This is a genomic window from Pseudoalteromonas sp. APC 3691 (assembly GCF_030408135.1).
Classification (GTDB): Bacteria; Pseudomonadota; Gammaproteobacteria; order Enterobacterales; family Alteromonadaceae; genus Pseudoalteromonas.
In genome coordinates, this window is the sequence record NZ_JASDCB010000024.1 from 1 (window position 1) to 57,415 (window position 57,415).

The following is a 57,415-nucleotide window of genomic DNA, read 5'->3' on the forward strand; positions in this document are numbered from 1 at the left end:
AAGCTACTTTCTGTTACCGCTCGACTTGCATGTGTTAGGCCTGCCGCCAGCGTTCAATCTGAGCCATGATCAAACTCTTCAATTAAAAAGTTTTATGTCTTTCGACAGCTCAATGAATTCTGAATTTATTTTAATATCTTTCGATATTGAATTGACTGTGCCGAATAATTACCGAAATAACTATTCTGTTGGTCACTCAGCTTTCAATTGAGACTCTAATTTTTTTGCCTCGCTACCTAAGTAGGCTGGCTGTTAGAACTCAATCTGTACGAGTGCCCACACAGATGATTGCTTTATATTGTTAAAGAACGTTTTGAGTCGCTTTAGCGTCTCAAGGGATGCGAATAATACACCCTTTATTTTTCGAGTCAACACTTAGTTTTAAACTTTCTTTTGGAATATTTAAAACCGAAGTTTTATTTAACTCTCTGAGTTGTTCCTGCCTCGCTATGCGTTGGCGTTTCCCGTCTCAGTGGGGTCGCATTATAGGGAGATTCGAGCGGGGGTCAATGTTTTATTTCAGCTTTTTGACAATTAAATGAATTTAGTATGAAAGCTATACAAATAAAGGGCTACAGGATACTTTTAGTTTAAAAAACACGCACAACATATGTATCTATTGATGAGGTATTAGTAAGGTTTAAACTAAGCTGTATGTTAAACAAACAACACACAGCTTTATTTTAAATTAAAGGTTTATTTAGATGCTATTTCCCATACGGCAATGGAGCCTGATATTTCATTTCCAACGATTAATAGTGGGTTTCCTGTAGCACTTTGCTCAGCTGGAACGAATTCCATTCCTTCAGGCGCTAAATCGCCTGTAATATTAGCGTCTTTAATTAAGCCTCTATTATAGAAGTAGTCTTCAAACTGCACATTATATGGATTGGTAATATCATAAACCATAATCCCACCCATACGCTCGAGCCCTATAAAAGCAAATGTACGATCGTCAATTTTACCAATAGTCAGCGCTTCTGGCTCTGCGCCTTTATCATCTGAACGTGAGTCACCTTTGTTTTCATCTTCATTGTTGTTAAACGCTTCACCATGAACCGATGCAGTAATACGACCTATATCATCGCCTGAATCAAACACCACCAGCCCATTGCTGTCCCAAATGGTAAACGAACGTGCACCATAAGCATAAAGCGATTCGTATTGGCCATCGTTATTAGTATCGCCTTTTATTGTTGTTACTTTTAAGCGACCAATATCATCATCGTCATTATTTAAGTAATCAAAATTAGCTGCAAGCATTAAATCTTCAACGCGGCTCTCATCTATATAAGCTAAGCAGCCGTCGTCTTTATCGTAATCAAGTCCGCCCTTTGCTATACAGTCTGCTTCATCCGCTGTATCAAAAAAGTATTCTCTTGCGTCACCTTCGTTGGCAGTAACTATAAAGTTAGCGCCTTTCCAACTAAAGCTTGAGATAGTATCGGGCTGGTACATACCATAAAGCCCTGGGTATGATTTAAAATTCACGCCGCCGTCTTTATCTGAGGCATCAAGTTGTAAGCTTGACCAATCTTTAAAGCCTAAGCCTTTTAGCTCAAGGCTGTTGTCTTGTAGGTTAACTATTGCAAGTGCATTGTTTTCTTGAATAGATACATAAGCATATTTGTTATCTTTAGAAATGCTAACGTACTCGGGCTCTAAATCCATAGCTACTGTGGTATTTATCAGATTACCGTTTATAGTACGACCATTTGGGTTTGCAAAAACTACCCCTTGTGCTTCTAGTTCGGTTTGTTTGTTGTTATAGGCTTTAAAATCAATATTTATTGCTGTATCGGCTATTACATTATTTGTTATATCGATAATACTAATAGAACCTTCAGGATCTACGCTGTAGTCGCCACTTGGTTCACCTTCGTTAGCAACCACTGCCTTTGCGCCATCATGGGTGAACGTCACCATGTCTGGTAAAAATCCGACCGTTATATTTTTAATAAATACAGGTGAGTCGCCGCTTATATCGTAAAAAGCAATTTGACCTGCATCACCCGTGCTTTTAGCAGCCATTGCGACCGCTAGTAAATTATTATTTTCATCAATAGCAATGCTGTTTGCATCGCCTTGGGTATGCTCATTTAAAGACAGCATAATAACGGACGTTAAATTTGTGGCGCTGATAACCCCTTCGTTATCTTTAACGAGTGCGGCAGTATCAAAGGTGTCGGCGGGTAAAATATTAATAACTGCGTCATCGCCTGAACTGTTAATAGCGTAAATCCATTTTTTAGATGCTTGGTAAGCAACTATTTCAGCGGCACCTTCTGGACTTTGTGCATTTAATACTCCCCTTCCTACGAGGCTAATATTTAATACTGAATTAGCATTTACACCATTTATCCCATTAGCTCCAGTTGTGCCTTGTTCTCCCTGTAATCCTTGAGAGCCGTTTTGGCCATCGTCACCATCAAGTGAGCAACCAGTAAGAACAGATATAAGTGACAGCGCAATAATTGATTTTTTAAACATGTGATTTTCCTTAGTATTGTATTTGCTAAATATCAACACACAGGCATGACAAGATTATGGCAGTTTTATTTTGATTAGCTTTCGGCAATAAAAAAGCGAGTGTTAAACTCGCTTGCAGCTAAGGAGTAGCTTATTACCCATGAAATCAGCTTTGTAGCTAAAAGCTATTAATATACTCATTACGCTTTTTTCGAGCTTCTTTTATAAACTCTTTTAGCTCATCAACAGAAGGCTCAATACCTTGTTGGTTTTTTTGCTCGAACCAATCGGCTATATCATTGATTATGACAGAGCCATCTTGTAAGCATAACTCATCGTTTTTTAGCCAAACATCAGGCGCTCGAAGTGAGGATCCTGTATACCAACTACAATAAGTGTAACCTTTGCTTTTTAAATTAGACTCTATGACAAGATTCGTCGGGATTGATAGAATTAATAAAACAATTAAACCTACAACTGCACTTTTAAATGCATTAATTAAAGTTAACTTTATATCAAACCCCAAAAAACGCTGTAAAGTCGATAAAAACGTTAGAAATAGGCAAGGTAATAATAAAAAAGATAATAGTATGGTGGCTTGCTCTTTGATAAAAAATTGAGGCTGACTAGCTAAAAATATAGTTTCCACTTCGGAAAAAAAATTTAAGGCTATTTTATAGCACAGCCCTCCACTAACAATTAACAAGAAAAAAACAGATGCTAATTCTTTAATATTTACAAGAGATAACTTTTTATCTGCTTTTTTCCATTCTAAAAACTTCACAAGTTATAAGACCTAGTTTTTAAACATAGGAACTCCAAAGATTTCATGTAAAAATTCATTTGGATTTTCTTTATATTCGCTATTAATTTTTTGCGCTCCAGCCTTAATTTTAATTACACCACTCTGTATCTTATTTTCAATATTTCTTAACTCATCAGAAAGTACTTTTACATAATCACTGGTATCCGAAAATGCAATTGAAAAAGCCACCCCAACGATTACAACAACCAACAAGGGCATTAATAATGTAGCAGCAATTATTGTTGCTAAACCAGCTGCCTATGCGACACCTAATATTGTACTAGTAGTCATAATAGCAGCTCCAACTACAGCCATATCTACGGCTACACCTGCCACTAAGTCATGCCATTTTTTTTGATCGTTTAAAAGATAGTCTGTAGCATGAAATGTCACTGAAATTACTAGAGTGAGTACAAACCCACCCTTTATGGCTTTTACAGCTTCTAATTTACCGACACCGATAGTAAAAAGTTTGGGGTTACTTGCTAAATAACGAGTACCCGTTAAATGAGCTCTGATACCAGGGTAAGAAGACATTATAATAGCGGGGGAACCATTATAAACTTTAATTTTAAACTTACCGAAAACATTACCTTGGCGCTGCATTGCAGCCGCAATAATGGCTAATGCCTTCATATCATCAAATAAAGGGTATAACCCACCTCCTGTCTTTAATGGATCGTTAATTCGTTTCCATTTACCTGATAGAAGACTTTTAATTTGATTTTGACGTTGCCTTTCGGCAATAGCACAGCGAGCATATGCTGATATAAGAGTTCCTTGAGTGTATTTTTTAATCCGTTAACCATTAGTTTAAATAACAGCCAAAATATAAACAATAAAAAAGCGAGTATATAACTCGCTTTAAAAAGGTGTTGGCTTATTATTTTTTAACTGGGCGTTTCCAACCCGTTAAATTACGCTGTTTAGAGCGTGCTATTGCTAATTGGTCATCTTCAACGGTACTGGTGATCACAGAGCCTGCACCAATTGTTGCAGTTGCGCCTATATTTACTGGGGCAACGAGTGATGAATTAGAGCCAATAAAAGCATTATCGCCAATAATAGTTTTTGATTTATTAACACCATCATAGTTGCAGGTAATAGTGCCAGCGCCAATATTCACCTTTTCGCCAATTTCAGCATCACCTAAATAACTTAAGTGGTTGGCTTTTGAGCCTTTGCCTAAACGGGTTTTTTTCATCTCAACAAAGTTACCAATGTGTGAGTCTTCTTCCATAACAGCGCCTGGGCGAAGGCGAGCATAAGGGCCTAGCGTACATTTAGCAGCTACGCTTGCATCTTCAATTAGGGTATTAGCCTTTATTACCACGTTATCGCCTATGGTACAGTTTTTAAGTACACAGTTAGGGCCAATTTGTACATTGTTACCAAGGGTTACATCACCTTCAAAGATAACGTTTATATCAACTAATACGTCTTCGCCTGTTTTAACATTTCCGCGAACATCAATACGAGCAGGGTCGGCCAGGGTAGCGCCATTTAACATTAACTCTTCTGCTTGCCATGCTTGGTAAGCGCGCTCTAAGCCTGCAAGTTGTACACGGTTATTTGCGCCTTCAACTTCCATTGCATGATCTGGTTGCGCTGAAGTGATCTCTACGCCTTCATTGTGAGCCATTGCAACGATATCTGTTAAGTAGTACTCGCCTTGTGCATTATTGTTAGATAAGTTACCTAACCATGTTTTTAATAGCTTACCGTTAACAGCCATAATGCCTGTATTTACTTCGTTAATAAGTAACTGCTCTGAGCTTGCATCTTTTTGCTCAACAATACCGACTAACTTACCACCGACACGAAGCATGCGACCATAGCCATTTGGGTTTACCAAATTTACCGTTAATACCGCTAAACCATTTTTAGGTGTTGCAGCTAATAAACGCTCTAGAGTTGATTGTTTTGTTAGCGGTACATCGCCGTATAAAATCAATACTGTGTCTTCATCGTTAATATGAGAGTTGGCTTGCGCGACTGCGTGGCCAGTACCAAGTTGCTCTGCTTGAAGTACCCAATTTACATCGTTATCGGCAAGTTGCTGTTGTAATAGTTCGCCGCCGTGTCCGTAAACTAAGTTTGTAGTCGTTGCACCTAATGCCATCGCATTATCAATAACGTGCTGTACCATTGGTTTACCTGCAACATTGTGCAAAACTTTAGGTAGAGCAGAACGCATACGAGTACCTTTACCCGCAGCAAGAATAACAGTTGTTAGAGCCATTAAAACAATTTCCTTTTTCCGTTGTTTTAGCTAAATAAGTATTATGTTTGTGCAGAAGATTACGTAAATCACTTTTTATGCAGATACTCAGTAGGTTAGTTTATTCGTACTGAATCTTGACTGAAAAACACACTTAATTGGATGACGTTATTGTAGCGAGGATTGGTGAAGGATATAAGTGATAAAGCACAGATAATAGTCTGATAGACCTGTTATTTAACAATTATAAATAAGCGATACACCATGTTTAAATTACAGACACAAAAAAGCCCACATAAAGTGGGCTTTTCAAAACCGGATAGGCTTACTTGTGACGTAATTGCTGAATTACGCGTAACTGAGCAACTGCTTCTGCCAGTCGCGTAGCCGCTTGTTGATAATCAAACTCAACAGCTGACGAATTCGCCATATGTTCTTCAGCTTCACGTTTAGCTTTTTGTACAGAATCTTCATCTAAATCTTCACCACGAACCGCAGTATCTGCAAGAATCGTGATGTGATTTGGTTGAACTTCTAATGTACCGCCAGCAACATATAACACATCTTCGTGACCATATTGCTTAACTAAACGTACCATACCAGGTTTAAGGGCAGTTAGTAGTGGAGCATGACCTAGGTTTACACCCAGCTCGCCTTCACTACCAGATACTTGAATCGATTCAACAAGACCAGAGAACAAGCTCTGCTCTGCGCTTACTACGTCAAGATGTACAGTCATAGCTGTCATACTACCCTCCTAGTTACATGCCTTTGGCTTTTTCTTGAGCTTCTTCGATAGAGCCAACCATGTAAAACGCTTGCTCTGGAAGCTCATCAAACTCGCCGTTTAAAATGCCTTTGAAGCCAGCAATTGTATCTTTCAGTGATACGTATTTACCAGACGCGCCTGTAAACACCTCTGCCACGAAGAATGGCTGAGATAGGAAACGTTGGATTTTACGTGCACGAGATACAAGTTGCTTATCTTCGTCAGAAAGCTCGTCCATACCTAGGATTGCAATGATGTCTTTAAGTTCTTTGTAACGCTGAAGAACTGTTTGAACGCCACGTGCTGTATCGTAGTGCTCTTGACCAATTACTTGTGGGTCAAGTTGACGTGAAGATGAATCAAGTGGGTCTACCGCTGGGTAGATACCAAGTGATGCGATATCACGTGAAAGTACTACTGTTGCGTCTAAGTGAGCAAAGGTAGTTGCTGGAGATGGATCTGTTAAATCATCCGCAGGTACGTATACCGCTTGGATTGATGTAATTGAACCAGTCTTAGTTGAAGCGATACGCTCTTGAAGCACACCCATTTCTTCAGCAAGTGTAGGCTGGTAACCTACCGCTGATGGCATACGACCAAGAAGTGCAGATACTTCAGTACCAGCAAGTGTATAACGGTAGATATTATCTACGAAGAAAAGTACATCGCGACCTTCATCACGGAACTTTTCAGCCATAGTAAGGCCTGTTAACGCTACGCGTAAACGGTTACCTGGAGGCTCGTTCATCTGACCGTATACAAGCGATACTTTATCAAGTACGTTTGAATCGTTCATCTCATGGTAGAAATCGTTACCCTCACGCGTACGCTCACCAACACCTGCGAATACTGAGTAGCCGCTGTGCTCGATTGCGATGTTACGGATAAGTTCCATCATGTTTACAGTTTTACCAACACCGGCACCACCGAATAAACCAACTTTACCACCTTTAGCAAACGGACATACAAGGTCGATAACCTTGATACCAGTTTCTAAAAGCTCAACTGAACTTGATTGCTCTTCGTATGAAGGCGCTGCACGGTGAATAGACATACGGTCTTCTTCGCCGATTGGACCCGCTTCATCGATTGGCTCACCAAGTACGTTCATGATACGACCAAGTGTTGCTTTACCAACTGGAACTTGAATCGATTCACCTGTATTCATAACTAAAGCACTACGACGTAAACCATCAGTAGTACCCATAGCGATAGTACGCACTACACCGCCACCTAGCTGTTGTTGAACTTCTAAAGTCAAACCAGCTAAATCGCCATCTGTTACTCTTAGTGCGTGGTATACCGCTGGCACGCTATCTTGTGGAAATTCAATATCCACAACGGCGCCGATAATTTGGACGACCTTACCTAAACTCATGTCTATTCCTCTCGTTAATCTTTACCCGAAGCATTAAACTGCTGCTGAGCCAGAACAAATCTCACTAATTTCTTGTGTGATTGCTGCTTGGCGAGCCTTGTTATAAACAAGCTGTAGCTCGTCCATAAGGTCACCTGCGTTATCAGTTGCAGCTTTCATTGCAACCATACGAGCAGCCTGTTCTGAGGCAGCATTTTCTACCACACCTTGGTATGCTTGAGACTCAATAAAGCGTACTAACAAAGACTCTAAAATAGCCTCTGGGTTTGGCTCGTATAAGTAATCCCATGTGTGAGCAGATACTTCTTCTTCAGCTTTTGGCAAAGGGAGTAACTGATCTATAATTGGCTCTTGCTTCATGGTATTAACGAATTTGTTATATACCAAGAATAAACGGTCTATTTTGCCTTCAGAAAATGCATCAAGCATAATTTTTACAGGACCAATAACGTCTTGTACTGAAGGTTTATCTCCTAGGCCCGCTTTTTTAGCGAGTAGTTGACCACCAAAACGTTGAAAGAAGCCTGCTGCCTTACTACCTAAAGTAGCAAATTCAGCATCAACACCTTTCTCTTTCCACGCTTTAACATCAAGTGCAACTTTCTTAAACTCGTTTGAGTTTAAACCGCCACACAGACCACGGTCTGTAGAGATAACAATATAACCAACTCGTTTCACTTCACGTTCTTTTAAGAACGGGTGAGTAAAATCAAGATTTGCTTGAGCAACACGACCAATTACTTCACGTAATTTATTAGCGTATGGACGGCTTGAAGCAACGCGTTCTTGCGCCCTTTTCATTTTAGACGCAGCAACCATTTCCATTGCGCTAGTGATCTTTTGAGTATTTTTAATACTCCCGATCTTGCTTTTAATCTCTTTTCCGCTGGCCATGACTCTCTCTCCGAATCAAGGTGTGCTTTAGTTTCCTAAAGCGCACCATTAATAACTAAATTACCAAGTTTGCGTAGACTTGAACTTCGTAAGAAGTTCTTTAAGCTGCGCTTCGATCTCGGCATTCAAGTTACCAGTTTCATTGATTTGAGCCACAAGCTCTGCGTATGTGCTAGTTGCATAAGAAAGTAAAGCTGCTTCAAAGTCACCGATTTTCGAAATTTCGATGTCTTGAAGGAAGCCTTTTTCAGCAGCAAATAACGACAAAGACATTTCAGCAACAGACATTGGCGCGTACTGTTTCTGCTTCATTAGCTCTGTTACACGCTCACCATGCTCAAGTTGAGCACGAGTAGCATCATCAAGGTCAGACGCGAACTGCGAGAACGCAGCTAATTCACGGTACTGAGCTAGGGCTAGACGAATACCGCCACCTAGTTTCTTAACGATTTTAGTTTGTGCAGCACCACCAACACGCGATACCGAGATACCAGCATTTACTGCCGGACGGATACCTGAGTTGAATAAGTCAGTTTCTAAGAAGATCTGACCATCGGTGATAGAGATAACGTTAGTCGGTACGAACGCAGAAACGTCGCCGCCTTGAGTTTCAATGATTGGCAATGCCGTCAATGAACCAGTTTTACCTTTCACTTCACCATTAGTGAACTTTTCAACGTAATCTGCGTTTACACGCGATGCACGCTCTAAAAGACGAGAGTGAAGGTAGAATACGTCACCTGGGTATGCTTCACGGCCTGGTGGACGCTTAAGTAGTAATGAAATTTGACGGTAAGCAACTGCTTGCTTAGACAAATCATCATATACGATTAATGCGTTTTCACCACGGTCACGGAAGTATTCACCCATAGTACAGCCCGCGAACGGTGCTAAGTACTGAAGTGCCGCAGATTCAGAAGCAGATGCAACAACTACGATAGTATTTGCTAGTGCACCATGCTCTTCTAATTTACGAACTACGTTTGCAATAGTAGATGCTTTTTGACCAATCGCAACGTACACACACTTAACGCCTGTGTCTTTTTGATTGATGATTGCATCGATTGCTAGTGCAGTTTTACCTGTTTGACGGTCACCGATGATAAGTTCACGTTGACCACGACCAACTGGAATCATCGCATCGATAGATTTATAACCAGTTTGAACTGGCTCATCTACTGATTTACGCTCGATTACACCTGGTGCAATTTTTTCTACAGGTTCAAACCCGTCGTTATCTAAAGCGCCTTTACCATCGATTGGAGCACCTAGTGTGTTTACAACACGACCAAGTAGACCAGGACCAACAGGAACTTCTAAAATACGACCAGTTGTATATACTTTTACGCCTTCAGTAAGGTCAGCGTACGGACCCATTACTACTGCACCAATTGAGTCGCGCTCAAGGTTTAGTGCGATAGCATAACGGCTGCCAGGAAGCTCAATCATTTCACCTTGCATACAGTCAGCAAGACCGTGGATGCGGATGATACCGTCAGTAACAGATACAATAGTACCTTCGTTACGAGCTTCACTTACAACTTCGAACTTCTCAATACGTTGTTTGATCAGATCTGAAATTTCAGTGGAATTAAGTTGCATGCTCTTTTTCCCAATTACGATTGTAGTGTTGTAGCTAAGCGGCTTAATTTACCGCGAATAGTACCGTCGATTACAGTGTCGCCAGACCTAATAATAAGTCCACCAACCACTGACGCGTCTTCACTACAATTCAGCTTAACTTTGCGTGCGAAACGTTTTTCAAGTGCCGCTACCAATGACTCTTGTTGCGCAGCAACAAGAGGAGTTGCAGAAATCACATCTACTTCGATTTCTTTATCGTATTCTGCTTTAAATTCAGCAAATAACTCAGCAACGTCAGGTAGAGCTGTCAAACGTCCATTTTCAGCCATCACCTTAACTAGGTTCTGACCTTGTTCGTTGAGCTGCTCAGCACAAAGTTGAATAAATAATTCAGCTTGTGCAGTAGCTGTAGGCATACCTGCTAAAGCAGATGATGCTTGTTCATTGCTGGCTACGTGGCCTGCAAAGAACAACATATCATTCCAGCTTTCTAGAGTGCCTTTCTCAACGGCAAGTTCAAAAGCCGCTTTAGCGTATGGGCGAGCGATAGTAGTCAAATTAGACATGCTCATACCCTCCTAATTACAGCTCAGCGACAAGTTTTTCAACGATGTCACTATGTGCGGCTTGATTAATTTCACGCTCTAAAATACGTTCTGCACCAATCACTGCCAGAGTTGCTACTTGCTTACGTAGCTCTTCTGTTATGCGATTACGTTCAGACTCAACTTCAGAGTGCCCTTGAGCAATGATACTTTCACGCTCTTGCTGACCACGAAGTGTTTCTTCGTCAACAATTAGCACTGCACGCTTTTTAGCTTGATCAATGATATCAGCCGCTTGAGCTTTTGCATCTTTAAGCTGTTCAGCAGCTTTCTTTTGCGCAAGTTCTAAGTCTTTTTCGGCTCTATCAGAGGCAGCTAAACCATCTTCGATTTTTTTCTGGCGAGCTTCAATTGCACCGTTTAGTGGTGGCCATACGTATTTCATACAAAATAATACGAACACCGTAAACGCAATCAATTCACCGATAAGAGTGGCGTTTAAGTTCACAACCGCTCCTCCTTAAATAGTAAGCTGTTCAAAAAATAAAATTAAAGTACGAACAACAATACCATAGCGATACCAACACCAATCATTGCTACAGCATCGATTAGACCAGCAAGGATAAACATTTTAACTTGTAGCGAAGGTGCAAGCTCAGGTTGACGCGCACATGCTTCAAGGAATTTACCGCCCATGTTACCAAAACCGATTGCTGTGCCGATTGCACCAAAACCGATTAGTAAAGCTACTGCGATGTATTTTAAGCCTGTTAATAATTCTAAAGCTTCCATTTATTTCTCCAAAGTTTCAATTGTAAAGTTAAAAGTAAAAGTAAAATTGTAAATCTAAAAATTAGTGATTATCTGAACTTGCCATGCTTAGGTATACAATCGTAAGCATCATGAATAAGAATGCTTGTAATGTAATAACTAGAATATGGAATACAGCCCAAACAAAGTGCAACGGTAGTTGCATAAAACCAATAGCGCCGATCAAGATGAAAATCAACTCACCAGCATATAAGTTACCAAACAAACGTAGTGCTAATGAAAACGGTTTAGAAACGAGTGCAATCAGTTCAAGTAATAAGTTAAATGGTATCAAAATAATTTGAACAAACATGTTATTTGAGCTGAACGGATGAAGCGTTAACTCTTTAATAAACCCGCCAATACCTTTTATTTTGATTGAAAAGCCAACCATTAGTATAAATACACCCAGCGCTAACGCTGAAGTCATATTAATGTCAGTCGTTGGTACAATTTTCATGTACACATCGTGTGAATCCATACCAAATGCAGTCTCACCAACGAAACCTGCAAATGCTGGAAGGAAATCAACTGGTATTAAATCCATTAAGTTCATTAAGAACACCCAAACGAAAATCGTTAAGGCTAATGGTGCAATAAGCTTGCTTTTACCATGGAAAGTATCGCGTACGTTGTCACCAACAAATTCTACGATTATTTCAATAAAACACTGAAATTTTCCAGGTACACCTAGTGTTGATTTTTTAGCGGCACTACGAAAGATCCATAAAAATATAAGACCTAAACCGATAGACCATGCAAGGGTATCTATATGCCATGTCCAGAATCCACTGTCCGTACATGCTTTATTGAAGGCGAGACCTGTATCGGTCGAACACATCTTAGCATTGGTCAAATGGTGCTGGATATGGCCAGATAGAGTAACTTCTTCTGCTGCCATGTTATATCCCAAAAGTTAATGTTTAAAAAAAACGGGTGCGAACAATCCAGTAAAGAGCGCCAGTATATAAGTACTAAAAAAGGGTAATAAAATTACCGGAAAATGCTTCAGTACTAGCGCAAACAATACAATTGTTAGCATAAACTTTAATCCGTTGCCGCGTTTCAACGAGGCATACGCTTGATTTGCTCGACTTGCACCCATATGTCGGAATGCATAAAGACCAAATACAAAGTGCGGAAGTACTGCGACAACTCCACCAGCGAGTGATGAAAGCGCGGCATTGACTCCCGAACTAAAACAAATAATTACAGCAGCAACTAATGCTACAACACCCTGAAGGCAAATTAACTTTAATACGGCAAGTCGATATGGACTCGCTAACTTATCGGTCACGTTTAGTTAACCTTTATTGCGTTCTAATTGTTAGGGTGTGAAAACTGGCGAAATTATACTTAATCCTGCCAGTTTTGCAACTTGAGTAGACGCTTTGTAACACGAAATAGCTACAAATGTCCCTTTTTAGACATGTAGAAAACTAATGGTGGGTATTGTCTTGATTAATGCGATTTAAAATGCCGTCAAGTTCGTCCAAATTAGTATAAGAAATAACAAGCTTACCTTTGCCTTTTTTGTTGTAATTTATTTCTACTTTGGCACCTAGGTTTTCAGCGAGTTGTTGCTCTAACTGTTTAACATCTGGATCTTTTTCAGCTATTTCTTTAGCTGGCACGGGTTCTAAAATTGAACGAACTAACTTTTCGGTTTCACGAACGGTTAATGCTTTAGCAACAGCTAAACGAGCCGCATCTGATTGTGCTTCTCCCTCAAGGGCTAATAAACAACGAGCGTGCCCCATTTCAATGTCGCCATGTTCTAACAGAATTTTTACATCACTGTTTAAATTATTTAAACGAAGTAAGTTAGTTACTGTAGTGCGTGATTTACCCACCGCATCTGCTACTTGTTGATGTGTTAGTTCAAACTCATTGAGTAAGCGATTTAACGCAACCGCTTCTTCCATGGCATTTAAGTCTTCACGTTGAATATTTTCTATTAGCGCAATAGCAACTGCTGCTTCATCTGGTACGTCTTTAATAATACAAGGTACTGTTTCAAGCTTAGCTATTTGCGCTGCACGCCAACGACGCTCACCGGCGATAATTTCAAAACTATTTTGTGCAATAGGGCGCACGACTATAGGTTGAATAATACCTTGTGAGCGAATAGAACTAGCAAGCTCTTCTAGTGCCTCTTCGGACATGTCTTTACGAGGTTGATATTTACCAGAGTGTAAAAACTCGATTGGGAGTTTTTGTAATTCACTGTTATTTGGCCCAGCCGCATTTTTTACAGCTTCAGTCACGTTTGATGTGTCTTGTTCCTTGCTTGCGCTCGGTGTAGGCTTTGACGAACTTAAAAGTGCATCGAGTCCTCGGCCTAAACCTCGTTTTTTAGCAGACATGTTATTTTTTTACCTCAAAGTTAGGCGACAACGGACGCTGTTTTTTCTTTTCTACGTAACATTTCACCAGCGAGTGCTAAATAAGCTTTAGCGCCACTTGATGCCCGGTCATAGTACATAGCAGGAGTACCAAAACTAGGTGCTTCAGCTAAACGAACATTACGCGGGATCACCGTACGGTATACTTTATCGCCAAAATGTTGTTTTAATTGTTCTGATACATCATTTGCCAAACGGTTACGCGGGTCGTACATAGTACGAAGTATGCCTTCAATTTGTAAGCTAGGATTCACTAACTTAGCAAGCTGCGTAATCGTATCCATTAATGCAGTTAACCCTTCAAGTGCATAATACTCACACTGCATTGGCACTAAAATAGAATCAGCAGCGGCCATTGCATTAACAGTTAACATATTTAGAGAGGGTGGACAGTCGATAAAAATAAATTCGTACTGGTCCTGAATTTTTTCAAGTGCGTTACGTAAACGCACTTCACGGGCAAACAATTCCATCAATTTAACTTCTGCAGCGGTTACATCACCGTTTGCAGCAATCATATGGTATTCACCAGACGTTTCTTTGATGATAACGTCTTCTATAGGTTTATCTTCAATAAGTAAGTCGTAAATAGTTGGCACGTCGCCATACTTATCTACGCCACTACCCATAGTCGCATTACCTTGCGGATCGAGATCAATTAACAGCACTTTACGTTTCGTTGCAGCCATAGACGCAGCGAGGTTAACAGCGGTTGTAGTTTTACCCACTCCACCTTTTTGATTTGCTAATGCGATGACTTTTGCCACGGTGTCTCTGATCCCTAGTCTTTAGAAAGAATAATTAAATGTCGTTGTGCATCTAACTTAGGTACTTCTAATGCAATTTTTTGCTCAAACTTAACGCCTGCAGGCAGTGACTCTAGCTCTTCGCTAGGGAACACGCCTTTAAGTGCTATAAATTTACCCGAATGATCGATTAAGTGCGAACACCAGTCAACCATATCTTGTAATGAAGCAAATGCACGACTTAGTACGCCGTCTAATTTAACACTTGGTTGATATTCTTCAACTCTTGACTGAACCGGGGTTACATTATCAAGACCAAGCTCATGTTTAACATGCATTAAAAATCGTACACGTTTACCTAAGCTATCTAATAACACAAAATGTGTATTAGGTAATGCAATTGCTAATACGATACCCGGTAATCCAGGACCCGTTCCAACATCAATATAATGATGACCGGGTAAGTGAGGCGCAACAACTAAGCTATCCATAATATGCTTAATCATCATTTCTTCAGGTAAGCGTACTGAGGTTAAGTTATAAGCCTTATTCCACTTATTCAATAACTCGACGTAACGAACTAGCTGTTGCTGTTGTTTTTCTGTTAGCGCAATATCAGTTTGCGCTAACAATGTAGTTAATTGTTGCTGTAACACTATGTACCCTTACCGTTACGCGGATTTGCGTAATAAGCCTTGCTTCTTCAGATACACTAATAATAGCGAAATCGCCGCTGGGGTGATACCAGAAATACGCGATGCTTGACCAATAGTGTCAGGACGCGACTCAATAAGCTTGGCAACTACCTCATTTGACAAACCAGATACGGTTTTATAATCAAACTCTTTTGGTAAAATTGTTTGCTCATGACGAAGCTGTTTGTTGATCTCATCTTGTTGACGAGCAATATAACCTGCGTACTTAGTATGGATCTCAACTTGTTCAAGTGCCGCTTTGTTTGTAAATTCAGATCCTAACCCTTCTATAGCCATAAGATCGTTATAACGAATCTCTGGGCGACGAAGTAATTCTTCTAAACTTGCTTCACGTGTAAGCGGTGTTTTCAGTAATGCATTTACTTGATCTACAACGGCGTGATCTTTATGAATCCACGTATCTTTAATGCGTTGCTTCTCTTTTTCGATGATTTCCATTTTTTCGTTAAATGCCTGCCAGCGTTCGTCATTTACTAAACCTAGCTCACGGCCTTTTTCAGTTAAACGAATATCAGCGTTATCTTCACGAAGTAATAAACGGTATTCGGCACGACTGGTAAACATGCGGTATGGTTCTTTTGTACCTAATGTTGCTAAGTCGTCGATTAATACACCCACGTAAGCTTCATCACGACGTGGTGTCCAAGAATCTTTGCCTTGCACTTTTAGTGCAGCATTCATGCCTGCAATTAAGCCTTGTGCACCCGCTTCTTCATAGCCGGTAGTACCGTTAATTTGACCCGCAAAAAACAAACCTTCAATAAATTTAGTTTCTAAAGATTGTTTTAAATCACGTGGATCGAAGTAATCATATTCAATTGCGTAGCCAGGTCGACAAATATGTGCATTTTCAAAACCTGTAATCGATTGCACAATCTCAAGCTGTACGTCAAACGGTAAACTAGTCGAAATACCATTTGGGTATAATTCGTATGATGTTAAACCTTCAGGCTCAACAAATATTTGATGTTTATCTTTATCTGCAAAACGAACAATTTTATCTTCAATTGAGGGGCAGTATCGTGGACCAATACCTTCAATAACACCTGAGTACATAGGTGAGCGATGTAAATTTTTGCGAATAACATCATGTGTTTTTTCGTTTGTGTAAGTTATGTAACACGGTATCTGTTGTGGGTGATCAGATTGTTTACCCATAAACGAAAACACAGGTGTTGGCGTATCACCAGGCTGTGCTTCCATTTTTGTAAAATCAACAGTACGTGCATCAATACGTGGTGGCGTACCTGTTTTTAAACGATCAACTCTAAATGGATGTTCACGTAAGCGATCAGCTAAAGCGATTGAAGGGGGATCGCCTGCACGACCGCCTTTATAATTTTCTAAACCAATATGAATTAAGCCGCCTAAAAAAGTACCCACGGTTAAAACAACACTTGGTGCACTAAAACGTAAACCCATTTGAGTTACTACGCCAGTAACACGATCGTTTTCAACAATAAGATCATCACATGATTGTTGAAAAATCTTTAGGTTATCTTGGTTTTGTAATGTTGTTTGAATAGCCGCTTTGTACAAAGCGCGATCTGCTTGTGCTCGAGTAGCACGAACAGCAGGTCCTTTTGAAGAATTTAGTGTACGAAATTGGATCCCGCCTTTATCAATGGCCTGTGCCATTGCACCACCAAGCGCGTCGATCTCTTTTACCAAATGACCTTTGCCAATGCCACCAATTGCTGGGTTGCAAGACATTTGACCAAGGGTATCCATATTGTGAGTCAGTAGCAGGGTATTCATCCCCATGCGGGCAGCTGCTAATGCGGCTTCAGTGCCAGCATGTCCACCACCTACTACGATAACGTCAAAATTTTCGTGAAAAATCATTAATGGGATCCTACTTTAATCAAACCGGTAAACTTCAAAAGGGAGCGTATTCTACCTAGAAATTGGCAGAAGATAAATGATTAAACAAAGGGCAAGATCTAAGTATGTGATCTCTAATAATATAAAGGATCTTTTAAAGAGATCTTTTATTACTATTACTACTACTGATCGACTTTTCTGTTGATAAGGTTTAGATCTTCATTTAAAACATGAAATTAGATCAGATCTAAAGGTGTTAATATGATCGGATCATCCAGCAAATAAGCTCTGATCAAAAAGGCACTTTATGCACAGGGTTGAATCAGTTGGATCTTATCCAATGGATAAGCATGCTTTAAAACGCAGTTTATTCAATCTTTATCCACAAAACCTATTAAATTATTAGTAAATTGTGGGTAACTTTATATATAACTTTTTACTTGATCTATCTATTTTATGCCTGTTTGAGTTATCCAAGAGTCTAACCATGTTAATGCAGTGTCTTCTGGTAGTGCTTCATCGAGAATATTAAGCTCTAAACGTTCAGCTACTTTTATAGCGCCTTTTTGAGTTAATAAGGCATCTATATTGCGTCCTGCTAGGTTATAAGTATCATAACTAGTGTCGCCTAAAGCGATTACAGAATATTTTAATTCAGATAAATCATCTGCTTGAGCTACATCTTCAACAAAACTAATAAGATTTTCAGGGTAATCACCTGCACCATAAGTTGATGTGCAGATTAACCAAATGGTATTTTGCTGATCAATATCGCTAAATTCAGGTTGATCATGTAGTTGCGTAGTAATACCAAGGTTATTAAGCGCGTCGCTTAATTGCTCTGCAACATACTCGGCCGATCCCATTTGGCTGCCGACAATAAGATTTACTGAACTCATGAATATTAGTGATCACATTGGTTTTAATTACCGCCTATGATAACTGAGTGAGGATAACAGTAAAGTTAAGAGTGCTTTTTTGTATAACTATTTTTGCGGTAATTTTACACTCAATCAAAATTGTGTCTTTAAGTTATTGATAATATAGTATTTAACAAATTATCTTTAAATGTAATCTTCTGATCAAGTTGTTGATAACAGTGGGGAAAGCTCTGCTTAAAGTGTTGTTTTATATTCGCTAAGTTATTGATATTACTTGTCAGTAAAAAATTAAATTGTAAATATCCCAATTAAAAATACTTGTTGATCATAATGTGGATATAAAGCCTGTTGATAACCTTAAATTTAGATCGAAAATAATTTTTAAAAATGATCTAATTGAGCTGATCTAACGAAATTAATTAAAAATAAGCTTATAAACAGATAATTTTTAATAGATCATTAGGTTTTTCTCTGCGAGGTGGCTCAATTTACTATTTATTTGAGCTAAAAATTAGGATTTGTGGATAAGTGATCTCAATATATTTAATTTAATGCGTATTTATAGCTGCTTTTTTATGTATTTTGCTGGTGGATTAGTAGATCAAAAGTTTGATGCACTCAAATCTCGAGTCATTTTTATTAAAAAGCCGCAGTGATCGTCTGTCCATATGTTGTATAAAGTTGATTATTTAGAGTGTTTATTGTCACGTTTTAGCTCTTAAATTGAGCAAATAACATTAGTTTTTATGAGCTAGGTAATTATAAAAAAGCTATTTATAACTAACTTTTGTGTGGAGGATAACGATTTTAAAACGTATTTTTGTTTGAAATATGTATCGGTTTTGACCTTAAAATGGGTGTTACTTGCGCTATTAATCCCTTACTTAAAGGCTCTTTCTACAATCTAATCTACATAATCTAGCTGGTAATAATTATCGCTTTGGGTATGATTTTATTGGCAGAACTGGCTGGGATTGACGGTATAAATACATATTTTATAGTGAATATTTTACATAAAAAAAGAGCACCTAAGTGCTCTTATAATAAACATATATCTGTAATAAGGTGCTTATTTACCAATACAAAATGAGCTAAATATCTTGCCAAGTAAGTCGTCTGAGGTAAATTCACCGGTTATTTCGTTTAAATACTGCTGTGTTAAACGCAGTTCTTCAGCCAATATTTCACCAGCAATGTGCATTTCTAATTGTGTTTTACCTGTTTCTAAATGATACGCAGCACTCTCTAGCGCATCCAAATGACGACGGCGCGCCATAAAGCCACCCTCTGTTGCGCCTTGAAAGCCTATACAGGCTTTTAAATGCTCGCGAACAAGTTCAATACCGTCAGCATTTTTAGCACTTAAGCTGATGACCGGGTATTGTTGCTCTTGCTCCATTCCGACTATATCACCCGATAAATCAGCTTTATTTCTGATGACCGTAACCCCCATACCTTCTGGTAATTTGGCCATAAATTCAGGCCAAATTTTATGCGGGTCAGTATCTATAGTGTCAGTGCCATCAAGCATAAATAAAACGCGATCGGCTTGGTTTATTTCATCCCACGCCCGTTCAATACCTATTTGTTCTACTCTATCTGGGCTCTCTCGTAGGCCTGCGGTATCTATAATATGCAATGGCATACCATCTATATGTATATGCTCTCGTAGTACGTCGCGAGTGGTACCGGCTATTTCTGTTACGATTGCAGCTTCACGACCGGCTAGGGCGTTTAGTAGGCTTGATTTACCGGCATTTGGGCGACCAGCAATAACAACACGCATACCTTCGCGCATGATGCTACCTTGTTTTGCTTGGTTGGTTACGGTATTAAGTTGGGAAATAATGGCGTCTAAGTCGCCTGATACCTTACCGTCTGATAAAAAATCAATTTCTTCATCTGGAAAATCTATTGCCGCTTCTACATACATACGTAAGTGAATTACTTTTTCTACAAGCGTTTCTATGTGTTTAGAAAATTCACCTTGGAGAGACTGTAGGGCGCTTTTGGCAGCTTGTTCGCTCGTAGCATTAATTAAGTCGGCGATGGCCTCTGCTTGTGTTAAATCAAGCTTGTCATTCATAAATGCGCGCTCAGAAAACTCACCAGGCTTTGCTAAACGAACGCCCTCTATTTTACTAATTTCTTTAAGTAGCATATCAAGTACTACAGGACCGCCGTGGCCTTGTAATTCAAGTACGTCTTCACCAGTAAATGAGTTAGGACCTGCAAAGTAAATGGCAATACCTTGGTCAAGTTGCTCGCCAGCTAGGCTTTTAAATGGCACGTAATCGGCGTAGCGAACTTTAGGAATTTTACCTACTACTTTTTCGGCGACACTTTTAGCAAGGCTGCCTGAAACGCGAATAATACCAACACCACCACGTCCGGGGGCAGTTGCTTGTGCTGCAATTGTATCTTGATTGATCATGCTATTAATTTGCCAACGATGAGTAACTTTATGGCGGTATTGTAACCTATGAAATAAACACTCGCGAATACTCTGGTGAAAAACAGGCAATAAAAAAGGCGACCGAAGTCGCCTTTATATAAGTAGGAGCTTAGTTAGCCTCTTACTTTAATTCCTTTCTTTTCCATGCCACGGTAGATGATTAACATCTGGACAATAGAAATAAGGTTAGACACTAACCAGTAAAGAACTAAACCCGATGGGAACCATAAGAAGAATACAGAGAAGATAACCGGCATAAAGGTCATCATTTTTTGCTGCATTGGATCAGTTACCGTCATAGGCTGTAGTTTTTGCGTCACAAACATACTCGCACCAAATAAGATTGGTAATACGTAGTACGGGTCTTGTGCAGAAAGGTCAGTTAACCAAAAAATAAATTCAGCATGGCGAAGTTCAGTAGATTCTAAGAATACGTAGAACAAGGCTAAGAAAATCGGCATTTGAAGTAAAATAGGGAAACAGCCACCCATTGGGTTAACTTTTTCTTTTTTGTACATTTCCATAGTTGCTTGGCCGAACTTTTGACGGTCGTCACCAAACTTTTCTTTAAGAGCTGCCATTTTAGGCTGTAGCGCACGCATTTTTGCCATTGAAGTGTATTGCGCTTTAGTAAGTGGGTACATTAACGATTTAACGATAATAGTGATGGCAATAATTGCTACACCCCAGTTACCTAAAATGCTATGTAGCCATTTTAGCAATACAAATAAAGGTTGCGAAATAAACCATAACCAACCGTAATCTACAGTTAAGTCTAAGTCTGGGTGAATCGCTTCAAGAATATCTGACTCTTTCGGACCCATATAATAAGTAGCAGTTAGTGTTTGCTCACTACCAGCTTGAATATTTACAGCGGGATCTTTAGCACCAATAATAGCGGCATTACTTTTTGTAATTAAGCTATAAATTGTATTTGTTTGATCCTGCATTGGAACCCAAGCACTTACAAAGTAATGTTGTATAAATGCAACATAACCACCTTGCGTGTTTTTGTTTAGGTTTTTATCAGCCATATCTGAAAAACTATACTTTTCATATGGTTCTTCGTCAGTACCGTATGCAGCACCTAAATAGTTTTGATCAACCATGCTACCTTTTTCTTGTACGGTACGCTTAATTTGCGTGTATAGCTGTACTTGAAGAGGTGCGCTGGTAGTGTTGTTAATTTTGTATTCTAAGCCTACGTCATACTGACCTTTTTTGAATACATATGTTTTAGTAAAACTAACACCATTACTATCAGTAAACTGAAGTGGAACGCGAAGCTCATCACCCGTTAAGGTATATGATTTTTGTTCGGTACTATAAGTAGGGCGACCGTTAGCTGACGCGTCAGGGCCATTTAAGCCAATTAAGCCACTTTGTGAAAAGTATTGTTTGCCACTATCAAGCTGACCAAGAAGCATATAAGGTGTTTCACTTCCTTTAGTTTCTTCGTATTGAAGAAGGTCTGTTTCAACAATGTCACCGCCTTTGGTGTCAATTTTAACTTTAAAAACGTCAGTTGTGATTTCAATAACTGAACGTTTAGCTAAAGTTGCTGAAGCGGGTAAACCTGAATCTGACGATGAAGGAATATAATCATCCGACTCTGGTGAATTTGCTTGTAGTGTTTGTGTTGTGGCACTTGGATCGGCTTTAGGCTTGTTGTAATCATTATCCCATTCTTGGAACAATAAAAACGACACTAGCATTAGGCCAATTAATAAAAACGTGCGTTGCGATTCCATAACAGCTCTTATTTCTCGTGTTGGTGGTTAATATGGGTTAATTTTTCAGGTACGGGGTCGTCTCCACCTGAATGTAAAGGATGGCATTTTAATATGCGTTTTAAAGCTAACCAACTACCTTTTATAAATCCATGCAAATTAATTGCTTGAATTGCATAATGTGAGCAGCTTGGATTAAAACGACAATGCGGACCTAACAGCGGGCTAATCCACTTTTGATAACCGCGGATAAATAACACTAAACAAATCTTAGGAAAAGCAACAAGTGGTTTAATTAACCTCATGATGTTTATGCCCCTACTTAAGTTTAGTGAGATAGATATCATGTATTTAAAGACTCAATTAGAAATTTTAAATGCATGATTAAAAGGTGAGCTAAAGATACATTAATTAACCCTGCAATTCTATTGCAATTAGGTTTGTTTATTAGATTTAGCTGATTTGTTTGGGCGTTTCTTAAAAGGTGGCGGTTTAGGTGCACCTGGTTTACAGCGTTCGTTAATTTTTCGCCATAATTTAGTAAGTTGTTTGGTTAATTCTTCATTAGACTGTTCATCAATACCACTTTTCACCATAAGCACAATATCAATATTATCGATGCTGTGTTGATTTAAACGAAAACTTTCGCGAGCGAGACGTTTAATACGGTTTCGTTGGCATGCCTTTTTTACGCGTTTTTTAGCAACAGTAAGACCTAACCGAGGTTTTTCTTGGTCATTTGGTTTAGCTAATAGAGTAAAGAAAGGAGTTGCAGCCCGAGCGGGTTCATTAAATATGCGAGAGTAATGCGAGGGAGTTAACAGACGTAACTCCCTGCCAAAGCTAAAGTCTTCCACTTATAAATTAAGCAGAAAGAACTTTGCGGCCTTTAGCGCGGCGACGTGCTAATACTTTACGGCCATTTACAGTTGCCATGCGAGCACGGAAGCCGTGTGCACGTTTGCGTTTTAAAACGCTAGGTTGAAAAGTTCTTTTCATAACAATCTCATCCGATCGGTTAAAGTTAAAACATCCTATACAGGTCGCGATCCTGGCATAGGTGCCATTGCGAGCGCGAGATATTATAGAGTAAGTAACGTAAAGTCAATCATAATTACGTTCGCAGTATAGAGCCTACTTATGGTTCATAAAGAGATCATGTAGAGCGATCTGATAGGATCATCATAAATAAGAAGTTTTCCACAGCCCCTGTATAAAAAGTGAATAAAAGCGGGGGAAAAGAAAATTGGATCGTAAATTTGGTTCGCGATCTTGGTGTTATTTTGTTATGATCTCCTCTTCGGATCTAAAATAAAAACTGTTTTAAATCAGGTTGTTAGTGATTTTATACATCGATATCAACAATTTTATAAAAATCAATCTTTTACTTGTGGATAAAGTGCCTTCATAATACGCGGTCTTGGGTCGCTTATTGGACTATTTGAACGCAATAAATGTATGATTTATAATCATTAATGATGTGCGGGAATAAAAATTATATCTCTGGGAGTTTAACTGTGTATCTGTCGGTTTGGCAAAGTTGTTTATATGTATTGCAAGATGAGCTGCCTTCGCAGCAATTCAGTATGTGGGTAAGACCACTACAAGCAGAAAGTACCGAAGATACCTTGACGATTTATGCACCTAATCGCTTTGTGCTTGATTGGGTAAGAGAAAAGTACCTAAATAGAATTAACGAATTATTAGTAGAAATTTGTGGTGTTGAAGCACCAAAACTACGTTTTGATGTAGGTAGTAAGCCTTTATTAAATGCTCAAGCTGCACCGGTTATAGAAACTCAATCAGCACCACAAGCTTCTACAAAACAACAGCCTCGTGAGCAAAAGCCTGTTGTTGAACCTGCGCCTAAATCAGGTTACAAATCTAACATTAAAGAAAATTATACCTTTGACAGCTTTGTTGAGGGTAAATCAAACCAATTAGCAAAAGCAGCGGCTACTCAAGTTGCCGATAATCCTGGCTCTGCTTTTAATCCTGTATTTATTTACGGTGGTACTGGTTTAGGTAAAACTCACTTATTACATGCAGTAGGTAACGGCATTATGGCAAACAAGCCAGATGCTAAAATTGTTTACATGCATTCAGAACGCTTTGTTCAAGATATGGTAAAGGCACTGCAAAATAATGCGATAGAAGAATTTAAGCGCTATTACCGCAGTGTTGACGCATTAATGATTGATGATATTCAATTTTTTGCTAATAAAGAGCGTTCACAAGAAGAGTTTTTTCATACCTTTAATGCATTACTTGAAGGCAACCAACAAATTATTTTAACCTCTGACCGTTATCCAAAAGAGATTGAAGGGGTCGAAGACCGTCTTAAATCACGTTTTGGTTGGGGATTAACAATCGCGATTGAGCCACCAGAGCTTGAAACTCGCGTTGCTATTTTGATGAAAAAAGCACAGCAAAGTAAGATTAACTTACCACATGAAGTTGCCTTTTTTATCGCCAAAAAATTACGTTCAAATGTACGTGAACTAGAAGGCGCACTTAACCGTGTAATTGCTAATGCTAATTTTACAGGTCGTCCAATTTCGATTGATTTTGTAAAAGAAGCACTACGCGATTTACTTGCCTTGCAAGATAAGCTGGTTACGATAGATAATATTCAGCGCACCGTTGCTGAGTACTACCGAATTCGGGTGTCAGATCTATTGTCTAAGCGCCGCAGCCGCTCTATAGCAAGGCCACGCCAAGTTGCCATGGCACTATCTAAAGAATTAACTAATCACAGCTTGCCTGAGATTGGTGACGCATTTGGTGGACGCGATCATACGACCGTATTACACGCATGTCGTAAGATAAAATCACTACGTGACGAAAGCCACGAAATTAAAGAAGATTACCAAAACTTAATAAGAACATTGTCATCTTAGGGCTGACTTTATTATGCAAATAACAATATCAAGACAACAATTTTTAAAGCCATTGGTGCAAGTGTCGGGTGCAATAGAGCGCAAACACACACTACCAATCTTATCTAACGTTTTGTTAGTGGTAGAAAACGGACAACTTTCAATGACGGGTACTGACCTTGAAATTGAATTAGTTTCTGGCGTATTTGTAGGTGATGATATTGCCGATACAAAACTAACGTTACCCGCTAAAAAGTTACTCGATATTTGTAAAAGTCTACCTGATGGTTCAGACATTACTTTAAGCTTGCAAGAGCACCAATTACTTTTAACCAGTGGTAAAAGCCGTTTTTCATTAACGACTTTATCAGCTGATGATTTTCCCAATTTAGAGCAGTGGGATGGTGAGGTTGAATTTCAACTAACTCGTTTAGAGCTTCGTAAGTTACTTGAAAGCACGCATTTTTCGATGGCGAATCAAGACGTACGTTATTACTTAAACGGTATGTCGTTTGAAGTAGATAATACAGACATAAAAACAGTAGCAACAGATGGCCACCGTTTAGCTATTGCACAAAAGCAATTAACGCAATCGCTTAACACTCAACGTCAATTAATTATACCTCGCAAAGGTGTGCAAGAAATTATGCGCCTTATGGTAGCTGACGACGAATTGGTTACAATTCAGTTTGGTGCTAACCATATACGTATTATTGATATTGAGTTTACATTTACAAGTAAGCTAGTTGATGGACGCTTTCCTGATTACCGTCGTGTATTACCACGTGGTGGCGACAAAGTAATTACAGCTAACCGAGAATGGTTACGAAATGCGTTTCAACGAGTGTCTATTTTATCGAATGAAAAATTTCGTGGTGTACGCTTAAACCTATCAAACGGTTTATTAAAAATTACTGCCAATAACCCAGAGCAAGAACAAGCTGAAGAAGTTGTTGAAGTAAGTTACGAAGGCGCGGACCTAGAAATAGGATTCAACGTGTCTTACGTATTAGATGTACTAAACACATTAAAAACAGAAGACGTACTATTTACATTAGCCGACTCAAACAGCAGTGCATTAATTGAAGGTGCAGGCGATGAAGAAGCAATGTACGTTGTTATGCCTATGCGTTTATAAGACTATAAATACATAATGAGCTTAAGTCATTTGAGCCTCAAATATTTTCGTAATATTGAGGCGCTGACGCTAGAACCAGTCAACGGCGTTAATATAATTTATGGTGAAAATGGCAGCGGAAAAACCAGCCTTTTAGAGGCTATATATTACCTTTCTCATGGCAAATCTTTTCGTACTCCAAAACACAAAAGTATTATTGCGCACCAGCAAGAGCAATTTGTAATTCACGGGCGTAAAACAATACACGATTTATCAATTCCAATTGGTATTAGTAAAACGCAAACGGGTGAGACCAATTTAAAAATTCAAGGTAAGGCGAGCCGTAAGATATCAGAACTAGCTCAACTTATGCCTGTACAAATTATTACACCAGAGAGTTATTCTTTGTTTTTTGGTGGACCTAAAGAGCGCAGAAAGTTTTTAGATTTAGGTTTGTTCCACGTGGAACATGAGTTCTTTTTTTTGTGGCAATCATTTAATAAAGTACTTAAACAACGTAATGCATTATTAAAAACTAAGCCCAAGAATTATTTTGACCAAATTAAGTTTTGGGACAAAGAATTTGTTAGACTGGCTGAAGAAATAAATAAATTAAGATTGGCGTATATAAGTAGGTTTAAGCAGCAATTTTTTGATAAAATGTGTGCAGAATTGACGCTTGTACGTGATTTAGAAATGACCTTTAGCGCAGGCTGGAAAGAGACTGAATCTCTTGCAGATGCGTTAGAGCAAAACTTTGAGCGAGATGCTCGCCAAGGGTTTACAAGTAAAGGCCCTCATAAGGCCGATTTTAGTTTTAGTGTCGTTGGCAACAGTGTGGAGAATACATTCTCACGCGGTCAATTGAAGCTATTATTGTATGCGTTGAAAGTTACGCAAAATAGCTTAATTGAGTCAGAGACAGATAAGCAATCTATATTGCTAATAGATGATCTACCTTCAGAATTAGGCGAAGATACAAAAGAGAAAGTGGGACAATTACTTGCTCACTGCAGTTCTCAAATTTTTATCTCTTCAATTTTATCTGAAAGTATTTCTGCTGTGGTGGAACCCATGCAACGAGAACTACAAATGTTCCACGTGAAACATGGCAACCTAATAACAAGATAAGTGGGATTAACCATGTCTGAGAATTATGACTCGTCGAGTATTAAAGTACTTAAAGGATTAGACGCAGTAAGAAAGCGTCCTGGAATGTATATTGGGGACACCGATGATGGCACAGGCTTACACCACATGGTGTTTGAGGTCGTTGATAACTCGATCGATGAAGCCTTAGCAGGTCATTGTGATGATATTTATGTAACGATTCACTTAGACGGTTCTGTCTCAGTTCGAGATAACGGTCGTGGTATCCCAACTTCTATCCATGAAGAAGAAGGCGTATCTGCAGCCGAAGTTATTATGACGGTACTTCATGCCGGTGGTAAGTTTGATGATAACTCTTATAAAGTATCGGGTGGCTTACATGGTGTTGGTGTTTCTGTTGTAAATGCACTTTCAGAAAAACTAAAACTGACTGTTCGTCGTGAAGGTAAGCTTCATGAGCAGTTTTATACTATGGGTGTTCCAGATGCACCTTTAGCTGTAATTGGTGACTCAGAAACAACTGGTACAGAATTACGTTTTTGGCCAAGCGCTGAAACATTCACAAATTTAGATTTTCATTACGACATTTTAGCTAAGCGTTTACGCGAGCTTTCATTCCTAAACTCAGGTGTGAGCATCATCTTAAATGATGAGCGTGAAGAAAATAAATCTGACCACTTTAAATATGAAGGCGGTATTCAAGCTTTCGTAGAATACTTAAACCGTAATAAAACACCTATACATAAAGGTGTGTTCCATTTTACTCACGAACGTGAAGAAGATGGTATTAGTGTTGAAGTATCAATGCAGTGGAATGATGCATACCAAGAAAACATTTACTGTTTCACAAATAATATTCCACAACGTGATGGTGGTACTCACTTAGCCGGTTTTAGATCAGCGCTAACACGTACACTTAATAACTACATGGAAAAAGAAGGCTTTAACAAGAAAGCTAAAACAACCAGCAATGCTACCGGTGATGATGCCCGTGAAGGCTTAACGGCTGTTGTTAGTGTTAAAGTTCCTGATCCTAAGTTCTCATCGCAAACTAAAGACAAGCTAGTATCAAGTGAAGTTAAATCTGCTGTTGAACAAGCAATGGCTGAAAAATTCACTGAGTTTTTACTAGAAAACCCAACTGATGCCAAAATTGTTGTAGGTAAGATTATTGATGCCTCACGTGCTCGTGAAGCTGCGCGTAAAGCCCGTGAAATGACACGACGTAAAGGTGCGATGGACTTAGCAGGCTTACCAGGTAAGCTAGCTGATTGCCAAGAAAAAGACCCAGCCCAATCTGAACTATATATTGTGGAAGGGGACTCTGCTGGCGGATCAGCCAAGCAGGGACGTAACCGTAAAAACCAAGCTATTCTTCCGCTTAAAGGTAAAATATTAAACGTAGAAAAAGCACGTTTTGATAAAATGTTATCTTCGCAAGAAGTAGCAACACTAATTACTGCATTAGGGTGTGGTATTGGTCGTGACGAATATAACCCTGAGAAATTACGTTATCACCGTATCATCATCATGACCGATGCGGACGTGGATGGTTCTCACATTCGTACGTTACTACTAACATTCTTCTATCGTCAAATGCCTGAAATTGTAGAACGCGGTTATATTTATATTGCTCAACCACCACTTTATAAAGTGAAAAAAGGTAAGCAAGAGCGTTATATTAAAGATGATCCTGCATTAGTAGAATACTTAACGTCGCTTGCACTTAATAATGCGGCTTTATATCCAAGTGCAGATGCTTCTGCGCTAGAAGGTGAAGCGCTTGAGAAAGTCGTTCACGATTACCAAAATACAGTTAAAGTTATTGAGCGTTTAAAGCGTAAATATCCTAACACGGTAATGGAACGCTTAATCTACCAAACAGAGTTGAAAACTGATGACCTTTCTGACGAAGCTAAAGTAATTGCTTGGACAAAAGAGTTAGTTGATGACCTGATTGCACGTGATGAAGATGCAACTATTTTCCATGCGGGTACAGAGTTTGACGCTGAGCGTAATATGTATTACCCGGTTGTGAATATTCGTCAGCACGGTGTTGATAAAGCACATGTACTTCATTATGACTTTATTGCATCACGTGACTACCAACGCATTGCTATGACTGGTACTAACATTGCAAACATCCTAAAAGAAGGTGCTTATATTCAACGTGGTGAGAAAACAAAACCTGTTGATAACTTTGTGGATGCTTTGGAATGGTTGATCACAGAATCTAAGCGCGGGATCTACATTCAACGCTATAAAGGACTGGGTGAAATGAACCCAAGCCAGCTTTGGGAAACAACAATGGATCCTAGTGCTCGTCGTATGTTACAAGTAACGATTGAAGATGCTGTTGGCGCGGATCAATTATTTGCCACCTTAATGGGTGATCAAGTAGAGCCTCGTAGAGAGTTTATCGAAACTAACGCTCTACGCGTAGTTAATCTAGACGTGTAAAAATATTACTTACACCGAAAAAGGAGCCTAATGGCTCCTTTTTTATTTTTTCAATTACACAAACTGCTTAAAACCTGAGTGTACACACGGTATACTAAGGGTAATTTTCACGCTACTTCTTAGATAGTAAAAAGCCAAATATGCAAAAATATGACGTAAAAACCTTTCAAGGTTTGATCCTGGCTTTACAGGATTATTGGGCGCAGCAAGGCTGTGTCATTATTCAACCACTTGATATGGAAGTGGGCGCAGGGACATTTCACCCGCAAACATTTTTAAAGTCTATTGGTCCAGAGCCAATGGCAAGTGCATACGTGCAACCGTGTCGTCGTCCTACCGATGGTCGTTACGGTGAAAACCCAAATCGCTTACAACACTACTACCAATTCCAAGTTGTTTTAAAGCCATCGCCAGATAACATCCAAGAGCTTTACTTAGGCTCTTTAGCGGCTATGGGTATCGATACGCTAACTCACGAAGTTCGCTTTGTAGAAGACAACTGGGAATCACCTACATTAGGTGCCTGGGGCTTAGGTTGGGAAATTTGGTTAAACGGCATGGAAGTAACGCAGTTTACCTACTTTCAGCAAGTTGGCGGTATTGAATGTTCACCTGTAACAGGTGAGATTACTTACGGCCTAGAGCGTTTAGCAATGTACATTCAAGGCGTAGATAGTATTTACGACCTAGTATGGGCAGACGGTCCACTAGGGCGTGTAACATACGGCGACGTGTTCCATCAAAATGAAGTAGAGCAGTCTACTTACAATTTTGAACACGCAAACGTAGAAGACTTATTTGCTCAGTTTGATAAATGCGAAGCAGAAAGCCAAAAGTTAATTGAAGCTAACTTACCACTACCAGCTTACGAGCAAGTAATGAAAGCATCGCACGCATTTAACTTACTAGACGCACGCCACGCTATTTCGGTAACAGAACGTCAACGTTATATTTTACGCGTACGTGCGTTATCTAAAGCGTGTGCACAAAGTTACTATGACAAACGCGAAGCGCTTGGTTTCCCGCTGTGTAAGGATAAGTAAGCATGTCAGCACAAAATTTATTAGTAGAAATTGGCACCGAAGAGTTGCCACCAAAAGCACTGCGTAAACTAGCAGAAGCCTTTGCAGCAAACTTAACTGCAGAGCTAGAAACATTAGAGTTAGCACACCAAGGCGTAAGTTGGTATGCATCGCCTCGTCGTTTAGGTTTACAAGTAAAAGCGCTTGAAGCTAAGCAACAAGACAAAGAAGTTGAAAAACGCGGTCCAGCTACTAAAGCCGCATTTGACGGTGAAGGTAACCCAACAAAAGCAGCAATGGGTTGGGCACGTGGTTGTGGTATTGAAGTAAAAGACGCACAAACACTTGAGACTGATAAAGGCGCATGGTTATTGCACATTGCTAAAGTAGCAGGGCAAGAAACCAAATCGCTAATGACAGGCGCAATTACTAAAGCGTTAGCTAAATTACCAATTCCTAAGCCAATGCGTTGGGGCGCGAATAAAACACAATTTATTCGTCCTGTGCATACAGTAACTATTTTATTTGGTGATGAGCTACTTGAAGGCGAGATCCTTGGTAAGAAAATAACTAACCAGCTTCAAGGTCATCGTTTTCATCACCCAGAAAAAATTAGTATTAACCATGCAGACGACGTTTTTGACGTACTTAAATCGGCTTACGTTATTGCTGATTACGAGCAACGTAAAGCGCAAATTCGTGCACAAATAGAAGAGGCTGCAAGCGCAGTTAACGCTGTTGTTGCAATGGATGAAGATTTACTAGAAGAAGTAACATCACTTGTAGAGTGGCCAGTTACTTTAACGGCAACATTTGAAGAAGCATTTTTAGATGTACCAGCCGAAGCGTTAATTTACACCATGAAAGACGATCAAAAATATTTCCCGTTATTAGATCAAAACGGCAAACTTTTAAATAAGTTTTTGTTTGTATCTAACATCGAAAGTAAAGATCCAAGTGTGGTTATTTCTGGTAACGAAAAAGTAGTGCGCCCGCGTTTAGCCGATGCACAGTTCTTCTTTGAAACAGATAAAAAGAAAACCCTAGAAAGCCGATTAGAGTCGCTTGATAGCGTATTGTTCCAAAAACAACTTGGTACGCTTAAAGATAAGTCTGCGCGTATTAGTGAGCTTGCAGGTTATATTGCTGAGCAATTAGGTGCTGATAAAGTGCTAGCACAGCGTGCAGGCTTATTAAGTAAAACTGACTTAATGACAGAAATGGTAATGGAATTTACCGACGTACAAGGTGTAATGGGAATGCATTACGCTCGCCACGACGGTGAAGCCGAAGATGTAGCCATAGCACAAAACGAGCAGTACATGCCACGCTTTGCAGGCGACAACTTACCTACAAACTTAATTAGCTGCGCAGTAGCGATTGCTGATAAGTTTGACACGCTGGTGGGTATTTTTGGTATAGGCCAAGCACCTAAAGGTGACAAAGACCCATTTGCGCTTCGTCGTGCTGCTATTGGTGCACTTCGCATTATGGTAGAAAAAGAACTACCACTTGATATTTTAGACCTAGTAGCTAAATCGCAAACATTATTTGGCGACAAGTTAACTAACTTAAATGTATCGGCTGACGTATTTGAATTTATGCTAGGGCGCTTCCGTGCTTGGTATCAAGACGAAGGTATTGAAGTAGACGTAATTCAAGCTGTGCTTGCACGTCGTCCGACTAAACCTGTTGATTTTGATCGCCGTGTTAAGGCTGTGAGTCACTTCCGCACATTAGACGCAGCAGAAGCGCTTGCAGCAGCTAATAAGCGTGTAGGTAATATTCTAGCTAAAAACGACATTACCAGCCAAGGTAGTGTTGATGAGAGCTTATTAAGCGACGACGCTGAAAAAGTATTGGCATCACAAGTAGCAAAATTTGCCACTGACCTTGCACCACTTTATGCAGATGGAAACTACCAAGAAGCATTAAGCCAATTGGCAGGTATTCGACAAAGTGTTGATAACTTTTTTGACAACGTAATGGTTATGGCCGACGATGAAGCAGTTAAGCAAAATCGTCTTGCGCTATTAAGCCAGTTAAGCGGATTGTTTTTAGGTATTGCAGATATTTCTGTTTTACAAAAATAACACCGATTAGCAATTTTAAAAGCCAGCGTTTTGCTGGCTTTTTAGTTTTCACTGTATGCAAAGGAAACCCCATTGATGATTTCTATGAAACGAATTTTAACCTTAGCAATTGCTGGTTTACTTACTGCTTGTACAAGCCAAATTTCGATTAACGATGTATTGCCACAGCAAGAGCTAGATAAAACAATTTATCTAAGAGGCGACTTTACGCTTTGGGACGCTGAACCTCAGTATCAGTTTTCGCCAGTTGGTCCTGCGCTTTATCAAGCAGAAGTTAAATTTTCTAGCCCTGGTAAAGTGTACGAATTTAAAATAGCAGATGCCGATTTTAGCGAAGGTTATAACTGTGGTTATAGCGACGCACAACCAGAGGGGCAAAGCCTAACACTCGGCCAGCCAGCTATCGCAGACTGCAATACTATTTATAACTACTTTAGTTTCACACCAGCAATAAAAGGCACGTACATAGTAAGTATTGATTACAGTGACTACGATAAGCCACAAGTGACGGTAACGAAGAAGTGATTTTTTATTAAATTACTTTTATAAGTAGGTGAATCAATATACTATTAAAATAACTTTACGTGATATTGGATTGCTTCTTGCAATCTTGTCGGGCGATTCGCTAGACATTATTTTATTGTGAACATTTAGGGTTGCGCCTCAGAGTTTTCGCACGATCCTTCGTTCCTCAGGAGCGCACGAAAACTCTTCCGCGCATCCTTTAGGGTAAAGTTAATAAATAGGCTGACCAATTTGGTTAGCCTATTTCACTTCAAAATCTGAATATATTATAAAAGGAAAGGTAGTATATTGAGTACTTCGTCAAAAACCACTTCATATAACAACGTACTCGAAAATACTTTCTCTAATTTAGAGCCGAAAAATTTTCGCGTGGATTATAAATCTCCCCCAATAGTTTTTGTGTGTGGGGGCCCTATACTTGAAAATAGTTTAAGGGCATTGATATTCGAAAGTCTAGATGAAGAGGGATCTGTACTTGAAGGGAATATGGTTTTTGCGGAGAACATAAAAGATTACTTTAAAGATGGGGCATATAAAGATTTAATGGATTTTGAGGATGATATTGCAAACATATCAAGTCTTATAATTATCTGTTTGGAAAGTGCGGGCTCTTTAGTCGAGTTAGGTTTATTTTGTAATCGAAAAGAAATAAAAAACAGACTGCTTGTTTTTGTACCTGATGAAGAAGTTCAGGGTAATATAGAAAAAGAAATTCCAGAATACTCTTCATTCATTTATTTAGGTCCGTTACAAAGTTTGAAGGATGAGTGTGCAGACTCTGTTCGTATATATCCATTCCCTAAAAAAGATAAATTTGGTGGAGGCTATGAGGAAATTGACTTTATAAAAGAAGATATCTTAAATAAATATGCCAAAACAAAAAAGCTAGATGTTTTTGATGAAAATAATAGTGGGCATCTTGCTTTTTTAATTTATGAAATCATCAGGGTGGCTCAACCAATAAAATTGACTGAAATTGAATTGGCTTTAATTTGCATGGAAATAGATATTGAACAAAAGGTTGTTACACGATTAATTTATCTCATTAGTAATTTTAAATTAATTTCATGTTATGAATACAGTAATACTAAGTACTACTACGTTTTTAATAGGGAACTAAATAAAGTTAAATTAAAAAGTAGCTTTGACTTCAAAAACTCAACAAGGGAACTATTTCATTCTTTCAACCCAACATTTAATAAGCAAATCGATGAAGCAAATAAAAAACGGTTCGCTGTCTTCAAGCATATTATAAAAAAGGTCGAGGTTACGAAATGAATTATTACAAAGACCTAAAAGAACAACTTTATTTATCTGAGTCTGAGTATATTTCATTTATTCGAACGATCCCTTTCAGATACAAAAGATATTATATACCAAAGAGAAATTCAGCCGAGAAAAGGTTGATAGCTCAGCCAGCTCGAACTGTTAAAACAATACAAAAATATATTATTGAGCACTTATCTACGAAGCTATCAGTTCATCAGTGTGCTACAGCATACCAAGTTGGAACTGGTATTAAGTTAAATGCATCAAAACATAAAGATAATTCTTATATTTTAAAAATGGATTTTAGCAAGTTCTTTGAATCTATTACTCCTGAAATACTAAAGGCGAGATTAAAAGAAGCTAAAATAAATTTAACAAAGGACGAGTTGTTTTTGTTTGAAAATTTATTTTTTTGGCGTAAAACTCGAAAAGGAACTTTGAGACTAAGTGTTGGAGCACCAAGCTCTCCATTTATTTCTAATACGATTATGTATAGTTTTGACAAACAAATAGAAGATAAATGCCAAGAGCTAGGAGTAGTTTATACAAGGTATGCTGATGACATGGCCTTTAGTACTAATAAGAAAGATGTTTTAAAGCAAATTGAAAAGCTGGTTTACAAAAATTTGAAGGATTGCTTTGGCCGTGCAATTAAAGTTAATAGAAAAAAAACTGTATATACTTCTAAAAAGTTTAATCGTCATATCACTGGTATAACAATTACAAATGATAATAAGCTGTCTTTAGGAAGAGATAAAAAAAGGCTTCTACATTCTAAAGTTCATCATTTCATTACAGGTACTTTAAGTAATGAGGAGACTTTGAAGCTTCGCGGTGAACTTGGATTTGCTATTCATATAGAGCCCTTGTTTATAAAAAAATTAGAGCTGAAATATAGCTGTGAAGTTATAGAGAAGCTAAAGAAGTTTAAATTATAAGAGTCCTTTCTTAACCACATATCTATACGGTGCTTCTTCTGCATCTTTAGCCACCAGCGTGTGATCCATAAACGTACAAAAACTCGGAATGTCGCGAGTTGTTGATGGGTCATCAGCAGTTATTAATAACGTTTCACCATCATTCATTTTACGAATAGCAGCACGTACCATCATTACTGGCTCTGGGCAGCGAAGGCCTATGGCATCTAATTGGTGATCGGGATTATCAAAGCTCATAATAAATTGGCCTGTTTAATTAAAGTGATTACTGCGTACGTAAGTGCTTAGGTATAGCAATTAATAAGTTTGGCAGTTTAACGCAATTTCAAATGTAATTTAACTATTTTACTTAATGCTTTTAGCAGTTTTAAAATGCTGTATTTAATAATACGCCCGATCACATAATTACGCTGTTACATGCTTGTTTGATAAAGGTCGTTTTCATAAATTGAAGCTAATAAAAAAGGCGAACTGAATAAAATCAGTTCGCCTTTTTAATCACCAAGATGGTTTTACATGTTTAAACTAATTAGTCTTGAACACGTTCAAATACAGTTGCAATGCCTTGGCCTAAACCAATACACATAGTTGCTAAACCGTATCGTACATTTTTGTCTTCCATTAAGTGAATAAGCGATGTGCTAATACGCGAACCCGAACAACCCAGTGGGTGACCAAGTGCGATTGCGCCGCCATTTAAATTCACTTTTTCGTCAACAACATCCATTAACCCTAAATCTTTCATTACAGGTAATGATTGTGCTGCAAAGGCTTCGTTAAGTTCTACTACGCCTAGGTCATCAATTGTAATACCGGCTTGTGCAAGTGCTTTTTTACTTGCTGGTACTGGGCCGTAACCCATAATTGATGGATCGCAACCAGCGACTGCCATTGCTTTAATACGCGCACGAATTGGTAAACCAAGTTCTTTTGCTTTTTCTTCGCTCATTACTAACATTGCAGATGCGCCGTCAGAAAGTGCAGAAGAAGTACCGGCTGTTACCGTACCCGATGCAGGATTAAATACAGGGCGAAGCTTTGATAGACCTTCTACTGTTGTTTCTGGGCGAATTACTTCGTCGTCTTCAACTAAGATAAGCGAACCATCTGCATCGTGACCTTCCATTGCTAAAATTTCGCGACGGAAACGGCCTTCAACTGTGGCAGCTTGTGCACGTTGATGTGAACGGTAAGCAAATTCATCTTGCTGCTCACGGCTAATGCCATGAAGCGTTGCAAGGTATTCTGCTGTTAAGCCCATAGAGCCAGACGCTTGTGCAATTGATGTTGCTAAGCCTGGGTGAAAGTCGTTGCCGTGAGTCATAGGTACGTGGCCCATGTGCTCAACACCACCAATTAGGTAAGTATCGCCAGCGCCTGTCATTATTGCGCGTGCTGCGTCATGCAATGCTTGCATAGACGAGCCACATAAACGGTTAACCGTTACAGCAGGTACGCTGTGTGGGATACCGGCAAGTAATGCTGCGTTACGTGCTACGTTAAAGCCTTGCTCTAATGTTTGCTGTACACAACCCCAATAAATATCGTCAATTGATGCTGGATCAACTGCTGGGTTGCGATCTAGTAAGCCTTTCATTAAATGTGCGCTTAAGTCTTCAGCACGTTTATGTTTGAATACACCACTTTTAGAGCGACCCATTGGTGTGCGGATACAATCTACAATTACTGGATTATTCATGATATTAACCTTCCACCTTATAGAAAACACGACCTTCTTCGGCCCACTTGCGAGTTTGTTCAGATACTTGGTAAATCGCACCTAGGTGAGCGTATTTGTCTGCTGCTGCAACAAAGTTAGCTAAACCAGTTTGATCTAAGTAACGGAACGCGCCGCCTCTAAATGGAGGGAAACCAACACCGTAAACTAATGCCATATCTGCTTCTTGCGGCGAGGCAACAATGCCTTCTTGCAAGCAAAGTAGCACTTCGTTGATCATTGGAATCATACAACGGTCGATGATTTCTTGTTTATCAAATTCTTTTGGTGCGTCTGTAATTGGGCTTAGTAGCTCAACTGCTGTCTCGTCATGAGACTTTTTAAGACGACCGCGACGATCTGTTTCGTATTTATAAAAACCGGCTTTGTTCTTTTGACCAAAACGTTTTTCGTTAGCAAAAATAGTTACAGGGTCTTTATCCGCACGAGCCATACGCTCAGGGAAACCGTCAGCCATTACGCCAGTACAATGGAATGCTGTATCAATACCTACAACATCAAGTAAGTAAGCCGGACCCATAGGCCAGCCAAATACGTTTTCCATTACTTTATCTACTTTTGCAAAGTTAGCGCCTTCAACCACTAACTTGCTAAAACCTGCAAAGTAAGGGAATAAAACACGGTTTACAAAAAAGCCTGGGCAATCGTTAACAACAATTGGCGATTTACCTAATTTAAGCGCGTAATCAACTACTGCATTAATAGTTTTATCTGATGTTTTTGCACCACGGATAATTTCTACTAATGGCATTTTTGGCACTGGATTGAAAAAGTGCATACCACAGAAGTTTTCTGGCTTATCTAGCGCTTGGGCTAGTAAATCAATACAAATAGTTGATGTGTTTGAAGTAAGTACAGTGCCTTCTGGCATGTTTTTTTCAAGATCCGCTAGTACTGCTTGCTTAACTTTAGGGTTTTCTACAACGGCTTCAACAATAATGTTGGCACTTTGTAGATCTGACTCGTTAAGTGTTGGCTTAATTTTGCTAAGTGTTGCCAACATTTTTTCCATTGGCATGTGGCCACGCTTAACTTTTGCACCTAATAGCTTAGACGCTTCACCCATACCTAAATCAAGTGCATCTTGTTGGATGTCTTTCATTATAATAGGTGTGCCTTTATAAGCAGACTGGTATGCAATACCGCCTCCCATAATACCAGCACCTAATACTGCGGCTTGTTTGATTTCTACATCGCTGTGCTTAGCAAATTTACGTGCCTTACCTTTAATGTATTGGTCAGCTAGGAAAATACCTGTTTGTGCAGCTGCTTCTGGTGTACGTGCTAATTTAGCAAAGTTAGCGTTTTCGATTGCCATTGCTTCATCGCGAGTACAGTTTGCCGCTGCTTTAATAGTACGTACAGCCATAACCGGTGCAGGATAGTGGCCTTTGGTTTTACCCATTACCATACCTTCTGCCATAGCAAAGCTCATGCCTTGCTCAACACGGTTTAATTTAAGTGGCTGTAGTTTTACGTTGCGTTTTGCTTGCCAATCTAGCTTACCAGCAATCGCCAGTTCGAGTGTTGATACACTTGACTCTAGAAGTTTGTCAGCACTAACTACCGCGTCAAACGCACCTACTTTAAGGGCATCTGCTGCGCGGTTTTCTGCGCCTGAGGTAATCCACATCATCGCGTTATCGGCGCCAATGATACGTGGTAAGCGCACTGTGCCACCAAACCCTGGCATTATGCCAAGTTTAACTTCTGGTAGGCCCATTTTAGCTGTTTCGCTTGCCACACGATAATCGGTAGCAAGTGCCCACTCACAACCACCGCCAAGTGCCATACCGTTTATAGCGCTTAGAGTTGGGAATGGTAAATCTTCAATTGCATCAAAAACGTCTGTTGCGTTTTTGATCCACACTACTAATTCTTCTTCAGGTTTAGTAAATGTAGGTAAAAATTCGAAGATATCGGCACCAATAATAAAGTGGTCTTTATCACTGGTAAAAATCATGCCTTTGATATCAGTATTGGCGGCTAATTCTTTTAATGCTGCTGCGCAATCTGAAAGAGTTTTTTGAGATAGTGTGTTTACAGAACCTGCAACACAAAACTTAAACTCGGCGATGTTTTCCTTCAGGAAGCTAACTTCAAAGGAATCGCTTTTATATAACATTATTATTCTCCCTAGTTGACGAACTAAGACTGGTACGATGAGTTTGCATTTCAATCAGTGTGCTTGCTTTAAATTAAAAATGCAACGAAAAATTTAACTCGGTTACAATCGACTGGTTAAAATATAGCTGGTTTGGTGCTAAGGTGGTTGAAAAGTTTTTATTCACAACTTTAATTTTTATTAAAGGACATTATGAAAAAATATTTACTAAGTGTTGCGGCAGCTGCATTCATTTTTCCTCTTCATTCTGCCGAGGCAAGTAACGATAACGATGCATTTTTAGATGCCGAAAAAAAAGTAAGGTACGGCAGTTACCAAGACTTTAAACAAGCGGTTAATAACCTAAATCATCCGTTAAAACCTTATGTTGAAAAAACATATTGGCAACGTCACCCGAGTATTAAGCATCAGGCAGAGATAGAAGACTATTTAAATATATACCAGCATACGCCGCTTGAGTGGCCGGTCCGTAAAGCGTGGTTAGAGTATTTAAAAGATAACAACGAAAAGGCGGCGTATATCCGCAACTATCGTGAAACGTCTAATACGGAGCTTACTTGTACTTATTTAGATTTTCAGCTTGATTTAGGTGCTCCCGAAAAGGCAATTCTAAATCAGGTGACCGACTTATGGGCTGTAGGTAAATCGCAACCTAATGGTTGTGATAGTTTATTTTCTACGTGGCGTAAAAAAGGCTACATGAAAGAAGAAACGGTTTGGAAGCGTGTAACACTTGCTGCACAAGGCGGAACGCAAAGCTTATTACCTTATTTAAAAACTTTATTACCAAGTAAGGAGCGTTACTTAGCTGACTTATATTTAAAAGTGCGAAAAGATCCAAGCGCAGCCGCTGGATTATATAGATATAAAAACAAGTCGGCTAAAGAAGGGCAAATAGCTATTTATGGTGTTAAGCGTTTGGTTTGGCGCGATAAAGAGCTAGCTTTAAAAGCATGGGAAAAGCTAGAAAAAATATTTAAGTACAGCGATGAAGAAAAAGCGGATGTGTATTACACCTTTGCATTGTCACTTGCCTCTAGCGGGCATAAACAAGCGAGCTTTTGGCTAAATAAAGTGCCAAAAGAGCGACTAGACAGCAAGCTTATTCAATGGCAACTGGGCAATATGCTCAAAACCCAAGATTGGGAAGGGATTGCTGCATTTTTTACAGGTAAAGAAAATTTAAGTCTTGGTCAGCAATATTGGTTAGCTTATAGCTATGCACAACGTGGCGAGCAACAAAAAGCAGACGACATCTGGAAAAAAGTAGCGGCTAATCGTGATTATTACGGCTTTTTAGCCGCAGCACGTTTGGGGTTGCCCGTTGATTTAAATAATCAGCCTTTAGCAGTCGATAAGGTACTTGTAGATAAAGTGAGTAATGCACCAGGCTTTAAGCGTGCAAAAGCACTTTATGATATTGAGCGCTTTACGTCGGCGCGCCGTGAATGGAATTACTTAACGGATACCTCCAGCGATGAAGAAAAGCTGGCAGCATCACAGTTATCTACCGATTTAGGTTGGCACGACAGTACTATTTTTACTTTAGCAAAAATTAAAGCATGGGATAATGTAGAGCAACGTTTTCCGTTTGCGTTTCAAGATGTTTTTGAGCGCTACAGTAAACGTAGCAAGATAGATGTTGCTTGGAGTATTGCTATTGCAAGGCGCGAAAGCTCTTTTGCGCCAGATGCACGCTCGCATGCTAATGCGCGTGGTTTAATGCAGTTATTACCTAGTACTGCTGAGTATGTAAATAAAGGCAGTGTGACAAGTAGTCGTTTATATCAACCTAAAACAAATATTAGGTTGGGTACGAGTTACTTACAATACTTAAAAAAGAAAAACCATGGCAATGAAGTGCTGGCTACGGCTTCTTATAATGCGGGTTATCACCGTATAAAGCGTTGGTTACCTGATGACGCTATTCCGGCTGAGTTATGGGTAGAGCTTATTCCGTATCGCGAAACCCGCAATTACGTAAAAAATGTATTTGCGTACAGGCAGGTTTACCATACAAGAATGGGCCGAGAAGGTAATGTATTAGCGCCGCTACTCGAAATGAAAATGGGCGGTTGAATATATGATACCAATCGACCAATAACTTAACACGATAGGTATAGGTATTAATAAGGGGGATGTTTACATGTTAAATATCCCCCTTTTTTGAGCGCTTAGGGTAATACCAATTTTATTAAAAACATGATCATTCTAGCGTATTAAATAACTCAATAACTGCGTTAAAAATTATTTATATAGAACAACTATGTATCATAATTTTAGCCTTGTTATTAAGCTATTCTCTTATCGCTATAATAGATCATTAATTTAATGCAATTGGTATAAGTGATAGACTCATAGCAAGTTAAATTTAACAGATGGATTAACAATGGATAAATTAGCCGTTTTATACGCCGAACATATTGCAACACTGCAACAGCGTACTCGTACAATTTGTAATAGCGAAGGGTTAGAAGGATTAGTAATTCATTCAGGCCAAGCTAAGCGCCAGTTTTTAGATGATATGTATTATCCATTTAAAGTTAATCCACAGTTTAAAGCGTGGTTACCGGTTATTGACAATCCTCATTGCTGGATTGTGGTAAATGGTAACGACAAGCCAAAACTCATATTTTATCGCCCAGTAGATTTTTGGCATAAAGTGCCAGACGAGCCTCGTGATTTTTGGGCCGAGTACTTTGATATAGAGCTACTACTTCAGCCTGATCAAGTAGAAAAGCTATTACCATACGACAAAGCTAAATACGCTTACATGGGTGAATACATTGAAGTAGCGCAAGCTCTTGGTTTTAGTATTATGAACCCTGAGCCTGTACTTAACTATTTTCATTACCACCGCGCTTATAAAACGCAGTACGAACTTGAATGTTTACGCAACGCTAACCGCATTGCAGTAGATGGGCATAAAGCTGCACGCGATACATTCTTTAATGGTGGTAGCGAGTTTGATATTCAGCAAGCGTACTTAATGGCGACACGTCAAAGCGAAAATGAAATGCCGTACGGCAACATTGTTGCGCTTAACGAAAACTGCGCTATTTTGCACTACACGCACTTTGATCCAAAAGTGCCACACACCCACAACTCATTTTTAATTGATGCCGGTGCAAACTTTAATGGTTACGCTGCTGATATTACTCGTACGTATGATTTTAAAAAGCAGGGTGAGTTTGCTGAGCTTGTACAAGCGATGACAGTTCAACAAATCGAGTTAGGTAAAGGTTTAAAGCCGGGTATGCTTTATGGTGATTTACACGTTGAATGCCATAACCGTATCGCACAAATACTCAGTGACTTTAAAATTGTTAACCTACCCGCGGAGGAAATTGTTGAGCGTAAAATTACATCTACTTTCTTCCCGCATGGACTAGGACATCACCTAGGTTTACAAGTGCATGATATGGGCGGTTTTATGAGTGACGAAAAGGGCGCACATCAACCATCGCCTGAAGGGCATCCGTTCTTGCGTTGTACTCGCCTGATCGAAAAAAACCAAGTGTTTACTATTGAGCCTGGTTTATACTTTATTGATTCACTGCTTGGTGATTTAGCGCAAACCGATAATAAGCAGTTTATTAACTGGGAAAAGGTCGAGTCATTTAAACCATTTGGCGGCATTCGTATTGAAGATAACATTATTGTTCACGAAGATAGCCTAGAGAATATGACGCGTAATTTAGAACTCGATTAATTTCTATAAAGACGAGTTAGCGAATAAACGTTAAAATATGCATATGAACGGGGCCTTTAGGCCCCATTTTTAATTGAGCTTTTAATATGTCTGAATATAAATATCCTGCTGCTGACGTTTTTCATCAAGAAGAAATAAAAAAAAGTACGTTTATAGTCCACATTGCACACACCCCCGATTTAAATTCAGCAAAAACATTTATTAAAAGCATTGAAGAAAAGTATAGCGATGCACGCCATAACTGCTGGGCACATGTGGCAGGCAACCCCGGTGGCAGCCATGTTTATGGTTTTTCGGACGATGGTGAACCAAATGGCACTGCAGGAAAGCCTATGTTAAATGTGCTGGTGGGTTCGGGCCTTGGCGAAATCACTGCCGTGGTGACACGTTATTTTGGCGGCATAAAATTAGGCACCGGCGGGCTAGTACGTGCTTATGGTGGCTCATTAAATAATGCATTAGTAAAATTGCAAACGGTGCTTAAAGTTCCCAGCGTTGAAATTACTGGGAGTAGCGAGTACAGCATGCAAGGCGCGATTGAGCAGTTATTAAAAACAAAGTATCAAGTGCTTAATATTGATAAGCAATTTACTGCTAATATTGAGTGGGTGATTACAATCGATAGCCGTGAAGCTCAGCAAGCAATCAAAGATATTTTTGATTTAAGTCACGGCGCAGTTGAGTTAACTATTAAAGAGTAATAACCTACACAAATTGCATATAATGCATACTGACCCTATTTAATTTGGTTGATACTACTCAGCCTGAATTTACTAATAATAAAAGCGACAAGCTAAATGCAATTTCGTACCATCATAAAAATTCTTGGCCAACTTGTTGCGCTGTTTAGTATTACCATGGTGCCTCCGGCACTGGTGTCTTTAATATACAAAGACGGTGGTGGTGTTCCCTTTGTTTTAGCATTTATTTTTAGTGTTGTTATTGGCATGATGGCTTATTACCCAAACCGCCATGAAAACGGTGATTTAAAAGCACGTGAAGGCTTTTTAATTGTTGTTTTGTTTTGGCTGGTACTTGGGGCGTTTGCGTCCTTGCCGCTTATCTTTTTACAAGAACCTAATTTATCGCTCGCCGATGCGGTATTTGAAGCATTTTCTGGCTTAACAACCACCGGCGCTACAGTACTTACCGGTATTGAGTATTTACCCAAGTCGGTATTGTTTTATCGCCAGCAACTCCAGTGGTTTGGCGGTATGGGTATAATCGTACTCGCTGTTGCTATACTCCCAATGCTAGGTGTTGGTGGTATGCAGTTGTACCGCGCTGAAATACCTGGGCCTGTAAAAGATTCTAAAATGACCCCGCGAATTGCCGATACTGCAAAGCACCTTTGGTATATTTATGTGTCGTTGACTATTACTTGTATGCTGGCTTATTGGGCTGCAGGGATGGAGTGGTTTGATGCGATATGTCATGCATTCTCAACGGTGGCGATAGGTGGTTTTTCTACTTACGACGCCTCCATGGGTCACTTTGACAGCCCTGTAATTAACTTTATTTGTGTGTTCTTTTTAATTATTGCCGCTGTTAACTTCTCCCTGCATTACGCCGCAGTGGCCAGTCGTAATATACAAGTTTATATCAGAGACCCAGAGTTTAAGGTGTTTTTGTGTATTCAATTAGCCCTGGTGGTTATTTGTTTTACTGTACTTTCCTCTAACGAAATATTTGCTAATGGCGATGAAACCCTCGATCAGGCGTTATTTCAAGCTGTTTCAATGAGTACAACAGCAGGCTTTGCTACGGATAACTTTTCAACATGGCCATTGTTTTTACCTATTTTACTTATATTTTCGAGCTTTATTGGTGGCTGTGCAGGCTCTACCGGTGGTGGCATGAAAGTAGTGCGCGTGTTCTTACTTTATTTACAGGGTGTGCGTGAGCTCAATCGTTTAGTGCATCCTCGTGCTATATATTCAATCAAGCTGGGTCGTAAGGCGTTGCCAGATAAAGTAGTAGAAGCTGTGTGGGGTTTTTTCTCTGCTTATGCGCTGGTATTTATTATTATTATGTTAGCGCTTATGGGCACGGGTATGGATAACATAACTGCGTTCTCAGCCACTGCTGCTTGTTTAAATAACTTAGGCCCAGGTTTAGGAGATGTAGCATCGCATTATGGTGCTATAACCGATGGGGCTAAATGGTTACTGACCATTGCAATGGTGTTTGGTCGCCTAGAAATATTTACCTTATTAGTGCTATTTACGCCTACATTTTGGCGTGGTTAAACGAGTCGTTTAAATTTTAATATACAAGTTAGTGGGAAAGGGATATGCCAACTTCAAATCTAGACAAATTACATCAACTAACTACAAGTGGTTTGGTCGATTTAGAAATATTAACCCCAACCGACAGTAAACGTGTAAAAACCGAGTTTGTTGGTTTGCTTGAAAATAAATTTATTATTTTAAATTACCCAAACTCTAGACGTTTACCTGCTAGTAGTGACTATTTACGTGATGGTGTAATGGTTGTTTTTAGAGCATTAATTGAAGGTAGTGGTGGGCAAGTTATAGCGTTTCGCCAACAAATAATGTCGGTTGCGTCTCACCCTGCTAAGCTTATATTTATTAACTATCCTAAGCAGGTGCAGTTATTTGCACTGCGCTCGCAAACGCGTATACCTACCTTATTACCTGCAAAGCTAAAGCTAAGTGACGACAGAATACTTGAAGGCCTCATTAAAGACATTTCGCTAACAGGAGTAATGTTTGATATTAGAGGTGATCAGCAAGATGAAAATATTAAAGATATGCAATGCACAGTAATACTCAATAGCAGCGATAAAAGTTTTGAAGGCGAAATTTGCAGTGCTAAGGAACATGTCGCAGGCGTGCGTTGTGGAATTAAGCTACTAGCAAGCGAGGATGAAATGAAAACCTTTATGAAAGAGCATTTTATAGACCCATCTGCGCTTGAGCCCACCGTTGAATAAATCGTTTTTCGCTTATTTGCAACAAAATGGCGTTTTACGTGAGTATTTATAAAGTATTTTTTGTTTTTATATAATTAAATATATTATTTAAATAAAACAGTGCATTACGTATTATTTTTTGTGTTATTAAATCTACCTCGTTAAAATTTATCTGAATTATTCTATAAATCCCCTTCTTTAATTTCCATACATTTAAAAATGTATCTTTTTATCTAAACATAACTATATGTTTTTAATAGTTTTAATGTATCCACTCTGAAGTGCGTTGCTAAAAGGCAACAGTAATTACTTTAAAAATCCCTTCTTTTTATGAGTTTTACATTTAACTATCTGAAATTTAATAGCTTTTAAATGTTGGCATCTAATTTGTTATACCCTAGGTGTACTGAACGAAATCGTGATTCAAAGTGAAATACTTAATCGCACACATAAATTTGAAGGATACATATTATGAAAAGCATTAATAAAACTTTAGCACTTATCGCTATTGCATCTTCTTCAGCCGCTTTTGCTGCAACAGACTTTGACACACTTGATGTGGATGGCAGTGGCACAATTAGCCAAGCAGAAGCATCAGTAGACTCAAAATTAATGAGCATGTTCTCTGAACTTGATACAGACCAAGACGGCGAACTATCTAAAGAAGAGTTTTCACAAGTATAAGCTTAAAACTCTGGGGCGCTACTAAGAGCCCCACATTACTCAAAAAATTGAAGGATACACGTTATGAAAACATTAAATAAAGCATTAGCACTTGTGGCACTAGCATCTTCTTCAGCCGCGTTTGCAGCAACAGATTTCGATACATTAGATGTGGATGGCAGTGGCACAATTAGCCAAGCAGAAGCATCAGTAGATGCAAAGCTAATGAGTATGTTCTCAGAACTTGATACTGACCAAAATGGTGAGTTATCAAAAGAAGAATTTTCAGAAGCTTAATTTAAAGTATTTATCCTGAGTTGCCAAAGACAACCTAAGTAGGCAAGGGAGCTTACGAAAGAGGATAACAAGGAAGTGAAAAATTACGTTTTAAGTTAAACGAAGCAATTTTTTTGATAGAACATTGAAGGATTAAGTTATGAAAAATTTAAATAAAGCATTAGCACTTATAGCACTAGCGTCTTCTTCTGCTGCATTTGCAGCATCAGGTTTTGACAGCCTTGATATTGATGGTAGCGGCACAATTAGCCCAAGTGAAGCGGCAGTTGATACAGATTTAATGGCCGAGTTTATTGAGCTAGATACCGACGGTAGCGGCGAGCTTTCTAAAGAAGAGTTTGCTAATTACTAATTAACCTATTTAGGTTAAACATTTTTCACAGTCAGGGATCTTTGAAAAGGACTTCCCATATTACTAGGAATATTATTATGAAAACATTCAATACAACACTTGCAGTTATCGTTTTAGCATCTTCATCAGCAGCATATGCAGCAGTGGACTTTGCCTCTTTTGATGCAGATGGCGACGGTGCGATTACAATGGAAGAAGCAAAGGTTAACCCTCAGCTTGTAAAGATTTTTGATGATTTAGATACTGATGGAAATGGTGAAATCTCTAAAGAAGAGTTTTCAAAGGTACAGTAATCAATATTCGAAGATACTCCACTAAAGCCGCCTTAGTCAGCGGCTTTTTTGTATTTTAAATTAACTAGTTAGCGTAACTAGTTAAAGGAATATAGCACTTACTTGGAATAGCTTTTCTACAACGGTAATGTGTTTCTTGTCGATTAGAAACATAATGACATGATCGCCCGACATAATAATTGTATCATCGTGGGCTATCAGTACATCGTCGTTACGTACTATTGCGCCAATAGTAGTACCAGCAGGGAGTTTAATGTCGGCAATAGCACGACCAACAACTTTAGATGTGCTTTCATCACCATGAGCAACCGCTTCAATTGCTTCTGCTGCACCTTTGCGTAATGAGTACACATTAACAATATCACCACGGCGTACATGAGTAAGCAATGCCGATATAGTGGCTTGCTGCGGCGATATGGCAATATCTATTTCGCCGCCTTGTACCAAATCAACGTAAGCACCACGCTGGATAAGCACCATGGTTTTTTGTGCGCCCATACGTTTTGCAAGCATGGCTGACATAATGTTTGCTTCATCGTCGTTGGTTACGGCAATAAACACATCTACTTGTTCAATATGCTCTTCTGAGAGCAGTTCTTGATCAGATGCGTCACCACAAAAAACGACCGTGTTATCGAGCATTTCTGAGAGTTGCTCAGCACGTTCTTTACTGCGTTCAATTAGTTTAACGGTGTGGTTTTTTTCAAGTGAGCGGGCAAGGCCTGCCCCAATGTTACCGCCACCAGCTATCATAATTTTTTTGTACGAACGCTCAAGTTTTTGTAGCTCGTTCATTACTGCGCGTATATGTTTTGTAGCGGCAATAAAGAATACTTCGTCATCGGCTTCAATAACGGTGGTACCCAATGGTTTTATTGCTTTACCTTGACGATAAATAGCGGCAACACGGGTTTCTACATTAGGAATATGTTCTTTAAGTGCAGATAACGCATAACCTACAAGTAAACCGCCATAGTAAGCTTTTACGGCTACTAACGAGAGCATGCCATCAGCAAACTGCAATACTTGCAGAGCACCAGGGTAGTCAATTAAACGGCGAATATACTTAGTGACCAGTGCTTCGGGAGCAATGTAATGATCGATTGGTAAATCATCGTTTTGAAAAAGTTTTTCGCGGTATTTTAAGTATTGCTCTGAGCGAATACGAGCAATTTTAGTAGGCGTTTTAAAAATACTGTATGCCACTTGGCATGCAACCATGTTCACTTCATCTGAACTGGTTACCGCTATAATCATATCGGCATCTTCAGCACCTGCGCGGCGTAATACATCAGGATGCGCGCTGTGGCCCATAACCCCTTGTAAGTCGTACTTATCTTGAAGTTCACGTAATCGGTTACCGTCTATATCAACAACGGTAATTTCGTTTTGTTCGCCAACTAAGTTTTCAGCAAGCGTAGCACCAACTTGCCCGGCACCGAGTATAATTATTTTCATTATTTACCCGTGGTATTGATCATAATTTAATTAAAAAAATAGCCATTTAATGTTTCATAAATGGCTAACTATTTAGTGTACGGCTATTAGGCTTTTTTAACTAGCTTAGCGTAATAAAATCCATCACTTTCACCGGGCAGTAACTGCAAACCTGGCGTTGTTACGGTATCGTTTTCGTGTAGAGGTATATGTTCTACATCATCGTTATTAGCTAAAAACTTAGCAACTTGCTGTTGGTTTTCTTGTGGAAGAACCGAACACGTAGCATATACCAATGTGCCACCTGGTTTTAACAGTGGCCAAATGCTATCAAGAATATCGCTTTGTAACTTGGCTAAGTCTTCGATATCTGATGCGCGACGTAACCATTTTATGTCAGGGTGACGGCGAATTACGCCAGTGGCCGAACAAGGCACATCAAGTAAAATACGATCAAATAATTTTTCATCCCACCAGGTATGTGGTTGCGATGCATCGCCACATTGTAGGTCTGCACCTAAGCCAATACGAGTTAAGTTTTGCTTAACACGTTCAAGGCGAGTTGAGTCGCTATCTAGTGCAAGTACATCAGCATCAGCAAGCTCTAAAATATGACATGTTTTACCGCCAGGGGCTGCGCAGGCATCCAAAATATAGTCGTCTGCTTTAGGTTCTAAAAAGCGAGCTGCAAGTTGTGCGGCAGCATCTTGTACTGAACATGCACCTGTATCAAACTCAGGTAACGAAAATACATCACGTGGTTTGGCAAGCTTAATCCCATCAATAAAATCAGGGTTTAAGGTGTGTTCAATATCGTTAGCGCTAAGCATGTCGCTGTATTCTTGCGTGCTAAATTGGGCTTGATTGACACGAAGCCACATTGGCGCTTGTTGCTGGTTTTCTTCAAGTAGTGCTTCCCAGCTATCTGGGTAGGCTGTTTGCACCTGTTTAATAAACCAATTTGGATGGTTGTATAAACATACCGGAATAAGCTTCGCTTTTTCTTCAAGCTCAGCTTGTTGACGCTGAAAGCTACGTAAAATGGCGTTTATCAGCCCTTTTAATCCTAAAGCGCGTAGTTGAGCCAGTGCGTTAACCGTTTCTGAAATGGCAGCATGAGGTGGTACGCGCATATGCTGCAGTTGATAAATACCTACGTATAATAAAAACTGAAATATTCTACGTTTACCTTTTAATGGCTGCTCTACTAAGTGTTGGCAGTAATTTTCAAGGCTCGGTAAGTAGCGTAAAACGCCATAACAAATTTGCTGTAGCAACGCTTTATCTTTAGGCGGCAAGCCTTGGCTTGCAAATGGAAGTTCTTGATTAAGCGATGCGCCTTTATCAACTACGTTATATAAAGTTTCAGCGGCAAGCGCTCGTACGTTTGGAACATTACTCATTGTTTTCGCCTAATATTGTGCCAGGAGTAACCCAGTCACTACGACCATTTAAAAAGTCGTTAATTGCCATTGGTTTTTTACCTTGCGGCTGTAATTGCGTAATACATAAAGCGTGTTCGCCACACGCCACTACTACGCCATTTTTGTCGCTTGATAAAATTTGCCCAGGATCACCTGATTGCAGCACAACCTGCGCTTGATGAATCTTTACTGTTTGCCCACCCATTTGGGTAAAGCACATTGGCCACGGGTTAAAAGAGCGAATGTTTCGCTCGATTTGAAGCGCACTCATGGACCAGTCGATATCAGCTTCTTCTTTAGAAAGCTTTTTAGCGTAGTTAGCAAGTTCATCGTTTTGAGGTTCAGGGGTGATCTCACCATTAGCTAATTTATTAATGGTTTCAATTAATGCGTCTGGTCCTAGCTCAGCAAGTTTTGTGTATAAGCTTGCGCTAGTTTCTGTCGTGCTAATAGGGCAGCGACTTATATGCAGCATATCGCCGGTATCTAGCCCTTCATCCATTTGCATTATTGTTACGCCGGTTTGTTCATCACCAGCCCAAATTGCGCGTTGAATAGGTGCAGCACCGCGCCAGCGCGGTAATATAGAACCATGCACATTTAAACAACCTAAACGCGGGGCTTCTAATATAGCTTTAGGTAAAATTAAGCCATACGCTACAACAATCATAATATCGGCATTTAAGCTTGTTAGCTCTGCTAGTGCTTCATCATTTTTTAATGACTGTGGCTGAAAAACCGGTAAGTTGTGCTCAAGCGCTAGCTCTTTCACTTCACTGGCTTTTAATTTTTTACCACGACCAGCAGGGCGGTCTGGCTGGCTATATACACCCACTATTTGGTGTTCGCTTTGTATCAGCGCTTGTAAATGACGTGCTGCAAAGTCCGGCGTACCGGCAAATATAATGCGTAATGGTTGAGTCACTGAGTTTTCCTAAGGTACTTATTACTAATCTGCAAATTTGGCTTCTTTTTCAAGCTTTTTACGAATACGTTGGCGCTTTAATGGAGATAAGTAATCAATGAACAGCTTACCTTGAAGGTGATCTAGTTCATGCTGAATACAAATAGCCAATAATTCATCTGCATCTAGTACAAATTCTTCACCGTTTTCGTTAAGTGCTGCGACTGTTACTGTTTCTGCGCGATCTACTTTTGCATACGAGTTAGGTACTGATAAACAGCCTTCTTCGCTAACGGTAGAGCCGTCTTTTTTAATGATTTGTGGATTAATTAATACCAGTGGCTCATTGCGCTCTTCTGATACATCAATAACAACGATTCGTTGATGAATATCTACTTGCGTGGCCGCAAGACCAATGCCATTTTCATCGTACATTGTCTCTAGCATGTCTTTTACAATTTGGCGCACTGTGTCGTCAACTTGTACAACATCTTTTGCTACGGTACGTAAACGTTCATCTGGAAATCTTAAAACTTCTAACCTAGCCATAGTTACCTTTTTCACTTGTGCTTAATTTAGGGTATTGTATGCTCTTATTTTAGCCATTCGCGTTCACCTTTAACAGGTTTTGGGCAATAATAATGAAAAAACAATACAAGGAAGCTCGATGAAATCTCCATTACTTGCAATCATGCTTACGTTAAGCGCTGCGTTTCCCGCAGTTGCTGATGTACTTAAAATAAAAAAAGACGCACCAAAACAGTATGTTGTAAAAAAAGGCGATACACTTTGGGATATTTCTGGCATCTATTTAGATGAGCCTTGGCTATGGCCTGAACTTTGGCAAATGAATCCACAAATTGACAACCCACACCTAATTTACCCCGGTGATGCATTAGCGTTGATATACGATGCAGATGGAAACCCACGTTTAGTGATAAATAAAGGATATAGAAAGCTATCTCCTCAGGGTCGTATTACACCAAAAGGGCGTGATGCTATTACTACTTTGCCGCTTGAAATGATCAAACCTTATATCAGTTACGAGCAAGCAATGAACAGTGACGATATTAAAGGTAAACCTTATATTTTAGGTGCAAACGAAAATACTAAAACACAAACGCTAGGCCATATTTTATATGTTAAAGGCGACTTACAAGTACATAAAGCATATGCCATTTACCATAAAGGTGACCCCTACACTGACTTAACCGGTGAAGTGTTAGCAACGCGTGCATCTTACGTGGGTATAGCACGTGCTTTTAGGGCGGGCGATGAGAAAAATGGCGTGCCTTCGTCATTACGCGTTGAGTCTGTTAAACGAGAAATTCAGCAAGGTGATTTTTTAATGCCGGCAATGGAAGGCCAAATGCTTCCTGCGTACTTTGATATACACCGTCCTTTAGAACCTGTAACAGGTAATATTATTGCTTCACCACGCGAAGTTAGAGAATTCAGCACAATGGATGTTGTGGTGCTAAACTTAGGCAGTGAACAAAATATAGAAGCGGGTCATGTATTAGATCTAGAGCGTCAATCACCAACGGTTATCGATGGTCCTCGTGGCCCTCGTTATCCAGAAGATTCTAGTAAATATGAGAAGCTTTTATCTGATGTGAGCCAATTATTTGGTGATGAGTCTGACGAACAAAACACAACGTGGACCATGCCTAAAGAAAAAGTTGGTGAGCTAATTGTCTTTAAAGTGTATGACAAAGTAAGTTATGCATTAATAACTAAAAACCAGCACCCAATTCGCATTGGAGATATTGCAGTTATTCATTAAGAAGTAGCGAGTCGGTGCTCTAGGAGAGAGCATGGATCAGTCATCTGGCAAGCTAGCCCACTGGCTTGCCTTTTATATGTGTAAAGGGTTGGGTATAAAAACCCTTTTAGCACTATCTACAAACTATTCCCTTGGGTCGTTATTCGACTTATCTCATGACAAGCTTTTACAGCTTGGGTTAACCGCTAATCAAGCGAGTAATTTACTCAACACCAATTGGCAACAAGTCAGTCATTATGAGCAATTAATAGCGCTGAACAACATTACTGTTGTTTGTATTTTTGATGCGCTTTACCCAGAAGATCTCCGGCAGATTGCCAGTGCGCCTTTATTACTCTTTTGCAGGGGAGATGTCTCGTTATTATCAACTCCACAGATTGCAATTGTTGGCAGCCGTAATGCTACACCTACCGGGCTTGAAATAGCCTCAGAATTTGCATACGAGTTAACTTTGGCGGGTATTACAGTTACTTCAGGCATGGCGCGGGGAATAGATGGTGCAGCACACAAAGGTTCTCTTGCTGGTACAGGTAAAACCATAGCTGTGCTTGGTACTGGGGTTGATATTTACTACCCCAAACGCCATAAACTATTAACAGACCAAGTTTTAGAAAACGGCCTGCTGGTGAGTGAGTTTTTACCAGGCACAGCTGCTCATGCGCACAACTTTCCGCGCCGTAATCGTATTATTTCTGGGTTATCGTTAGGAGTACTTATTGTTGAGGCTGAAATTAAAAGTGGTTCGTTAATTACAGTACGCTATGCGCTTGAACAAAATAAAGAGGTATTTGCAGTACCGGGTTCTATTAAAAACCCGTTAGCGCAGGCAAGTCACTTTTTAATAAAGCAAGGTGCTAAGCTGGTAGAAAACGTGGCTGACATTCTTGATGAGGTGAGTTTTACTTACGACAATAATGTATGTAATAAAGAGCAGCCGATTCAAGCCAATTCTCAATGTGAGGTTTTAAATAGTATTGGCTTTGAAGTAACCAGTGTAGATGACATTGTGCGTCGTGCGCAGTGGCCAATAGATAAAGTACTCAGTAGGTTGCTCGATTTAGAATTAGACGATCAGATTGAGCGAGTGTTAGATGGTTACATCAAGTTAAGTGCAGGAAGGTAATATGTTTGATATTCTTTTGTATCTTTTTGAAAATTACATTCATAGCGAAGCGGATATATTTGCAGAGCAAAATGAGTTAACCGATGAGCTACTGCGTGCGGGCTTTAATAAGCCTGAGATATTTAAAGCTCTTGATTGGTTAGAGCAACTAGCCGATTTACAACACAGCGATGAGTCTCCTTATCTTATTGCTAACCCTAAAGATGCTGTGCGTATATTTACCGATAGTGAATGCCAAAGGCTCAGCGCTGAGTGTCGTGGCTTTTTAATGTTTATTGAACAAATAGGCGTAATTAACAATGTAACACGTGAAATGGTAATGGACTGTTTAGCCTCTCTCGATAAACCAACTATAAGCCTAGAAGACTTAAAGTGGATTGTACTTATGATCTTGTTTAACGTTCCTGGCTCTGAAGAGGCATATGAGCAAATGGAAGATTTGATTTTTGATGAACCCAGCGAACTTCTTCATTAGAGATAATTATCTTAATTGTACTCAAATTACTTAAAAGGATAAGCACGGCATTGCTTGTATCTTTAAGTGGTTTGGGTATATTAGGCGAAAATTCACCAACCTATTAGGATCACCATGAGTAAAATCGACCATTCGCTTTTCTCGGCGAACAAGCACGCCCTCGAAAAAGAATACGAGATATGCCCACAGTGTGGTTCAGAGTTAGTGATCCGCAATAGTAAATCAGGCCCTTTTCTAGGATGCGCAAGTTATCCCAAATGCGACTTTATTAGGCCGCTGGCACATCACGACAGTAACGAAATCAAAATATTAGAAGATTCAGCATGTCCTGAGTGTAGCAAACCGCTGGTGGTTAAAAATGGCCGCTATGGTATGTTTATTGGGTGTACGGGTTATCCAGAGTGTCATTACATTGCTAACGAAAATGAAGAAAAGCAAAGCGAAGATACTTTGCCTAGTTGCCCTAAATGCAAAAAAGGTCATTTAGTCGCGCGCAGTAATAAGTTTGGTAAAGTATTTTATTCTTGTGATTGTTATCCAAGCTGTAAATACACGCTTAATAATAAACCGGTTGAACATCCGTGTCCTGAATGTGACTGGCCTATCGTCATAGAAAGAAATATGGCAAACGGCATATTATTGCAATGCCCACAAAAAAGCTGCATGCATAAGCTCACCCCAACTGAATAACGTTTAATTATATCTGGAGACTACTTTGTCAGACCTTTCAAATACGCCCACTGCAATAACATGCTTAACGCAAGGCGAAGTTATTTTATACCCAACAGAAGCTGTATATGGTTTAGGTTGTGATCCAGATAATCAACAAGCCGTTGAAGCACTATTAGCTATTAAGCAGCGCCCGGTTGAAAAAGGGCTTATTTTAATCGCTGATAACTACGGACAATTATTAAAATACGTAGATGATGCAAAAATACCAATGGATAAACGCGCTGATATTTTTTCGAGTTGGCCTGCTGCAATTACATGGGTGATGCCTGCATCTAAAAATACGCCTAAATGGCTCACAGGGCAGTTTGATACCATTGCAGTAAGAGTAACAAACCATCCAACAGTAAAGCGTTTATGCCAAGAGTTTGGTAAGCCATTAGTATCAACCAGTGCAAACTTAACCGGCCAAGAAACGGTAATTAGTATTGAGCAAGCCAAAGCGCAATTTGCAGAACAAGTTGGCTTTTACGTTGACGAGCCGTTAGGTGGTAATACTCAACCAAGCACAATAAAAGACGCCATGACTGGCAAAATATTTAGAGGTTAATATGCAAAGCGAATTATTAGATCAAGTAAAAGCCTACTTTATGGCTTTGCAAGACACTATTTGCCAAGGTTTGGAGGCTGCAGATGGCAGTGCTAAATTTATAGAAGATAACTGGCAGCGAGCAGAAGGTGGTGGTGGTCGTACACGTGTAACCACAAATGGCACTGTAATAGAGCAAGGCGGAGTTAATTACTCACACGTATTTGGCGCTTCAATGCCAGGCTCTGCAACAGCACATAGACCAGAGCTTGCAGGACGCAGCTTTCATGCATGTGGTGTGTCGTTAGTTATTCATCCTAAAAACCCTCATGTACCAACAAGTCATGCCAATGTGCGCTTTTTTATAGCTGAAAAAGAAGGCGAAGAGCCAATATGGTGGTTTGGTGGCGGGTTTGATCTCACTCCTTTTTATCCAGTATTAGAAGACGTACAACATTGGCATCAAGTTGCTCACGACATTTGTGCGCCTTTTGGCAGCGACATTTATCCAAAATACAAAACCTGGTGCGATGAATATTTTTATCTTAAACACCGCGATGAAACACGTGGCGTGGGTGGACTATTTTTTGATGATTTGAATGAGCTAGGGTTTGAGCAAAGCTTTGCGTTTATGCAATCGGTGGGTAATGGATTTTTAGATGCCTATTTACCTATTATTGAACGTCGCAAAAATGACGAATACACAGAGCAACAACGTGATTTTCAGCTTTATCGTCGCGGGCGCTACGTTGAGTTTAATTTAGTATGGGATAGGGGCACTTTATTTGGATTACAAAGTGGCGGGCGCACTGAGTCTATATTAATGTCTATGCCACCACTTGCACGCTGGGAATATAACTATAAACCAGAGCCAAGTAGCCCAGAAGCTAACCTATATCAGTATTACTTACGCCCGCAAGAGTGGTTAACGAGTCAACCAAGTGAGTTGATAGCCAGAGAGTGGCAATTATAAAAATTAAACAATAATCAAAAAGGCTTTATTGCTGTCTCTTGATCACAAGTCTGACTCAAGAGATTTTGCTAAATCGTAGCCTTCCAGGATGGCTTGTAACTTAAGCCATCCTTTCCATAACACTTTCACAGATGCACGCCCTGTGCGCTTGGTATCTTTCCAGCCTCCTAACTTTGCCAGTTCCTGATACGCCCATGACATATTTGGAGCAGTTTCAGGCAATGGTGTTTTTATTCTCTTTAACCACAATAACTTCCATGCTTTGGGAGATAACA

Annotated in this window: 55 protein-coding genes, 1 rRNA gene and 1 pseudogene; 24 read left to right on the top strand and 33 right to left on the bottom strand. The window is 39.5% G+C overall.

Annotated elements, in window-relative coordinates; genetic code table 11:
- The 25 genes from QL998_RS09565 to rpmH all read right to left on the bottom strand — a co-directional run.
- A 16S ribosomal RNA gene (locus QL998_RS09565) occupies positions 1-85 on the bottom strand; the annotation flags it as partial.
- 611 nt (positions 86-696) lie between these two features.
- Complete coding sequence (locus tag QL998_RS09570) at positions 697-2,490, bottom strand: choice-of-anchor I family protein (protein ID WP_290192575.1); 1,794 nt, start codon at positions 2,488-2,490, stop codon at positions 697-699.
- A 157-nt stretch (positions 2,491-2,647) separates the two neighbouring features.
- The gene (locus tag QL998_RS09575) at positions 2,648-3,253 is read right to left on the bottom strand and encodes a DUF1240 domain-containing protein (protein WP_290192576.1); all 606 of its coding nucleotides are present in this window, start codon (positions 3,251-3,253) and stop codon (positions 2,648-2,650) included.
- A gap of 12 nt (positions 3,254-3,265) precedes the next feature.
- On the bottom strand, positions 3,266-3,484 hold the full coding sequence (locus QL998_RS09580) for a hypothetical protein (RefSeq protein WP_290192577.1): 219 nt from the start codon (positions 3,482-3,484) through the stop codon (positions 3,266-3,268).
- Between the two features lie 48 nt (positions 3,485-3,532).
- Positions 3,533-3,910, bottom strand: a complete 378-nt coding sequence (locus QL998_RS09585; RefSeq protein ID WP_290192578.1) for a hypothetical protein — start codon at positions 3,908-3,910, stop codon at positions 3,533-3,535.
- A 247-nt stretch (positions 3,911-4,157) separates the two neighbouring features.
- The gene (glmU, locus tag QL998_RS09590) at positions 4,158-5,516 is read right to left on the bottom strand and encodes a bifunctional UDP-N-acetylglucosamine diphosphorylase/glucosamine-1-phosphate N-acetyltransferase GlmU (RefSeq protein WP_182673050.1); all 1,359 of its coding nucleotides are present in this window, start codon (positions 5,514-5,516) and stop codon (positions 4,158-4,160) included.
- 304 nt (positions 5,517-5,820) lie between these two features.
- Positions 5,821-6,243 carry a F0F1 ATP synthase subunit epsilon gene (locus tag QL998_RS09595; RefSeq protein ID WP_004335277.1) on the bottom strand — a complete coding sequence of 141 codons (423 nt, stop codon included), beginning with the start codon at positions 6,241-6,243 and terminating at the stop codon, positions 5,821-5,823.
- Positions 6,244-6,256: 13 nt separating this feature from the next.
- Positions 6,257-7,642, bottom strand: coding sequence for a F0F1 ATP synthase subunit beta (atpD, locus tag QL998_RS09600; protein WP_004335274.1), 1,386 nt, complete (start codon positions 7,640-7,642; stop codon positions 6,257-6,259).
- 33 nt (positions 7,643-7,675) lie between these two features.
- Positions 7,676-8,536 (bottom strand): F0F1 ATP synthase subunit gamma, encoded by an 861-nt coding sequence (atpG, locus tag QL998_RS09605; protein WP_024597176.1) that lies wholly within the window; start codon positions 8,534-8,536, stop codon positions 7,676-7,678.
- A 60-nt stretch (positions 8,537-8,596) separates the two neighbouring features.
- Complete coding sequence (atpA, locus tag QL998_RS09610; protein WP_024597177.1) at positions 8,597-10,138, bottom strand: F0F1 ATP synthase subunit alpha; 1,542 nt, start codon at positions 10,136-10,138, stop codon at positions 8,597-8,599.
- A gap of 14 nt (positions 10,139-10,152) precedes the next feature.
- Positions 10,153-10,686, bottom strand: a complete 534-nt coding sequence (gene atpH, locus QL998_RS09615; protein ID WP_004335267.1) for a F0F1 ATP synthase subunit delta — start codon at positions 10,684-10,686, stop codon at positions 10,153-10,155.
- Between the two features lie 16 nt (positions 10,687-10,702).
- Positions 10,703-11,173 carry a F0F1 ATP synthase subunit B gene (gene atpF, locus QL998_RS09620; RefSeq protein WP_004335264.1) on the bottom strand — a complete coding sequence of 157 codons (471 nt, stop codon included), beginning with the start codon at positions 11,171-11,173 and terminating at the stop codon, positions 10,703-10,705.
- A gap of 41 nt (positions 11,174-11,214) precedes the next feature.
- Positions 11,215-11,457: a F0F1 ATP synthase subunit C gene (gene atpE / locus QL998_RS09625; protein WP_007585980.1), complete on the bottom strand. Its 243-nt coding sequence runs from the start codon at positions 11,455-11,457 to the stop codon at positions 11,215-11,217.
- A gap of 61 nt (positions 11,458-11,518) precedes the next feature.
- Positions 11,519-12,376: a F0F1 ATP synthase subunit A gene (gene atpB / locus QL998_RS09630; RefSeq protein WP_004335244.1), complete on the bottom strand. Its 858-nt coding sequence runs from the start codon at positions 12,374-12,376 to the stop codon at positions 11,519-11,521.
- A 15-nt stretch (positions 12,377-12,391) separates the two neighbouring features.
- Entirely contained in the window at positions 12,392-12,772 is a 381-nt protein-coding gene (locus QL998_RS09635; RefSeq protein ID WP_004335240.1) for an ATP synthase subunit I, read from the bottom strand.
- A 142-nt stretch (positions 12,773-12,914) separates the two neighbouring features.
- Positions 12,915-13,841, bottom strand: coding sequence for a ParB/RepB/Spo0J family partition protein (locus QL998_RS09640; RefSeq protein WP_039488567.1), 927 nt, complete (start codon positions 13,839-13,841; stop codon positions 12,915-12,917).
- A 20-nt stretch (positions 13,842-13,861) separates the two neighbouring features.
- Complete coding sequence (locus QL998_RS09645) at positions 13,862-14,647, bottom strand: ParA family protein (RefSeq protein WP_004335235.1); 786 nt, start codon at positions 14,645-14,647, stop codon at positions 13,862-13,864.
- A gap of 14 nt (positions 14,648-14,661) precedes the next feature.
- The gene (gene rsmG, locus QL998_RS09650; protein ID WP_007377658.1) at positions 14,662-15,282 is read right to left on the bottom strand and encodes a 16S rRNA (guanine(527)-N(7))-methyltransferase RsmG; all 621 of its coding nucleotides are present in this window, start codon (positions 15,280-15,282) and stop codon (positions 14,662-14,664) included.
- A gap of 15 nt (positions 15,283-15,297) precedes the next feature.
- The gene (gene mnmG / locus QL998_RS09655) at positions 15,298-17,187 is read right to left on the bottom strand and encodes a tRNA uridine-5-carboxymethylaminomethyl(34) synthesis enzyme MnmG (protein ID WP_024599963.1); all 1,890 of its coding nucleotides are present in this window, start codon (positions 17,185-17,187) and stop codon (positions 15,298-15,300) included.
- Between the two features lie 428 nt (positions 17,188-17,615).
- Positions 17,616-18,065 (bottom strand): FMN-binding protein MioC, encoded by a 450-nt coding sequence (gene mioC / locus QL998_RS09660; protein WP_170072867.1) that lies wholly within the window; start codon positions 18,063-18,065, stop codon positions 17,616-17,618.
- A 1,051-nt stretch (positions 18,066-19,116) separates the two neighbouring features.
- Positions 19,117-20,481, bottom strand: a complete 1,365-nt coding sequence (mnmE, locus tag QL998_RS09665; protein ID WP_182195795.1) for a tRNA uridine-5-carboxymethylaminomethyl(34) synthesis GTPase MnmE — start codon at positions 20,479-20,481, stop codon at positions 19,117-19,119.
- 134 nt (positions 20,482-20,615) lie between these two features.
- Positions 20,616-22,253 (bottom strand): membrane protein insertase YidC, encoded by a 1,638-nt coding sequence (gene yidC, locus QL998_RS09670; protein WP_024597181.1) that lies wholly within the window; start codon positions 22,251-22,253, stop codon positions 20,616-20,618.
- 8 nt (positions 22,254-22,261) lie between these two features.
- The gene (gene yidD / locus QL998_RS09675; protein ID WP_004335219.1) at positions 22,262-22,537 is read right to left on the bottom strand and encodes a membrane protein insertion efficiency factor YidD; all 276 of its coding nucleotides are present in this window, start codon (positions 22,535-22,537) and stop codon (positions 22,262-22,264) included.
- Positions 22,538-22,666: 129 nt separating this feature from the next.
- Positions 22,667-23,089 (bottom strand): ribonuclease P protein component, encoded by a 423-nt coding sequence (rnpA, locus tag QL998_RS09680; RefSeq protein WP_004335217.1) that lies wholly within the window; start codon positions 23,087-23,089, stop codon positions 22,667-22,669.
- 7 nt (positions 23,090-23,096) lie between these two features.
- Complete coding sequence (rpmH, locus tag QL998_RS09685; protein WP_004335215.1) at positions 23,097-23,231, bottom strand: 50S ribosomal protein L34; 135 nt, start codon at positions 23,229-23,231, stop codon at positions 23,097-23,099.
- A 518-nt stretch (positions 23,232-23,749) separates the two neighbouring features.
- On the opposite strand from rpmH, the gene dnaA reads away from it, so the two are divergent.
- From dnaA to QL998_RS09730, 9 genes are all read left to right on the top strand, one after another.
- Positions 23,750-25,132, top strand: coding sequence for a chromosomal replication initiator protein DnaA (gene dnaA, locus QL998_RS09690; protein WP_004335207.1), 1,383 nt, complete (start codon positions 23,750-23,752; stop codon positions 25,130-25,132).
- Between the two features lie 13 nt (positions 25,133-25,145).
- Complete coding sequence (gene dnaN, locus QL998_RS09695) at positions 25,146-26,249, top strand: DNA polymerase III subunit beta (RefSeq protein WP_004335206.1); 1,104 nt, start codon at positions 25,146-25,148, stop codon at positions 26,247-26,249.
- 15 nt (positions 26,250-26,264) lie between these two features.
- On the top strand, positions 26,265-27,359 hold the full coding sequence (gene recF, locus QL998_RS09700; protein WP_182195786.1) for a DNA replication/repair protein RecF: 1,095 nt from the start codon (positions 26,265-26,267) through the stop codon (positions 27,357-27,359).
- Between the two features lie 12 nt (positions 27,360-27,371).
- Entirely contained in the window at positions 27,372-29,798 is a 2,427-nt protein-coding gene (gene gyrB, locus QL998_RS09705) for a DNA topoisomerase (ATP-hydrolyzing) subunit B (protein WP_290192579.1), read from the top strand.
- Positions 29,799-29,938: 140 nt separating this feature from the next.
- On the top strand, positions 29,939-30,841 hold the full coding sequence (gene glyQ / locus QL998_RS09710; protein WP_007584197.1) for a glycine--tRNA ligase subunit alpha: 903 nt from the start codon (positions 29,939-29,941) through the stop codon (positions 30,839-30,841).
- 2 nt (positions 30,842-30,843) lie between these two features.
- Entirely contained in the window at positions 30,844-32,913 is a 2,070-nt protein-coding gene (gene glyS / locus QL998_RS09715) for a glycine--tRNA ligase subunit beta (RefSeq protein ID WP_290192580.1), read from the top strand.
- Between the two features lie 75 nt (positions 32,914-32,988).
- On the top strand, positions 32,989-33,438 hold the full coding sequence (locus QL998_RS09720) for a hypothetical protein (RefSeq protein ID WP_290192589.1): 450 nt from the start codon (positions 32,989-32,991) through the stop codon (positions 33,436-33,438).
- 288 nt (positions 33,439-33,726) lie between these two features.
- A complete protein-coding gene (locus QL998_RS09725; protein WP_290192581.1) occupies positions 33,727-34,716 on the top strand; it encodes a retron St85 family effector protein in 990 nt (329 codons plus the stop codon).
- Positions 34,713-35,645 carry a retron St85 family RNA-directed DNA polymerase gene (locus QL998_RS09730; RefSeq protein ID WP_290192582.1) on the top strand — a complete coding sequence of 311 codons (933 nt, stop codon included), beginning with the start codon at positions 34,713-34,715 and terminating at the stop codon, positions 35,643-35,645. The genes QL998_RS09725 and QL998_RS09730 overlap by 4 nt, the downstream gene beginning before the upstream one ends.
- Here the strand turns inward: QL998_RS09730 and tusA are convergent.
- The 3 genes from tusA to fadB all read right to left on the bottom strand — a co-directional run bounded on the left by tusA (position 35,640) and on the right by fadB (position 39,508).
- A complete protein-coding gene (gene tusA, locus QL998_RS09735; protein ID WP_290192583.1) occupies positions 35,640-35,882 on the bottom strand; it encodes a sulfurtransferase TusA in 243 nt (80 codons plus the stop codon). The two genes, QL998_RS09730 and tusA, sit on opposite strands and share 6 nt — an antisense overlap.
- Before the next feature lie 292 nt (positions 35,883-36,174).
- The gene (gene fadA / locus QL998_RS09740) at positions 36,175-37,344 is read right to left on the bottom strand and encodes an acetyl-CoA C-acyltransferase FadA (RefSeq protein ID WP_197186263.1); all 1,170 of its coding nucleotides are present in this window, start codon (positions 37,342-37,344) and stop codon (positions 36,175-36,177) included.
- Between the two features lie 4 nt (positions 37,345-37,348).
- On the bottom strand, positions 37,349-39,508 hold the full coding sequence (gene fadB / locus QL998_RS09745; protein ID WP_290192584.1) for a fatty acid oxidation complex subunit alpha FadB: 2,160 nt from the start codon (positions 39,506-39,508) through the stop codon (positions 37,349-37,351).
- 192 nt (positions 39,509-39,700) lie between these two features.
- Between fadB and QL998_RS09750 the strand changes: the two genes are divergently transcribed.
- From QL998_RS09750 to QL998_RS09790, 9 genes are all read left to right on the top strand, one after another.
- Positions 39,701-41,587, top strand: coding sequence for a transglycosylase SLT domain-containing protein (locus QL998_RS09750; RefSeq protein WP_024604772.1), 1,887 nt, complete (start codon positions 39,701-39,703; stop codon positions 41,585-41,587).
- Positions 41,588-41,897: 310 nt separating this feature from the next.
- Positions 41,898-43,220 carry a Xaa-Pro dipeptidase gene (gene pepQ, locus QL998_RS09755; RefSeq protein WP_290192585.1) on the top strand — a complete coding sequence of 441 codons (1,323 nt, stop codon included), beginning with the start codon at positions 41,898-41,900 and terminating at the stop codon, positions 43,218-43,220.
- Between the two features lie 86 nt (positions 43,221-43,306).
- The gene (locus QL998_RS09760; protein ID WP_004335181.1) at positions 43,307-43,921 is read left to right on the top strand and encodes a YigZ family protein; all 615 of its coding nucleotides are present in this window, start codon (positions 43,307-43,309) and stop codon (positions 43,919-43,921) included.
- 96 nt (positions 43,922-44,017) lie between these two features.
- A complete protein-coding gene (locus QL998_RS09765) occupies positions 44,018-45,469 on the top strand; it encodes a TrkH family potassium uptake protein (RefSeq protein ID WP_004335179.1) in 1,452 nt (483 codons plus the stop codon).
- A gap of 44 nt (positions 45,470-45,513) precedes the next feature.
- Positions 45,514-46,176, top strand: coding sequence for a flagellar brake protein (locus QL998_RS09770; protein WP_290192586.1), 663 nt, complete (start codon positions 45,514-45,516; stop codon positions 46,174-46,176).
- 450 nt (positions 46,177-46,626) lie between these two features.
- A complete protein-coding gene (locus QL998_RS09775; protein WP_182195774.1) occupies positions 46,627-46,839 on the top strand; it encodes an EF-hand domain-containing protein in 213 nt (70 codons plus the stop codon).
- Between the two features lie 63 nt (positions 46,840-46,902).
- Positions 46,903-47,115 (top strand): EF-hand domain-containing protein, encoded by a 213-nt coding sequence (locus QL998_RS09780; RefSeq protein ID WP_024604776.1) that lies wholly within the window; start codon positions 46,903-46,905, stop codon positions 47,113-47,115.
- Positions 47,116-47,254: 139 nt separating this feature from the next.
- Positions 47,255-47,467: a calmodulin gene (locus QL998_RS09785; protein ID WP_024604777.1), complete on the top strand. Its 213-nt coding sequence runs from the start codon at positions 47,255-47,257 to the stop codon at positions 47,465-47,467.
- 77 nt (positions 47,468-47,544) lie between these two features.
- Positions 47,545-47,760 (top strand): EF-hand domain-containing protein, encoded by a 216-nt coding sequence (locus tag QL998_RS09790; RefSeq protein WP_024597191.1) that lies wholly within the window; start codon positions 47,545-47,547, stop codon positions 47,758-47,760.
- Positions 47,761-47,841: 81 nt separating this feature from the next.
- Here QL998_RS09790 and trkA read toward each other — a convergent pair whose 3' ends face one another.
- The 4 genes from trkA to def form a co-directional block, all read right to left on the bottom strand.
- Positions 47,842-49,218, bottom strand: a complete 1,377-nt coding sequence (gene trkA, locus QL998_RS09795) for a Trk system potassium transporter TrkA (RefSeq protein WP_154904167.1) — start codon at positions 49,216-49,218, stop codon at positions 47,842-47,844.
- 86 nt (positions 49,219-49,304) lie between these two features.
- The gene (gene rsmB, locus QL998_RS09800; RefSeq protein ID WP_004335167.1) at positions 49,305-50,600 is read right to left on the bottom strand and encodes a 16S rRNA (cytosine(967)-C(5))-methyltransferase RsmB; all 1,296 of its coding nucleotides are present in this window, start codon (positions 50,598-50,600) and stop codon (positions 49,305-49,307) included.
- On the bottom strand, positions 50,593-51,546 hold the full coding sequence (gene fmt / locus QL998_RS09805) for a methionyl-tRNA formyltransferase (RefSeq protein ID WP_290192587.1): 954 nt from the start codon (positions 51,544-51,546) through the stop codon (positions 50,593-50,595). The genes rsmB and fmt overlap by 8 nt, the downstream gene beginning before the upstream one ends.
- A gap of 24 nt (positions 51,547-51,570) precedes the next feature.
- Positions 51,571-52,074, bottom strand: a complete 504-nt coding sequence (gene def, locus QL998_RS09810) for a peptide deformylase (protein WP_290192588.1) — start codon at positions 52,072-52,074, stop codon at positions 51,571-51,573.
- A gap of 118 nt (positions 52,075-52,192) precedes the next feature.
- Here def and QL998_RS09815 point away from each other — a divergent pair, with 118 nt between their 5' ends.
- The 6 genes from QL998_RS09815 to hemF all read left to right on the top strand — a co-directional run bounded on the left by QL998_RS09815 (position 52,193) and on the right by hemF (position 57,140).
- Complete coding sequence (locus QL998_RS09815; protein ID WP_138489867.1) at positions 52,193-53,311, top strand: LysM peptidoglycan-binding domain-containing protein; 1,119 nt, start codon at positions 52,193-52,195, stop codon at positions 53,309-53,311.
- A gap of 31 nt (positions 53,312-53,342) precedes the next feature.
- Entirely contained in the window at positions 53,343-54,434 is a 1,092-nt protein-coding gene (gene dprA, locus QL998_RS09820) for a DNA-processing protein DprA (protein ID WP_004335159.1), read from the top strand.
- Between the two features lies 1 nt (position 54,435).
- Positions 54,436-54,909, top strand: coding sequence for a DUF494 family protein (locus QL998_RS09825; protein ID WP_004335158.1), 474 nt, complete (start codon positions 54,436-54,438; stop codon positions 54,907-54,909).
- A gap of 114 nt (positions 54,910-55,023) precedes the next feature.
- Positions 55,024-55,599: a topoisomerase DNA-binding C4 zinc finger domain-containing protein gene (locus QL998_RS09830; protein WP_004335155.1), complete on the top strand. Its 576-nt coding sequence runs from the start codon at positions 55,024-55,026 to the stop codon at positions 55,597-55,599.
- A 25-nt stretch (positions 55,600-55,624) separates the two neighbouring features.
- Positions 55,625-56,188 carry an L-threonylcarbamoyladenylate synthase gene (locus QL998_RS09835; RefSeq protein WP_004335153.1) on the top strand — a complete coding sequence of 188 codons (564 nt, stop codon included), beginning with the start codon at positions 55,625-55,627 and terminating at the stop codon, positions 56,186-56,188.
- Position 56,189: 1 nt separating this feature from the next.
- Entirely contained in the window at positions 56,190-57,140 is a 951-nt protein-coding gene (hemF, locus tag QL998_RS09840) for an oxygen-dependent coproporphyrinogen oxidase (RefSeq protein ID WP_024604781.1), read from the top strand.
- A gap of 42 nt (positions 57,141-57,182) precedes the next feature.
- Here the strand turns inward: hemF and QL998_RS09845 are convergent.
- Positions 57,183-57,415 (bottom strand): annotated as a pseudogene (locus tag QL998_RS09845) (IS4 family transposase); the annotation flags it as partial.

Coding starts and splice junctions, on each gene's coding strand:
- QL998_RS09570 (WP_290192575.1), bottom strand. CDS start 2,490: ATGTTTAAAAAATCAATTATTGCGCTGTCACTTATATCTGTTCTTACT.
- QL998_RS09585 (WP_290192578.1), bottom strand. CDS start 3,910: ATGAAGGCATTAGCCATTATTGCGGCTGCAATGCAGCGCCAAGGTAAT.
- glmU (WP_182673050.1), bottom strand. CDS start 5,516: ATGGCTCTAACAACTGTTATTCTTGCTGCGGGTAAAGGTACTCGTATG.
- QL998_RS09595 (WP_004335277.1), bottom strand. CDS start 6,243: ATGACAGCTATGACTGTACATCTTGACGTAGTAAGCGCAGAGCAGAGC.
- atpD (WP_004335274.1), bottom strand. CDS start 7,642: ATGAGTTTAGGTAAGGTCGTCCAAATTATCGGCGCCGTTGTGGATATT.
- atpG (WP_024597176.1), bottom strand. CDS start 8,536: ATGGCCAGCGGAAAAGAGATTAAAAGCAAGATCGGGAGTATTAAAAAT.
- atpA (WP_024597177.1), bottom strand. CDS start 10,138: ATGCAACTTAATTCCACTGAAATTTCAGATCTGATCAAACAACGTATT.
- atpH (WP_004335267.1), bottom strand. CDS start 10,686: ATGTCTAATTTGACTACTATCGCTCGCCCATACGCTAAAGCGGCTTTT.
- atpE (WP_007585980.1), bottom strand. CDS start 11,457: ATGGAAGCTTTAGAATTATTAACAGGCTTAAAATACATCGCAGTAGCT.
- atpB (WP_004335244.1), bottom strand. CDS start 12,376: ATGGCAGCAGAAGAAGTTACTCTATCTGGCCATATCCAGCACCATTTG.
- QL998_RS09640 (WP_039488567.1), bottom strand. CDS start 13,841: ATGTCTGCTAAAAAACGAGGTTTAGGCCGAGGACTCGATGCACTTTTA.
- mnmG (WP_024599963.1), bottom strand. CDS start 17,187: ATGATTTTTCACGAAAATTTTGACGTTATCGTAGTAGGTGGTGGACAT.
- mioC (WP_170072867.1), bottom strand. CDS start 18,065: ATGAGTTCAGTAAATCTTATTGTCGGCAGCCAAATGGGATCGGCCGAG.
- mnmE (WP_182195795.1), bottom strand. CDS start 20,481: ATGATCAATCAAGATACAATTGCAGCACAAGCAACTGCCCCCGGACGT.
- yidC (WP_024597181.1), bottom strand. CDS start 22,253: ATGGAATCGCAACGCACGTTTTTATTAATTGGCCTAATGCTAGTGTCG.
- yidD (WP_004335219.1), bottom strand. CDS start 22,537: ATGAGGTTAATTAAACCACTTGTTGCTTTTCCTAAGATTTGTTTAGTG.
- rpmH (WP_004335215.1), bottom strand. CDS start 23,231: ATGAAAAGAACTTTTCAACCTAGCGTTTTAAAACGCAAACGTGCACAC.
- dnaN (WP_004335206.1), top strand. CDS start 25,146: ATGCAAATAACAATATCAAGACAACAATTTTTAAAGCCATTGGTGCAA.
- recF (WP_182195786.1), top strand. CDS start 26,265: ATGAGCTTAAGTCATTTGAGCCTCAAATATTTTCGTAATATTGAGGCG.
- gyrB (WP_290192579.1), top strand. CDS start 27,372: ATGTCTGAGAATTATGACTCGTCGAGTATTAAAGTACTTAAAGGATTA.
- glyQ (WP_007584197.1), top strand. CDS start 29,939: ATGCAAAAATATGACGTAAAAACCTTTCAAGGTTTGATCCTGGCTTTA.
- glyS (WP_290192580.1), top strand. CDS start 30,844: ATGTCAGCACAAAATTTATTAGTAGAAATTGGCACCGAAGAGTTGCCA.
- QL998_RS09720 (WP_290192589.1), top strand. CDS start 32,989: ATGATTTCTATGAAACGAATTTTAACCTTAGCAATTGCTGGTTTACTT.
- QL998_RS09730 (WP_290192582.1), top strand. CDS start 34,713: ATGAATTATTACAAAGACCTAAAAGAACAACTTTATTTATCTGAGTCT.
- tusA (WP_290192583.1), bottom strand. CDS start 35,882: ATGAGCTTTGATAATCCCGATCACCAATTAGATGCCATAGGCCTTCGC.
- fadA (WP_197186263.1), bottom strand. CDS start 37,344: ATGAATAATCCAGTAATTGTAGATTGTATCCGCACACCAATGGGTCGC.
- fadB (WP_290192584.1), bottom strand. CDS start 39,508: ATGTTATATAAAAGCGATTCCTTTGAAGTTAGCTTCCTGAAGGAAAAC.
- QL998_RS09750 (WP_024604772.1), top strand. CDS start 39,701: ATGAAAAAATATTTACTAAGTGTTGCGGCAGCTGCATTCATTTTTCCT.
- pepQ (WP_290192585.1), top strand. CDS start 41,898: ATGGATAAATTAGCCGTTTTATACGCCGAACATATTGCAACACTGCAA.
- QL998_RS09760 (WP_004335181.1), top strand. CDS start 43,307: ATGTCTGAATATAAATATCCTGCTGCTGACGTTTTTCATCAAGAAGAA.
- QL998_RS09765 (WP_004335179.1), top strand. CDS start 44,018: ATGCAATTTCGTACCATCATAAAAATTCTTGGCCAACTTGTTGCGCTG.
- QL998_RS09770 (WP_290192586.1), top strand. CDS start 45,514: ATGCCAACTTCAAATCTAGACAAATTACATCAACTAACTACAAGTGGT.
- QL998_RS09775 (WP_182195774.1), top strand. CDS start 46,627: ATGAAAAGCATTAATAAAACTTTAGCACTTATCGCTATTGCATCTTCT.
- QL998_RS09780 (WP_024604776.1), top strand. CDS start 46,903: ATGAAAACATTAAATAAAGCATTAGCACTTGTGGCACTAGCATCTTCT.
- QL998_RS09785 (WP_024604777.1), top strand. CDS start 47,255: ATGAAAAATTTAAATAAAGCATTAGCACTTATAGCACTAGCGTCTTCT.
- QL998_RS09790 (WP_024597191.1), top strand. CDS start 47,545: ATGAAAACATTCAATACAACACTTGCAGTTATCGTTTTAGCATCTTCA.
- trkA (WP_154904167.1), bottom strand. CDS start 49,218: ATGAAAATAATTATACTCGGTGCCGGGCAAGTTGGTGCTACGCTTGCT.
- rsmB (WP_004335167.1), bottom strand. CDS start 50,600: ATGAGTAATGTTCCAAACGTACGAGCGCTTGCCGCTGAAACTTTATAT.
- def (WP_290192588.1), bottom strand. CDS start 52,074: ATGGCTAGGTTAGAAGTTTTAAGATTTCCAGATGAACGTTTACGTACC.
- QL998_RS09815 (WP_138489867.1), top strand. CDS start 52,193: ATGAAATCTCCATTACTTGCAATCATGCTTACGTTAAGCGCTGCGTTT.
- dprA (WP_004335159.1), top strand. CDS start 53,343: ATGGATCAGTCATCTGGCAAGCTAGCCCACTGGCTTGCCTTTTATATG.
- QL998_RS09825 (WP_004335158.1), top strand. CDS start 54,436: ATGTTTGATATTCTTTTGTATCTTTTTGAAAATTACATTCATAGCGAA.
- QL998_RS09830 (WP_004335155.1), top strand. CDS start 55,024: ATGAGTAAAATCGACCATTCGCTTTTCTCGGCGAACAAGCACGCCCTC.
- hemF (WP_024604781.1), top strand. CDS start 56,190: ATGCAAAGCGAATTATTAGATCAAGTAAAAGCCTACTTTATGGCTTTG.